The sequence below is a fragment of the Alistipes sp. Marseille-P2263 genome (assembly GCF_018101075.1).
Classification (GTDB): domain Bacteria; phylum Bacteroidota; class Bacteroidia; order Bacteroidales; family Rikenellaceae; genus Alistipes; species Alistipes dispar.
The window spans coordinates 57,672-115,342 of sequence record NZ_JAGQEJ010000007.1; the positions used below are offsets into that span (position 1 = coordinate 57,672).

49 protein-coding genes (2 of these 49 cut by a window edge) are annotated in these 57,671 nt (G+C 62.4%); 32 read left to right on the top strand and 17 right to left on the bottom strand.

The genetic code is table 11. The features are described from left to right. The 4 genes from KB554_RS09520 to KB554_RS09535 all read left to right on the top strand — a co-directional run. Positions 1-1,092, top strand: the 3' portion of a protein-coding gene (locus tag KB554_RS09520; protein WP_242116269.1) for a DUF4832 domain-containing protein. 552 nt of this gene lie to the left of the window's left edge; the window shows 1,092 of its 1,644 coding nt (coding positions 553-1,644); the start codon falls outside the window, past its left edge; the stop codon is at positions 1,090-1,092. After that, entirely contained in the window at positions 1,089-2,114 is a 1,026-nt protein-coding gene (locus KB554_RS09525; RefSeq protein ID WP_141428258.1) for a nucleoside hydrolase, read from the top strand. The genes KB554_RS09520 and KB554_RS09525 overlap by 4 nt, the downstream gene beginning before the upstream one ends. Next, on the top strand, positions 2,111-4,084 hold the full coding sequence (locus KB554_RS09530) for a glycoside hydrolase family 97 protein (RefSeq protein WP_211035783.1): 1,974 nt from the start codon (positions 2,111-2,113) through the stop codon (positions 4,082-4,084). The genes KB554_RS09525 and KB554_RS09530 overlap by 4 nt, the downstream gene beginning before the upstream one ends. A 328-nt stretch (positions 4,085-4,412) precedes the next feature. Beyond that, entirely contained in the window at positions 4,413-5,420 is a 1,008-nt protein-coding gene (locus KB554_RS09535) for a multidrug DMT transporter permease (protein WP_211035786.1), read from the top strand. A gap of 280 nt (positions 5,421-5,700) precedes the next feature. On the opposite strand, the gene KB554_RS09540 is transcribed toward KB554_RS09535, so the two are convergent. The 6 genes from KB554_RS09540 to tgt are packed head-to-tail and all read right to left on the bottom strand — an operon-like array spanning position 5,701 to position 13,339. Next, on the bottom strand, positions 5,701-7,632 hold the full coding sequence (locus tag KB554_RS09540) for a YgiQ family radical SAM protein (RefSeq protein ID WP_211035788.1): 1,932 nt from the start codon (positions 7,630-7,632) through the stop codon (positions 5,701-5,703). A 20-nt stretch (positions 7,633-7,652) separates the two neighbouring features. Further along, complete coding sequence (locus tag KB554_RS09545; RefSeq protein ID WP_211035789.1) at positions 7,653-8,885, bottom strand: PatB family C-S lyase; 1,233 nt, start codon at positions 8,883-8,885, stop codon at positions 7,653-7,655. Between the two features lie 38 nt (positions 8,886-8,923). Then, a complete protein-coding gene (locus KB554_RS09550; RefSeq protein ID WP_242116270.1) occupies positions 8,924-10,069 on the bottom strand; it encodes an RluA family pseudouridine synthase in 1,146 nt (381 codons plus the stop codon). Next, positions 10,069-11,082: a PASTA domain-containing protein gene (locus KB554_RS09555; protein ID WP_211035792.1), complete on the bottom strand. Its 1,014-nt coding sequence runs from the start codon at positions 11,080-11,082 to the stop codon at positions 10,069-10,071. Before KB554_RS09555 ends, KB554_RS09550 begins: the two co-directional genes overlap by 1 nt. A 21-nt stretch (positions 11,083-11,103) precedes the next feature. Beyond that, positions 11,104-12,204 carry an LptF/LptG family permease gene (locus KB554_RS09560; RefSeq protein WP_211035794.1) on the bottom strand — a complete coding sequence of 367 codons (1,101 nt, stop codon included), beginning with the start codon at positions 12,202-12,204 and terminating at the stop codon, positions 11,104-11,106. 4 nt (positions 12,205-12,208) lie between these two features. Further along, a complete protein-coding gene (tgt, locus tag KB554_RS09565) occupies positions 12,209-13,339 on the bottom strand; it encodes a tRNA guanosine(34) transglycosylase Tgt (protein WP_211035796.1) in 1,131 nt (376 codons plus the stop codon). Between the two features lie 127 nt (positions 13,340-13,466). Between tgt and KB554_RS09570 the strand changes: the two genes are divergently transcribed. Genes KB554_RS09570 through KB554_RS09580 form a run of 3 tightly spaced genes read left to right on the top strand, consistent with a single transcriptional unit; the run spans position 13,467 to position 15,818 of the window. Continuing rightward, entirely contained in the window at positions 13,467-14,621 is a 1,155-nt protein-coding gene (locus tag KB554_RS09570) for a glycosyltransferase (RefSeq protein WP_141428250.1), read from the top strand. Next, positions 14,612-15,175: an RNA polymerase sigma factor gene (locus tag KB554_RS09575; protein ID WP_141428249.1), complete on the top strand. Its 564-nt coding sequence runs from the start codon at positions 14,612-14,614 to the stop codon at positions 15,173-15,175. The genes KB554_RS09570 and KB554_RS09575 overlap by 10 nt, the downstream gene beginning before the upstream one ends. A gap of 19 nt (positions 15,176-15,194) precedes the next feature. Then, positions 15,195-15,818 (top strand): 16S rRNA (guanine(527)-N(7))-methyltransferase RsmG, encoded by a 624-nt coding sequence (locus tag KB554_RS09580; protein WP_211035798.1) that lies wholly within the window; start codon positions 15,195-15,197, stop codon positions 15,816-15,818. Between the two features lie 124 nt (positions 15,819-15,942). On the opposite strand, the gene rlmN is transcribed toward KB554_RS09580, so the two are convergent. Further along, positions 15,943-16,971 (bottom strand): 23S rRNA (adenine(2503)-C(2))-methyltransferase RlmN, encoded by a 1,029-nt coding sequence (gene rlmN, locus KB554_RS09585; protein ID WP_211035800.1) that lies wholly within the window; start codon positions 16,969-16,971, stop codon positions 15,943-15,945. Positions 16,972-17,128: 157 nt separating this feature from the next. Between rlmN and KB554_RS09590 the strand changes: the two genes are divergently transcribed. The 6 genes from KB554_RS09590 to KB554_RS09615 all read left to right on the top strand — a co-directional run bounded on the left by KB554_RS09590 (position 17,129) and on the right by KB554_RS09615 (position 23,658). Beyond that, the gene (locus tag KB554_RS09590; protein ID WP_141428246.1) at positions 17,129-17,812 is read left to right on the top strand and encodes an energy transducer TonB; all 684 of its coding nucleotides are present in this window, start codon (positions 17,129-17,131) and stop codon (positions 17,810-17,812) included. A gap of 129 nt (positions 17,813-17,941) precedes the next feature. Then, positions 17,942-19,171 (top strand): GTPase HflX, encoded by a 1,230-nt coding sequence (gene hflX / locus KB554_RS09595; protein WP_242116271.1) that lies wholly within the window; start codon positions 17,942-17,944, stop codon positions 19,169-19,171. A gap of 25 nt (positions 19,172-19,196) precedes the next feature. Next, positions 19,197-19,853, top strand: a complete 657-nt coding sequence (upp, locus tag KB554_RS09600; RefSeq protein WP_141428245.1) for a uracil phosphoribosyltransferase — start codon at positions 19,197-19,199, stop codon at positions 19,851-19,853. A 52-nt stretch (positions 19,854-19,905) separates the two neighbouring features. Beyond that, the gene (locus tag KB554_RS09605; RefSeq protein ID WP_211035802.1) at positions 19,906-21,741 is read left to right on the top strand and encodes an LTA synthase family protein; all 1,836 of its coding nucleotides are present in this window, start codon (positions 19,906-19,908) and stop codon (positions 21,739-21,741) included. 74 nt (positions 21,742-21,815) lie between these two features. After that, positions 21,816-22,745, top strand: coding sequence for a helix-turn-helix transcriptional regulator (locus tag KB554_RS09610; RefSeq protein ID WP_141428243.1), 930 nt, complete (start codon positions 21,816-21,818; stop codon positions 22,743-22,745). A gap of 1 nt (position 22,746) precedes the next feature. Then, the gene (locus KB554_RS09615; protein ID WP_141428242.1) at positions 22,747-23,658 is read left to right on the top strand and encodes a cation diffusion facilitator family transporter; all 912 of its coding nucleotides are present in this window, start codon (positions 22,747-22,749) and stop codon (positions 23,656-23,658) included. A 180-nt stretch (positions 23,659-23,838) separates the two neighbouring features. Here KB554_RS09615 and yidD read toward each other — a convergent pair whose 3' ends face one another. The 10 genes from yidD to KB554_RS09665 form a co-directional block, all read right to left on the bottom strand. Continuing rightward, positions 23,839-24,099, bottom strand: a complete 261-nt coding sequence (gene yidD, locus KB554_RS09620) for a membrane protein insertion efficiency factor YidD (RefSeq protein ID WP_141428241.1) — start codon at positions 24,097-24,099, stop codon at positions 23,839-23,841. Beyond that, entirely contained in the window at positions 24,056-24,364 is a 309-nt protein-coding gene (locus KB554_RS09625) for a ribonuclease P protein component (RefSeq protein WP_232522958.1), read from the bottom strand. The genes yidD and KB554_RS09625 overlap by 44 nt, the downstream gene beginning before the upstream one ends. 72 nt (positions 24,365-24,436) lie before the next feature. After that, positions 24,437-25,303, bottom strand: coding sequence for a uroporphyrinogen-III synthase (locus tag KB554_RS09630; RefSeq protein WP_141428239.1), 867 nt, complete (start codon positions 25,301-25,303; stop codon positions 24,437-24,439). A 33-nt stretch (positions 25,304-25,336) separates the two neighbouring features. After that, the gene (locus tag KB554_RS09635; RefSeq protein ID WP_211035804.1) at positions 25,337-26,461 is read right to left on the bottom strand and encodes a DUF4271 domain-containing protein; all 1,125 of its coding nucleotides are present in this window, start codon (positions 26,459-26,461) and stop codon (positions 25,337-25,339) included. Further along, a complete protein-coding gene (locus KB554_RS09640) occupies positions 26,461-27,642 on the bottom strand; it encodes a HAMP domain-containing sensor histidine kinase (RefSeq protein WP_141428237.1) in 1,182 nt (393 codons plus the stop codon). The genes KB554_RS09635 and KB554_RS09640 overlap by 1 nt, the downstream gene beginning before the upstream one ends. 19 nt (positions 27,643-27,661) lie before the next feature. Continuing rightward, positions 27,662-29,323, bottom strand: coding sequence for a S41 family peptidase (locus KB554_RS09645; RefSeq protein WP_211035806.1), 1,662 nt, complete (start codon positions 29,321-29,323; stop codon positions 27,662-27,664). Next, positions 29,310-29,789 (bottom strand): hypothetical protein, encoded by a 480-nt coding sequence (locus tag KB554_RS09650; RefSeq protein ID WP_211035808.1) that lies wholly within the window; start codon positions 29,787-29,789, stop codon positions 29,310-29,312. Before KB554_RS09650 ends, KB554_RS09645 begins: the two co-directional genes overlap by 14 nt. 76 nt (positions 29,790-29,865) lie before the next feature. After that, the gene (locus KB554_RS09655) at positions 29,866-30,738 is read right to left on the bottom strand and encodes a 4-hydroxy-3-methylbut-2-enyl diphosphate reductase (RefSeq protein ID WP_211035905.1); all 873 of its coding nucleotides are present in this window, start codon (positions 30,736-30,738) and stop codon (positions 29,866-29,868) included. Positions 30,739-30,756: 18 nt separating this feature from the next. Then, on the bottom strand, positions 30,757-31,461 hold the full coding sequence (cmk, locus tag KB554_RS09660; protein ID WP_141428233.1) for a (d)CMP kinase: 705 nt from the start codon (positions 31,459-31,461) through the stop codon (positions 30,757-30,759). Next, on the bottom strand, positions 31,448-32,125 hold the full coding sequence (locus KB554_RS09665; RefSeq protein ID WP_141428232.1) for a LysE family transporter: 678 nt from the start codon (positions 32,123-32,125) through the stop codon (positions 31,448-31,450). Before KB554_RS09665 ends, cmk begins: the two co-directional genes overlap by 14 nt. Positions 32,126-32,400: 275 nt before the next feature. On the opposite strand from KB554_RS09665, the gene KB554_RS09670 reads away from it, so the two are divergent. The 19 genes from KB554_RS09670 to KB554_RS09760 form a co-directional block, all read left to right on the top strand. Beyond that, complete coding sequence (locus KB554_RS09670; protein WP_141428231.1) at positions 32,401-32,706, top strand: DUF3467 domain-containing protein; 306 nt, start codon at positions 32,401-32,403, stop codon at positions 32,704-32,706. A gap of 745 nt (positions 32,707-33,451) precedes the next feature. After that, the gene (locus tag KB554_RS09675) at positions 33,452-34,600 is read left to right on the top strand and encodes a DNA-binding transcriptional regulator (RefSeq protein WP_211035810.1); all 1,149 of its coding nucleotides are present in this window, start codon (positions 33,452-33,454) and stop codon (positions 34,598-34,600) included. Positions 34,601-34,706: 106 nt separating this feature from the next. Continuing rightward, positions 34,707-35,852: a prolyl oligopeptidase family serine peptidase gene (locus KB554_RS09680; protein WP_232522940.1), complete on the top strand. Its 1,146-nt coding sequence runs from the start codon at positions 34,707-34,709 to the stop codon at positions 35,850-35,852. 273 nt (positions 35,853-36,125) lie between these two features. After that, entirely contained in the window at positions 36,126-39,323 is a 3,198-nt protein-coding gene (locus KB554_RS09685) for a TonB-dependent receptor (RefSeq protein WP_211035812.1), read from the top strand. A gap of 13 nt (positions 39,324-39,336) precedes the next feature. After that, complete coding sequence (locus tag KB554_RS09690; RefSeq protein WP_211035814.1) at positions 39,337-41,022, top strand: RagB/SusD family nutrient uptake outer membrane protein; 1,686 nt, start codon at positions 39,337-39,339, stop codon at positions 41,020-41,022. Positions 41,023-41,051: 29 nt separating this feature from the next. Next, on the top strand, positions 41,052-42,899 hold the full coding sequence (locus KB554_RS09695; protein WP_211035816.1) for a DUF5018 domain-containing protein: 1,848 nt from the start codon (positions 41,052-41,054) through the stop codon (positions 42,897-42,899). A gap of 73 nt (positions 42,900-42,972) precedes the next feature. Next, entirely contained in the window at positions 42,973-43,131 is a 159-nt protein-coding gene (locus KB554_RS13285) for a hypothetical protein (protein WP_242116278.1), read from the top strand. Then, a complete protein-coding gene (locus KB554_RS09705; protein WP_141428225.1) occupies positions 43,082-43,282 on the top strand; it encodes a hypothetical protein in 201 nt (66 codons plus the stop codon). The genes KB554_RS13285 and KB554_RS09705 overlap by 50 nt, the downstream gene beginning before the upstream one ends. A gap of 22 nt (positions 43,283-43,304) precedes the next feature. Beyond that, the gene (locus KB554_RS09710; RefSeq protein ID WP_211035818.1) at positions 43,305-45,533 is read left to right on the top strand and encodes a hypothetical protein; all 2,229 of its coding nucleotides are present in this window, start codon (positions 43,305-43,307) and stop codon (positions 45,531-45,533) included. Between the two features lie 8 nt (positions 45,534-45,541). Continuing rightward, positions 45,542-47,542 carry a DUF6259 domain-containing protein gene (locus KB554_RS09715; RefSeq protein ID WP_211035820.1) on the top strand — a complete coding sequence of 667 codons (2,001 nt, stop codon included), beginning with the start codon at positions 45,542-45,544 and terminating at the stop codon, positions 47,540-47,542. Between the two features lie 21 nt (positions 47,543-47,563). Next, positions 47,564-49,183, top strand: coding sequence for a phosphodiester glycosidase family protein (locus tag KB554_RS09720; RefSeq protein WP_211035823.1), 1,620 nt, complete (start codon positions 47,564-47,566; stop codon positions 49,181-49,183). Positions 49,184-49,238: 55 nt separating this feature from the next. Continuing rightward, positions 49,239-50,318 carry an SGNH/GDSL hydrolase family protein gene (locus KB554_RS09725; RefSeq protein WP_211035825.1) on the top strand — a complete coding sequence of 360 codons (1,080 nt, stop codon included), beginning with the start codon at positions 49,239-49,241 and terminating at the stop codon, positions 50,316-50,318. A 12-nt stretch (positions 50,319-50,330) separates the two neighbouring features. Beyond that, on the top strand, positions 50,331-51,614 hold the full coding sequence (locus tag KB554_RS09730; protein ID WP_211035827.1) for a DUF4855 domain-containing protein: 1,284 nt from the start codon (positions 50,331-50,333) through the stop codon (positions 51,612-51,614). Positions 51,615-51,692: 78 nt separating this feature from the next. Beyond that, positions 51,693-53,027 (top strand): sugar MFS transporter, encoded by a 1,335-nt coding sequence (locus KB554_RS09735; protein WP_211035829.1) that lies wholly within the window; start codon positions 51,693-51,695, stop codon positions 53,025-53,027. Between the two features lies 1 nt (position 53,028). Continuing rightward, on the top strand, positions 53,029-54,216 hold the full coding sequence (gene nagA / locus KB554_RS09740; RefSeq protein WP_211035830.1) for an N-acetylglucosamine-6-phosphate deacetylase: 1,188 nt from the start codon (positions 53,029-53,031) through the stop codon (positions 54,214-54,216). Continuing rightward, positions 54,197-54,985 (top strand): glucosamine-6-phosphate deaminase, encoded by a 789-nt coding sequence (locus KB554_RS09745; RefSeq protein ID WP_141428217.1) that lies wholly within the window; start codon positions 54,197-54,199, stop codon positions 54,983-54,985. Before nagA ends, KB554_RS09745 begins: the two co-directional genes overlap by 20 nt. 32 nt (positions 54,986-55,017) lie before the next feature. Beyond that, positions 55,018-56,025, top strand: coding sequence for a Gfo/Idh/MocA family oxidoreductase (locus KB554_RS09750; RefSeq protein ID WP_211035832.1), 1,008 nt, complete (start codon positions 55,018-55,020; stop codon positions 56,023-56,025). A 10-nt stretch (positions 56,026-56,035) separates the two neighbouring features. Further along, positions 56,036-57,421 carry a putative oxidoreductase C-terminal domain-containing protein gene (locus KB554_RS09755; protein WP_211035834.1) on the top strand — a complete coding sequence of 462 codons (1,386 nt, stop codon included), beginning with the start codon at positions 56,036-56,038 and terminating at the stop codon, positions 57,419-57,421. Between the two features lie 25 nt (positions 57,422-57,446). Continuing rightward, positions 57,447-57,671, top strand: partial view of an FAD:protein FMN transferase gene (locus KB554_RS09760; RefSeq protein ID WP_211035836.1) — the start only. 603 nt of this gene lie beyond the right edge of the window; 225 of the gene's 828 nt are visible here — the first part of the coding sequence; the start codon lies at positions 57,447-57,449; its stop codon lies off the right edge, out of view.

Below are 57,671 nucleotides of genomic sequence, written 5' to 3' on the forward strand. Positions count from 1 at the left end.
TCGTTTCCCGACCGTGTGCGAAACCTGGTTCGCAAGCTGGGAGAAGCATGGGACAACGATCCGCGCGTGGCCTATGTCGAAATGGGTATCGTCGGAGAGTGGGGCGAGCACCACGATCCCGACCTTTCGACCGTCTTCCCGCCCCACGACGAGCCGCGTCATGTCGCCGGCCGTACCTGGATTCCCGGCATGGAAAAAGTACTGGGCGACGCGTTCCGCGAGGCGTTCCGTAATAAGAAGGTGATGGTGCGCTATGCCTATGAGTTCGAGGATTACGATTTCGGAATCTATTGGGATTCGTGGGCCCAGCCCCAGGAGATGGAGCGCGGCTACAACGCGATGATTCGTCGGGGCGATTACTGGCGGACGCAGCCCGTCGGCGGCGAGATCACCTGGAACTGGGGCGACCTGGCCAAATACCGTAGTTTCGAGGCGGTCGTAGCCGACGACACGACCCGGCATACCGTTATCGAACAGATTCGCAATCTGCACTGCAATCATCTGGGCGGCATCACCTGGGCCGACTTCAACGATCCGGTCTTTGCCCGCAACGCCGCGGAATTGCAGAAAGCGATGGGATACCGGTTCGTGCTCTCCGATGCTTCCTACCCTTGCCGGATCGACAGGGGCGAGGCGTTCGGAATGGAGTTTTCGCTGCGGAACACGGGCTCCTCGCCTTTCTATTACGACTGGCCCGTCGAGGTCGCCCTGCTCGATGTCCGAACGCATGCGAAGGTCTGGGGGACGGTACTCGACGACGTGCGTCTCTCGCAGTGGATGCCGGGAGAGGATTGGGACGGAACGTCCTACCGCATCCGGCCCGAAACCGTGACTGTCCGTGTACGGCCTCTTCTCGGCGATGACCTTCCCGAGGGCCGTTACATCCTGGCGCTGGGCATTCTCGATCCGGCCTGCGGCCGTCCCACCGTCCGTTTTGCCAATACGAACTATTTCACGGGCGGTTATCATCCGTTGGGATATGTCGGTGTCGGGGAGTCCGAATCGGCTCCGGCCCTCGATCCGGCGGACTTCGACGACCTCCGAAGCGACACGACTTTGAATTACAAACCGAAAAACGACCTGAAACCATGAAACGACTTCTGATTATCGTCTTGTTGCTGTCCGCCGTTTCGTGCGGACAAAAAGACCCCGCACCTGGCGGGGAACCCGTCCGGATCATCTTCGACACTGATCTGGGCAACGACATCGACGACGTGCTGGCCCTGCAGATGCTTCTCAACTATGAAAAGGAAGGCCGGGCCGAACTGCTGGGCATCACCCTCTGCAAAGCCAATCCCGCCACCATCGCCTTTACCGACGGCTACTGTCGGTTCGACGGACGCGGCGACATTCCGCTGGGTTACGCTTATGACGGTGTCACGCCGGAGGACGGAACCTACCTGTTGCCGACGCTGGAGGCATCATTCGGCGGCGAACCTCTGCTGCGACCGGCCCGCACCATCGACAGCGGGCTGCCCGAAGGGTACAAACTGCTGCGGCGACTGCTTGCGGCCCAGCCCGACGCATCGGTCGTGCTGGTCGCCGTGGGACCGCTGACCAATATCGGCAACCTGCTGGTCAGCGAAGCCGACGAATTTTCATCCCTTTCGGGGCGTGATCTGGTCGCCGCCAAGGTACGCCGCGTGGTGACGATGGCCGGGCTGTTCGGGGACGAATTCGATTTTCCGGAGTACAACGTCGTCTGCGACCTCGAGGCCTCGCACCGCACGTTCGAACTGTGCCCCGTTCCCCTGACCACCACCGGATGGGAAGTCGGCAATCTGCTGCCGTATCCTCATGAAAGCATCCTGACGGATTTCGGCGATCCCGAAGCGCATCCGCTGCCCGTCGCCTACCGTCACTACATGCAGATGCCCTACGACCGGCCGACGTGGGATCTGACGGCTGTGCTCGAGGCCGTGGAACCGGGCAAATGGTTTGACCGTTCGCCGAAAGGTACGATCCGGATCGCCGCCGACGGCCGCAGTTCGTTCGAGGCGTCCGAGACGGGTATGCAGGAATACCTCGTCATTCCGCAGGAAAAGGCCGCCGCTGCGTTGCAGGCTCTCGTGAACTGTACGACCGGCAAGAATCTTAAAGACATGAACCCATGAAAAGTCTGCTGACCTGTCTGCTGCTCCTGGCATCATTGTGTCCGGTCGCCGCGAAGGAACACCGCGTGGCGAGCGTGGCTTCGCCCGATGCCAAAAATATCGTGAACATTCTCTACGACGGGCAGACGCTCCATTACGAAGTCTTCCGTAACGAAGAGCGCATCCTCGCGCCGTCGCCGCTGACCATGACGGTTGACGGTCGTATCTGGGGCTCCGACGCCCGGCCGAACGAAATCTCGTGCGGCGGCGCGGACCGAACCGAACGTTTCGTCGTCGCTCGTAAATACCCATCCGTACGCGACAGTTACCGGGAGGTTTCGCTACACTATTCCGGCTACCGGGTGGAAGTGCGCGCCTATAACGACGGCGTTGCCTATCGGTTTGTCGGGACGACCGGCCGCGAAGGCTGTGTGGAACGGGAGGGAGTCGCCTACGCATTCGATGCGGACTGCCCCTCCTATACCCTGCTGACCGGGAATTTGCAAAACTGGTTTGAGGAGAACTACTCTGAACGGATGCTGAGCGAGCTCCCTTCCGACAGTATTTCGATAGCCCCGGTCCTGGTCCGTGTCGGACGTTACGGCGTGTTGCTGGCCGAGGCCAACCTCTACGACTATCCGGGCCTCTACCTGCGCCCCACGGGGCGGGGGTTCGAGGGTGTGCAGGCCGCCTATCCCCGCAAGGAGGAGTTTTTCGACGGCACCAACAAGATCTATGCTACCGAGCGTGAACCCTATCTGGTGAAATGCGGGCTCGACCGGGCCTTTCCATGGCGTGTCGCGGGTATTTTCGATGACGACGCCTCGATTCTCGGCAGCGAGCTTATCTATCTGCTCTCGGACAAGACCCGGAACGACTATTCGTGGGTGCGTCCCGGCAAAGTGCTCTGGGACTGGTGGAACCACAACAACATCTACGGGGTGGACTTCAAGGCGGGCATCAACACCGCGACTTATCTCTATATGGTGGATTTCGCGGCCGAACACGGTATCGAGTATCTGCTCATCGACGAGGGATGGTCGGAGCGTGACGATCTTCTGACGCTCAATCCCGAGGTGGACATGCCTGCCGTTTGCCGCCATGCTGCCGAAAAAGGTGTGGGCATCATGCTTTGGGCCAAATGGATCAATGTGGACAGGCAGCTCGACGAGGCATTCGAAATGATGCGGTCGTGGGGCGTGAAGGGCGTGAAGATCGACTTCATGGACCGGAACGATGCCAAGATGGTCAATTTCTATGAGCGTGTGGCCCGTAAGGCCGAAGAGTGCCGTATGCTGGTCGATTTCCACGGGTCGTATCCTAACGAGGGCATGCGGGCGAAATATCCGCTGCTGATGACACGCGAAGGAGTCGTGGGTCTCGAATACAACAAATGGAGCGATCGCGCCACCCCGCGTCACGACCTGATCATTCCTTTCCTGCGGATGTGGGTGGGGCCGATGGACTACACTCCCGGCGCCATGCTCAACGCCCAGCGGGAATCGTTCCGCGTCAATGCGGTAGAACCGATGAGCCAGGGTACGCGCGTGCACCAGTTGGCGATGTACGTCGTCTACGAAAGCCCGTTGCAGATGCTTTCGGACAGTCCGACCAAGTACCTTGAGAATCCGGAGTGTTTCGATTTCCTGAAACAGGTCCCCACCGTCTGGGACGAGACGCGTCCGCTGTTCGGGGAGATCGGCCGCAATATCGGCGTGGCGCGCCGTAGCGGTGACAGCTGGTTCGTCGGCATCATGAGCGGCGACACACTCCAGAATGTGACGCTCGATCTTTCGTTTCTCGGTAACGGGAACTATGTCATGACGGCCTTCTGCGACGGTGTGAATGCCGAGGTGAATGGCCGGGATTATAAATGTTTCGGGCAGGAAGTGACGGCCGCCGACCGGATTCCGGTCGCATTGGCGACGGGAGGCGGTTTTGCCGCCGTGATCCGTCCGAAGATGGATTCGGGAGAACATTCGGACCGATAATGCCCTCCGTTGGGGCCGCCGTGCTTTGTACGAAGGTCAGGTCGGTCTCTCGCCCCGACGTCCGGGAGACCGGCCCGATGCTCCGACGGAATTTGGCAATCGGTCCCCGGAAGCGGGTACTCCGGCAGTCGGACTCTCGGCGTGAAACGGCGACCCGTGGCTGTTTCGGCGATTCTCTGCGGATTGTTTCATTTCGCTCCGGCCGACGGACCGGGCAGCTTCGGCATCTGCTTCCGCTCATTTCCCGAACTGCACCGGCAGGCACTGCGCGAAGCGTTGTCCGCTCTTTAACAAGCTATCGATCGGGCACTAACCAAAAAAATGAATTATGTATATTGTCGGTAATTATTTTACGGCCGTCGTTTTCTGCATGATCACGATGCTGTGCTGGGGTTCCTGGGGCAATACCCAGAAACTCGCGTCGAGGAGTTGGCGTTACGAACTCTTTTACTGGGACTATGTGATCGGTATGGTGCTTTTTGCACTGTTGCTGGGGCTTACGATGGGCAGCGCCGGCGATGCGGGCCGTCCGTTCCTTGCGGATCTGGGACAGGCTGCCGGCGTATCCGTCGGATGGGTCGTTCTGGGGGGTGTGATTTTCAATGCTTCGAATATTTTGTTGTCGGCCTCCGTCTCGCTGGCCGGCATGGCCGTGGCATTCCCGTTGGGTGTGGGTATCGCACTGGTGCTGGGCGTCATCATCAATTACGTCGGAGCGCCCTCGGGCAATCCGTTGGTGTTGTTTCTGGGGGTTGCGTTCATCGTGCTGGCTATCGTCTGCAACGGCATCGCTTCGGGGTGCGTGCAGCATGGCGAGGAGAGCCGAAGAAACAACCGCAAAGGACTGTTGCTGGCAGTCGTCGCCGGTGTGCTGATGTCTCTTTTCTACCGATTCGTCGTCATGGGCATGGACGTTGCCGATTTCCATCATCCTGCTGCGGGTATGCTGACTCCCTATTCGGCCGTTTTCGTCTTTTCGCTCGGCGTATTGGTCAGCAACCTGCTTTTCAATACGCTGGTCATGCGATGGCCTTTTGTCGGCGCTCCTGTAGGCTACGGAACCTATTTCAAAGGATCGTTGCCGACTCACCTGGTCGGTATGCTGGGCGGAGCTGTCTGGTGTCTGGGCACGGCGTTCAGCTACATTGCCTCGGGCGAAGCGGGGCCCGCCATTTCCTATGCACTCGGGCAGGGTGCTCCGATGGTCGCCGCTGTTTGGGGCGTTTTCATCTGGAAGGAGTTCAAGGGCGCGACACCCCTTGTCAATCGGCTGCTCGCCCTGATGTTCCTGCTTTTCATCGGAGGATTGGGACTTATCATCGTAGCCGGAAATTGATTGGCCGAAAGGATTGTCGCCGCAGATTGGCGTACCCTCGTCCGGTCGTATCCCGTATGTCGTATCCTGCGGTGCACGATACGGAGGGGCCTTGCTGGAAATACCTGATCCGAAGCTGTCTGAAATGGAGGACAGCTTCGGTATCGGACGTGCATGGACCATGACGGTCCGAACCATGTGGTTTCGTGTCCCGGGCTGCCGGCGGCTTGCGGGCGTCCGGTCGCCGTTGGAATCGAAGGGAGATCCCGGAACCCATTGTTCCGGGATCGGTCGGATTTCCTTATTTCGGTCGGCCTTTTTTTCTTGAACAGTGTTTTGCCCGGTCCGTGCCTCTCGTTGCGGATGCGTCCCTTCGGGGCGCAGAACGCCGGAAATTCCGCCGTGTCACCTCCGTCCCCTGCCCGCTTCCCGCCGGAGAAAAGGACCGCAAACCGTCTGTCCCGGTTTTCCCTTCGTCCGCTTCCGGCTTTCTTTTGTCCGGGACCGGTTTTCTGCGGTCCGGTCCGGGGCGTCTTCCGCCGAAGAAGTAGCTCTTCTGCCGCCGTTTCTCCTCCTGCGAGCGGGCGACGTAGATCCGTTCGTGGGTGTAGGGGTTTTCGCCCGTCCAGAACATTACCGACGAGAGGGTCATCGGCGTCGGGGTGAGGTCCTGCACCTGCTCCAGGTTGAAGTGCAGGCGGCCCAGCACCTTGTCGGCCAGCGATTTCATGTCCTGCTCGGTGCAGCCCGGGTGCGAGGAGATGAAGTAGGGGATGAGCTGGTAGGGCAGATGTTCCTCATCGCAGATGCGGCGGAAATCCGCATTGATCCGCTCGAAGAGTGCGAACGGCGGTTTCCGCATGAGTTTCAGTACGTTGTCCTCCGTGTGCTCGGGCGCCACCTTGAGCCGGCCCGAGGTGTGGTGCTTCAGCACCGTCTCCAGATAGGCGGGTCCGTCGAACAGGTCGTAGCGGATGCCGCTGCCGATGAAGGCCTTTTTGATCCCCTTCACCGCGCGGATCTTTTCGTAGAGCGCCAGCAGCGGCCGGTGGTCGTTGCAGAGGTTGGGACACCTGGCGGGGTGGAGGCACGACGGGCGGCGGCACTTGCGGCACAGCTCCCGGTCGCGGCCGCCCATGCGGTACATGTTGGCCGAGGGGGCCCCGACGTCCGAGAGGTAGCCCTTGAATCCGGGCATGGCGGCGACGCGCCGCACTTCGTCGAGGATCGACCGCTCGCTGCGCGAGTTGATGAACTTGCCCTGATGGGCGGAAATCGTACAGAACGAGCAGCCTCCGAAGCAGCCCCGGTGGATATTGACCGAGAACTTGATCATCTCCCACGCCGGAATGTCGCCCTTGCCGCGGTAACGCGGGTGCGGGGCGCGTTCGTAGGGGAGGTCGAACGAGTGGTCCAGCTCTTCGGTCGTGAGCGTCGCGTTGGGAGGCGTCACGACGACGTACCGGTCGCCCGTGGGTTCCACGAGCGTCGCCTCCGGTTCCATGAGGTTGCTCTGGGTCTCGATCACCGTGAAGTTCTCCCCGAAGGCCCGTTTGTCGCGCACGCACTCCTCGTAGGAGTGCAGGCGGATCGTCGCGGCGGGGTCGAGCCGCGCGACATAGCTTTCGTCGGCGAGGAAGGCTACCTGCCGGATGCGGCGCAGCAGCTTGGCGTTGTAGCCGTTGCGCAGCGCCCGGGCCACCTGCTGCACGACCCGTTCGCCCATGCCGTAGATCAGCAGGTCGGCGCCCGACTCGGCCAGCACCGAGGGCTTGAGCGAGTCGCTCCAGTAGTCGTAGTGGGTCAGGCGGCGCAGCGAGGCCTCGATGCCTCCGACGACCACCGGGACGTGGGGATACAGCCGTTTGAGGATCCGCGTGTAAACCGTCACGGCATGGTCGGGGCGGAATCCCGCCTTGCCGCCCGGCGTGTAGGCGTCGTCGTGGCGCAGCCGGAGGTTGGCCGTGTAGTGGTTCACCATCGAATCCATCGCTCCGGCCGAGACGCCGAAGAAGAGGCGCGGCGGTCCCAGCTTGGTGAAATCGCGCAGGTCGTCGCGCCAGTTGGGCTGCGGGACGATCGCCACGCGGTAGCCCTCGGCTTCGAGCAGCCGCCCCACGACGGCCGGTCCGAAGGCGGGGTGGTCGATGTAGGCGTCGCCCGAGAAGAGGATGACGTCCAGGCTGTCCCATCCGCGTTCGCGGACCTCTTTTATGGTGGTGGGCAGGAACAAGGCGGAATCTTTTCAGGGGGTTATTTTACGGTCCGGGCCACGGCGTCGCGCAGCCGTTCCAGCGCTTCGCGGACGACGGCGCGCGGTGCGCCGACGTTCAGACGCATGAAGCCTTCGCCCTCGCGGCCGAACAGGGCGCCGTCGTTGAGCGCGAGGCGCGCCTCGTCGATGAACAGGCGCTGCAACTCCTCGTGCCGGAGGCCGAGCCCGCGACAGTCGAGCCAGACGAGGAACGATGCCTGCGGCCGCAGGGGCCGGATGGCGGGAAGGTGCTCGGCGCAGAAGCCGATGACCAGTTCGACGTTCCCTTCGACGTAGCGCAGCATCTGCCGCCGCCATGCCTCGCCCTCGCGGAACGCCGCGACGGTGGCGATGGGCGCGAAGAGGTTGGGTGCGTCGAGTTCGTTGGCCGCGAGCCACGAAAAGAAGCGGTTGCGCAGCGTCTCGTCCGGCACGATGGCATAGGAGCTGACGATGCCGGCGATGTTGAACGTCTTGGTCGGGGCGCCGAAGGTGATGCTGCACCGTGCGGCGGCTTCGGAGACCGAGGCGAAGGGCGTATGGCGGTTGTCCCACAGGGCCATGTCGCAGTGGATTTCGTCGGAGACGACCAGTATGCCGCGTTCGTCGCAGAAGGCGGCCAGCCGGCGCAGCGTCTCCGGGTCCCAGACGATGCCGCCCGGGTTGTGCGGGTTGGAGAGCAGCAGCAGGCGGCATCGGTCGTCCGCCACGCGCGCCAACTGGTCGAAGTCCATCGAGTAGCCCCCGCCGGGGTACTCGCGCAGCGGGTTGAGGACGACCTGCCGGCCGTTTCTCTCGGGAACGAGCCGGAAGGGGTGGTAGACGGGCGGCTGGATGATGACCTTCTCGTCCTTCCCGACGAAGCGGTCGATGACCAGTCCGATGCCCTTGACGATTCCCGGGATGTAGGCGATCCATTCGCCGCGCACCTCCCATCCGTGGTGCGTGCGGATCCAGTCGGTGATCGCGGGGCGGTAGTCGGCGGGTTCCGCCGTGTAGCCGTAGAGCGGGTGCTCCAACCGCCGACGGAGCGCGCCGACGATGAAGCCGGGCGTCTCGAAATCCATGTCGGCGACCCACATCGGCAGCAGGTCGCCGCGGCCGAAGTGCTCCGCGAGCGTGTCGTATTTCACCGAATTCGTGCCGCGCCGGTCGATGGGGCGGTCGAAGTCGCAGGTCCCGGTGGCCGGGGTGTCGCCGGGATGTCGGGCGGGAGTTTGTCGTTTTTCCATGTTCGTAATCCGGTATGGGTCGTTGCCGGGGCGGGCCGTCACTCCTCTTCGGGGCGGGCGGCGTAGGCGTCCCACTTGGCCAGCAGGGCCTTGAAGTCGTCCGGCAGCTCGCTGTCGAAGAGCATCGGGCGGTGCGTCGCCGGGTGTTCGAATCCCAGCAGCCGGGCGTGCAGGGCGTGGCGCGGCATCACCGCGAAGCAGTTCTCGACGAACTGGCGGTATTTGGCGAAGGTCGTACCCTTCAGGATACGGTCCCCGCCGTAGCGCTCGTCGTTGAAGAGCGGGTGGCCGATCCAGGCCATGTGCACGCGGATCTGGTGCGTGCGGCCCGTTTCGAGCCGGCACTCCACGAGCGTCACGTAGCCGTAGCGCCGCAGCACCTTCCAGTGCGTCACGGCGTGCTTGCCGTCCGATCCGTCGGCGAAGACGTACATTTTCTGCCGCTCGCGGGGGCTGCGTCCGATGTTGCCCGTGATGGTCCCCTCGTCCTGTTCGAAGTTGCCCCACACGAGGGCCACGTAGCGGCGCTGGATCGTGTGGTCGAAGAACTGTTTGGCCAGCCGGGCGTGCGCCTGCTCGTTCTTGGCGATGACCAGCAGCCCCGAGGTGTTCTTGTCGATGCGGTGCACCAGCCCGGCGCGGTTCTGCTCCCCGGCGGGGATGCCCTGCGCGTTGAGGTGGTGCATCAGACCGTTCACGAGCGTGCCGGTGTAGTTGCCCACGCCCGGGTGGACGACCAGCCCCGCGGGTTTGTTCACGATCAGCAGGTCGTCGTCCTCGTAGGGGATGTCGAGCGGCATCGGCTCGGGCCGCAGCTCCGTCTCGCGCCGCGGGTAGGGCATCACGATCCGGATGCGGTCCAGCGGTTTCACCTTGTAGCTCGACTTGGCGGGTTTGCCGTTCACGAGGATGTTGCCGCTGTCGGCCGCCGCCTGGATGCGGTTGCGCGAGCAGTGCTCCATGCGGACGGTGAGGAACTTGTCCAGCCGCAGGGGCGTCTGCCCCTTGTCGGCCGTGACGGCGAAGTGCTCGTACAGCCCCGCCTCCTCGCCGTCTTCCTCGTCCTCCTCCCCGGTCACGGCGTCCCCGTCGGACGCGGGGAGATCGCCGGTCGCGTCCGGAAATCCGGGCGCGGGAAGCCGCTCTTCCCCGGAGCGTTCCGTATCGTACCGTTCGGTGCGCATCAGTCGAAGAATTCGTCGGGTTCGGTCCGGGGACGGCGGTGTTCGGCCTGCTCCGGGCTTTGGCGTTCGGAGGCGGGGGCGGCGGTGTCCGGGAGCCTCTCCTCTCCGGTGTCGGGGCGGTCGAACGCGCCGGCTCGGGCGAGCGAGTCGCGCTCCCGTTCGGTCCGGATACGCTCCTCGGCGGTCTCGGCCGCCAGTTTCTCGGCCTCGGCGCGGAACCGGGCCAGCTTTTTCTCGTCGAGCGTCAGGCGCAGGTCCACGCGCGACCCGAGGTTGGCCTCGCGTTCGGCCGAGGGGGTCTGCACGAAGACGCGGGCCTCCTTCTCGTTGAGCAGGTTCACTCCTTCGTCGAAGTCGATGCGTCCGACGTTGAGTCCCAGCTCCCAGAGACGCCCTTTCGCCTGCGCGAGCGGTACGCCCACGACCTGCGGTACGACCGTGAGGCTGTCCCCGTCGCGCACGCCGACGTAGAGCGTCACGCCGGAGCCGATCTCGGCTTCGAGGCGGCTCGTCTGCGTCACGGGCTTCTCCCCGCAGTACTCTTCGAGGACGTAGTTGGTGGCTAGGTCGGGGCGGTAGATCAGCTCGTCGATCTCCAGCCCGGCCACCTCGAGCATGTTCTTGGCCTGCCGGAGCGACCGGCCCGCCACGTAGGGCACGCGGACGGTCTTCTGCCGGAAGGAGTTGATCGTGATATAGACCGTGCGGCCGGGTTTGACCTCGACACCCCCTTCGGGCAACTGGTCGAGGACGATGCCCCCGGCGTAGGCCGGGACGAAAAGCGAGTCGTTCACATGCAGCTCGAGGTCGTTCGCCCGGGCGATGCGGCGGGCTTCGTCGAGCGCCGTGCCCGAGAAGTCGGGCACGATGCGGCGTGCTCCGTGGCGCGTGCCGGCCTGCATGACGAGGTGCGCGGCGACGGCCATCGAGAGGATGATCGCGGCGATGAGCGAAAGGTTCCAGAGCAGGCGGTTCCGTCGGAACCGGGTGAGGAAATTCTGCGGTTTTTCCATGCGAGCGAAGAGTAGTACGGGTTATTTCGGCGCCTTCCGGTAGAGGTAAATGGCGATACAGAGATAGATGATGTTGGGCAGCCAGACGGCCAGTCCGGGAGGCAGGGAGCCGCTCTTGGCGAACTCCTCGAAGAAACGGTTGAAGAGAATGTACGAGAAGCAGAGGCCCGTGCCGATGCCGATGTGCAGTCCCGTGCCGCCGCGCACCTTGCGCGAGGAGAGCGAGACGCCGATGAGCGTCAGGATGAAGGTCGAGAAGGGGTAGGCGTAGCGCGAGTGGCGCTCGACCTCGATGATGTTGATCGAGTCGGAGCCCTTGGCGCGCTGCTGGTCGAGGAATTCGTTGAGCTGGGAGATGTTCATGGTCTGGATCAGGTCGTTGATCTCGCCCAGTTCGGTCACCTCGAGGTTGATGAGCGTGTCGAGGTTGCGGAACTGTTCGAAGGTCTCCATGCCCAGCGAGTCGAACTCGCGCTTGGTGTAGCGCGGGGCCGTCCAGCGTTTGGTCTCGGGGTTGAACCGTATGTCGGCGGCTTCGAGCGAATGGGTCATCGAACCGCCGTCGTAGTGCTCCAGCGCGAAGAACGACGCCTGCTGCGTCGTGCCGTTGTAGCCGCGGATGTAGGCGAACGTGCCGGGTTCGATCTGGCGGTAGATGTGGCGTTCGTAGGACCCTTTCTCCTTGTCGATGTACTCCTGGCTGAAAGCCACGACCTTGCGCTGCGAGATCGGGATGAGCCAGAGGTTCAGCGCGAGCGAGAGCGAACCGATGATCAGCGCGCCGAGGAAGTAGGGCCACATGAGCCGCCGGAACGACATGCCGCCCGAGAGCATCGCCACGATTTCGGTCTGGTAGGCCATCTTCGAGGTGAAAAAGATGCAGGCGATGAAGGTGAACAGGCCGCTGAACTGGTTGATGAAGTAGGGGATGAAGTTGAGGTAGTAGGTGAATACGATCCCCTTGAACGGCGCGTGCGATTCGGTGAAGTTGTCCACCTTCTCCACATAGTCGAAGATGACCACGATGACGATGATCATCGCGATGGCGAAGAAAAAGGTCGAGAGGAACTTTCCGAGTATGTAGCGGTCCAGTATCCTGAACCCGGGCCAGCGCGCTTTCATCTTTTCAGAGTCGTCTTTGCAGTTTTCCGACCATCGTCTCTTTCCATGCGGCGAAGTCGCCCGCCGCGATGTGTTCGCGGGCCGCGGTCACGAGGCGCAGGTAGAAGGCGATGTTGTGCAGCGAGGCGATCTGCGCCGCGAGCATTTCGCCGCAGACCGCGAGGTGGTGCAGGTAGGCTTTCGTGTAGAGCGTATCGACGAAGGCCGTGCCTTCGGGGTCGATGGGCGAGAAGTCGTCCTCCCACTTCCGGTTGCGGATGTTGATGATGCCTTCCGACGTGAAGAGCTGCCCGTTGCGGCCGTTGCGCGTCGGCATCACGCAGTCGAACATGTCCACGCCCCGCGCGATTCCCTCGAGGATGTTCACCGGCGTGCCGACGCCCATCAGGTAGCGGGGGCGGTTTTCCGGGAGGATGGCATTGACCACCTCGATCATTTCGTACATGACCTCCGTGGGTTCGCCCACGGCCAGTCCGCCGATGGCGTATCCGTCGGCGTCGTACCGCTTGACGTTTTCGGCGGCCTTCGCCCGCAGGTCGGGGTAGGCGCATCCCTGCACGATGGGGAAGAGGGCCTGGTAGTGGCCGTATTTGGGCTGCGTCCGGTGGTAGCGGTCGAAGCAGCGGTCCAGCCACCGTTCGGTCAGCGCGAGCGATTTGGCCGCATAGTCGCGCGGCGCGTCTCCGGGGGGGCACTCGTCGAAGGCCATCATGATGTCGGCGCCGATCGTGCGCTCGGTGTCGATCACGCTCTCGGGCGTGAAGAGGTGTTTCGAGCCGTCGATGTGCGAACGGAAATGGCAGCCCTCCTCCCGGAGCTTGCGGCACGCCGCGAGCGAGAAGACCTGGAAGCCGCCGCTGTCGGTCAGCATCGGGCCCTCCCACGTCGAGAAGCGGTGTACGCCGCCGGCCCGTTCGATGATCTCCATGCCGGGCCGCAGGTAGAGGTGGTAGGTGTTGGCGAGGATGATCTGCGCCTTCGCCTCGTCGCGCACGTCGCGGTGGAAGAGACCCTTGACGGTCGCGGCCGTGCCCACGGGCATGAAGATCGGGGTGCGGATCGTGCCGTGGTCGGTCCGCAGCTCCCCGGCGCGGGCCTGCGACGCGGGGTCTTTGTATTGCAGGGTGAATTCCATACTCGATATATTCGGCAAAAATACGCAAAAAAATCCGGATTCCGGAATTCCCGAATCCAAAATAGATGCGCAAATAAATTTGGCATTGCGCCCGGCTTGCACTATCTTTGCCTGACAATTCGCCTATATGCAGTTCTTCGATCATTTTCTGGCGTGCTACGGTTGGGAGGGCGCGGCTCTCGCGGGGGCGATGCTCGTGATGCTGGGCGTGCAGCTCTATTACTATCTGGCCGTCTATGGACGCATCCCGGGCTACAGGAACAACCGCCGTGCGGCGAAGCTCGGCGCCGAGCCGCCCGTGTCGGTCGTCATTCCGCTCTTTGCGGAGGACTACTCGTTCGTCGAGGAGCGGCTGCCGCTCGTGCTGGCCCAGAACTATCCCGATTTCGAGGTCGTCATCGTCTATGTGGGCCACGATTCGGACTTCTACGAAGACCTCGTGCAGTTGCGGCACTCCTTTCCGCAGATCTCCACCACGAAGATCCAGCTCGATCCCCGCTTTCCCATCTCGCGCAAGATGGCGCTCAACGTGGGCATCAAGTCGGCGCACTACGAGCATATGGTCTTCACCTCGACCGACGCCGTGCCCCAGACCGACCGCTGGCTGTCGCTCATGGCCAAGGGGTTCATGCGGGGCGACATCGTGCTGGGATACTGCGGCGTGGAGCGCGCGAAGGGGCTGGCGAACTACCTGATGCGCACCTGGCGGATGATGCACGCCGCGGACTGGATCGCCCGGGCCGTGCGGCGCCGCGCCTACCGGGGCACGCTTCACAACTTCGGATTCACCAAGAGCCTCTATTTCGGGGCGAACGGCTTCAGCCACCTCAATATGAACATCGGCGAGGACGACCTCTTCCTGCAAAAGGTCATCACGGCGGACAACGTGAGCGTCATCCTCTCGCCGCGGGCCACGCTGCGCGAAAAGGCGTGGGGCGGCATGGGCTGGTGGATGGGCCGGCTGCGCTACTACGGCTCGGCGTTCCGCTTCTACCCGCTGTCGGTCCGGACCTTCGTGCGGTGGGAGCTGGGATCGCGGGCGCTCTTCTTCCTCACGGCGCTCTGCGCCCTCGCGGTGATGCCGGTCGAGTACAAGCTCGCGACGGCTGCGCTGGTCGTCGCGCGCTATGCCGTCGTGGCCGTTCAGGTGCGGCGCATCGCCCGCCGGCTGGGCGAGAGCGGCATCGCGGGGCTCTATTTCCTCTACGACCTGTTGAGCCCGTTGTGGGCTGCGGCGCTGGGACTGCTGCTGCTGCGCCGCGACGAACGCGTATGGAGATAGACGACTATATCGTAGCCTCGGACCGCGAGCTGGTCGGACGGGTGCTGGAGGGCGACGACAACGCCTTCGAGTACCTCTTCAACCGTTACCGCGACGCGATCCACCGCCTGTTCGTCCAGCGGCTCGGCGGAGCGAACGACGCCGACGACCTGCTGCAGGAGACCTTCATCAAGGTCTATATCAACCTGCACCGCTACAATGCGGAGTACACCTTCGGGCAGTGGGCCTACACCATCGCCCGCAACACCTTCATCGACTTCGTGCGGCGGCGGCAGGACGGACTGTCGATCGACGACCGCTTTGCGGCGCCTGCCTCGAGCGCCCCGACGCCCGAGGAGAGTTTCATCAACCTCCAGCAGCGGACGCAGATCGAACACTACCTCGAACGCCTCACGCCCCGCTACCGGCAGTTGGTGCGGATGCGCTTCTTCGAGGAGTACTCCTACGAGGAGATCGCCGCCAAGCTCGCGCTGCCGCTCGGAACCGTGAAGACGCAGATACACCGCGCCCGCGAGCAGATGTGCCGGATGATCTCGGAGGGCGAAAAACACTGATGCCGGAAAACACGGACACATGGAACTCATCGACAAATACTTTCCCGACCTCACGGAGGAGCAGCGGCGGCGGATCGCCGCGCTGTACGGTCTCTACGCCGACTGGAACGCCAAGATCAACGTCGTCTCGCGCAAGGACTTCGACCAGCTCTACCTGCGTCACGTGCTGCACTCGCTCGCCATCGCGAAGGTGTGCGCGTTCGCCGACGGGGCGCGCATCCTCGACGCGGGGTGCGGCGGCGGATTCCCTTCCGTGCCGCTGGCGATCCTCTTTCCCGGGGCGCGCTTCACCGCCGCGGATTCGATCCGCAAGAAGATCGCGGTGGTCGAAGGGGTCGCCGGAGCGCTCGGGCTGCGGAACCTGACGCCCCGCTGCGTGCGGGTCGAGACCCTCGAAGAGCGTTTCGACTACGTCGTTTCGCGCGCCGTGACGGCCATGCCGGAGTTCCTGAAACTGACCTGGAACCGGATCGAGCGCGGACAGGCCGGTTCGCTGCCCAACGGCGTGCTCTATCTCAAGGGGGGCGATCTGGCCGAGGAACTGGCCCTCACGGGAAAGCGGTGGTATGTTTACGACATTCCCCGCTTCTTCGACGAACCGTTCTTCGAAACCAAGAAGGTCGTTTACACGCCTAAGAAATAGGTGTCTCGCCGTCTTTTCTGCCGGGCGTTCCCCGTCCGCAGAACGGCGCCGTGCGGTATGGAGCCCGGTTTGAGCCCGTTTCGGGTATGGGGTTGCAAGAAAGATTGCGATCCGTGCCGGGCGGCTACCGGCTGCCGAGCGCCTCGGTGCTCAGCAGTCCGCAGGCGGCCTGGATGTCCTCGCCGCGCGAGGCGCGGATCGTGGTCTGGATGCCGCGCGCGGTCAGCGCGTCGCGGAAGCGGCGCATCGCTTCGTCGTCGGGCGAGAAGTAGGGCGAGCCGGGGATGCGGTGGAAACGGATCAGATTGATGCGGCACTTGATGCCGTCGAGCAGCCGCGAAAGCCCCCGGATGTGGCGCGGCGAGTCGTTGAGTCCCTCCAGGACGATGTATTCGAACGAGACCCGCCGCTGGTGGGTGAAGTCGTACCCGCGCAGGATGGCGGCCACCTCGGCGATGGGCCACGCCCGTTCGACGGGCATGATCTCCATGCGCTCCTCGCGGAAGGGGTTGTGCAGGCTCACGGCCAGATGGACCTTCGTGGCGTCCAGAAACCGCCGCAACTGCGGCACGACGCCCGCCGTGGAGACGGTGACGCGCGTGGGCGACCAGCCGAAACCCCACTCCGAAGTGATGACGGAGAGCGTCCGCAGCAGTTGGTCCGGGTTGTCGAGCGGTTCGCCCATCCCCATGAACACGAGGTTCGTGAGACGGTCGCGCTCGGGCAGGGAGACGATCTGGTTGAGGATTTCGGCCGCCGGCAGCGACTCCTGCAGCCCCTGGCGGCCCGTGGCGCAGAAACGGCAGCCCATGCGGCAGCCCGCCTGCGAGGAGACGCAGAGCGTGGCCCGCTCGCCGTCGGGGATGTAGGCCGACTCGACGTAGTGGCCGCGCCGCGTGCGGAAAAGGTACTTTTTCGTGCCGTCGGCGGAGACCGAGACCCGCTCGGGGGCGCTCAGCGCCGGGGCGAACCGTGCGGCGAGGCGTTCGCGGGCCGTCGCCGCGAGGTCGGTCATCCGCATCGGGTCTTCGGTTCCGCGCACGTAGAGCCAGCGGGCGATCTGCCGCGCGGCGAAGCGCGGCAGCCCCAGCTCGGCGCAGAGAGCCGCGAGCTCCTCCGGATTTTTCCCGTACAATGTCTCCTTTTCCGTCATATCCGCCCTCTCCGGGCCTTTTCTCGGGAACAAAAATAGGCAAAATCCGAAGATTTTTGCGCGGGAACGTTCATTTTTGAATTTTTATCCATATATTTGTGGTGGATAGCGCGCGTATGCGCCGGTCCCGTTCAGCGAACAATTAAAATTTAGATAGATGGAAATCAAGAAATCACGCAAAGCGGACCTTCAGAACAAGCGGGGTCTTTTGCTCGAAATCGGCCTCGTCGTATCGCTCGGCCTGGTGATTCTGGCCTTCTGGTACACGCCGAAGGAGCGTAAAATCGAAAAGCTCGATCTGCAGACCGCGATCGTCGAGGAGCAGATCACCGAGATCACCCGTCAGGACCAGAAGCCGCCCGAGCCTCCCAAGAAGGTGGAGGTGAAGGTGATCGCCGACCTGTTGCAGGTGGTGACCAACGACACGAAGATCACGACCGAAGTGGACTTCGCCGAGTTCGACGAGAACACGGAGGTGATCCAGCAGGTCGAGGTGCAGGAGGAGGAGATCGAGGACGACCAGCCCTTCCTGATCGCCGAGACGATGCCCTCGTTCCAGGGCGGCGACCTCAATACGTTCCGTACGTGGGTGCAGCAGAACGTGCGCTTCCCGCAGATCGCTCTCGAGAACGGCATTCAGGGCCGCGTGGTCCTCACGTTCGTGATCGAGAAGGACGGCCGTCTGACCAATATCGAGGTGTTGCAGACGCCCGACCGTTCGCTGTCGGAGGAGGCGATCCGCGTGCTGAGCAAGTCTCCGAAGTGGAGCCCCGGCAAGCAGCGTAACCAGGCCGTGCGTGTGAAGTACACCCTGCCGGTAGATTTCCGCGTGCAGCAATAGGGTTGCGGACCGCAGATTTTGAGGGTATCCTGCTTTCGGGCGGATACCCTTATTTGTAGTTTGGAGCGACGTTTCCCGTCCGGTCCGGAAGGCGGGCGGAAACGGCGACGGATCAAAAAAACGAAACGATTGAAAGAGAATAACGAAAACAACAAGCCGGCCGCGGCTTCCGCAGCCGGGACCGGAGCGCCGTGCGAACGTGCGGTGCTGGTGGCCGTCGTCCGCGACAACCAGGACCCGCGGCAGGCCGAAGAGTTCCTCGACGAGCTGGAGTTCCTGGCCGAGACGGCCGACATCCGGGCCGTCAGGCGCTTCACGCAGCGGCTGCCGCAGCCGTCGGCCCGGATCTATGTCGGGCCCGGCAAGTTGCAGGAGATAGCCGACTTCTGCCGCGAGGAGGAGATCGACGTGGTGATCTTCGATGACGAGCTGACACCGTCGCAGACGCGCAACATCGAAAAGGAGATGCCCTGCCGTCTGCTGGACCGCACGCGCCTGATCCTCGATATCTTCATGTCGCGGGCGCAGACGGCCTACGCCAAGACGCAGGTGCAGCTGGCCAATTACGAGTACATGCTGCCCCGCCTGTCGGGGTTGTGGACCCACCTCGAACGGCAGCGCGGCGGCACGGGAACCCGCGGCGGCGCGGGCGAGCGCGAGATCGAGACCGACCGCCGGATCATCCGCAACCGGATCGCCAAACTCAAGGAGGACCTCCGGCGGATCGACCGGCAGATGGCCGTGCAGCGGTCGAACCGCGGCGCACTGGTCCGCGTGGCGCTGGTGGGTTATACGAACGTGGGCAAATCGACGCTGATGAACCTCATCGCGAAGAGCGAGGTCTTCGCAGAGAACAAGCTCTTCGCCACGCTCGACACGACGGTGCGCAAGGTGGTCTTCGACAACCTGCCGTTCCTCCTGTCGGATACGGTGGGATTCATCCGCAAGCTCCCCACGGAGCTGATCGAGTCGTTCAAATCGACGCTCGACGAGGTGCGCGAAGCCGACCTGCTGGTGCATGTGGTGGACATTTCGCATCCGCAGTTCGAGGAGCAGATCGCCGTGGTGAAGCAGACCCTGCAAGAGATCGGAGCGGGGGACAAACCCGTTTATCTGGTCTTCAACAAGGTCGATGCCTACACCTATATAAAAAAAGAGGAGGACGACCTCACGCCTCCGACGCGCGAGAACCTGTCGCTCGACGACCTGAAGCGAAGCTGGATCGCCCGGGCCAATACGCCCTGCATCTTCCTGTCGGCGCTGACGAAGGCCAATCTGGAGAAGTTCCGCACGGACCTCTACGGAATGGTCCGCGAGATTCACGCCGGACGCTACCCGTTCAACAATTTCCTCTACTGAAAACCAACCAACCGCACATAACCGTATGACATTGCACATTCTTTCCCGGCAGAACACCGTTCTCAACAAGTTCATCGCCCAGATCCGCGACAAGGCGGTTCAGCGGGATTCGATGCGCTTCCGCCGCAACATGGAGCGGATCGGCGAGATCATGGCCTACGAGATTTCGAAGGAGTTCACCTACCGGCCGCAGATCGTCACGACGCCGCTGGGGGAGGCTTCGGTCGAGACGATCGGGAACGAGATCGTGCTGGCCACGATCCTCCGCGCCGGGCTTCCCTACCATCAGGGATTCCTCAACTATTTCGACGACGCGCAGAACGCCTTCGTGTCGGCCTACCGCAAGAGCACGAAGGACGGCAAGTTCACCGTGAAGGTCGAGTACATTTCGTGCGGCAGCCTGGAAGGCAAGACGCTGCTGCTGGTCGATCCGATGCTGGCCACCGGGACGTCGCTCGCACTGACCTACAATGCGTTGTGCGAGAAGGGCGGGACGCCGGCCCATACGCACGTCGCTTCGGTCATCGCCAGCGAGCAGGGTGTGGACTACGCGATGAAGCACATGCCGCGCGAGACGACCTCCATCTGGGTCGCCGCCGTGGACGAGGAGCTTACGTCGCGTTCCTACATCGTGCCCGGAATCGGGGACGCGGGCGACCTGGCCTACGGCGAAAAGCTCTGATTCCGGCGTCCGGGCGGCGGATGAGAAACGATAACCGCGGGAAAAACTGGAGATGAAAAGAAAAATTACGTTCGTTCTTGCCGTTTTCGGCGCGACCCTTCTTGCGATGGCGGTGCAGAAGCCCGTCTTTCTGGCGTGGTACGCCGCGGAGGCGGCCGGCGCGGGTTTCGGCGGCTGGTGCGCCGTGATCTGGCACGGACTGTCGCTCGATGCGACGGTGGCGGGGTATGTGACGGCGCTGCCGCTGCTTCTGACCCTGCTGTCGTGCTGGGTGCGCTTCCCCGAACGCCTCTGGAGGCGGGTGATGACGGGCTATTTCGTCCTCGTCGCGCTTCTGACGGCCGTCGTTTTCGCCGTGGATGTCGCCCTGTACGAGCATTGGGGGTTCCGGCTCGATTCCACGATTCTGATCTATCTGGCCGATCCGAAGGAGGCGATGGCGAGTGTCGATTGGGCGCTGGGCGTGCGGCAGACCCTGCTGGGAGGCGTATATACGGCGGCGATGGTGTGGCTCTACGGCCGGGTGCTGCGGCTCTTCGACGGGGAGCCGTGCGGCGCGCGGCGCGCTTTGCCCGCGACGCTGCTCTTCCTGCTGCTGGCCGGGGGCGACTTCCTGGCGATCCGCGGCGGTACGGGGGCTTCGGTGGCCAACGTGTCGAAGGTCTATTTCAGCTCCGAGATGTTCCTCAACCATGCGGCGACGAACCCCGTCTTTTCGTTTCTGTCGAGTCTGGGCGACAATGCGGATTACGCTGCGGCCTATCCCTTCTTCGACGAGCGGACGCGGGCCGTGCGGTTCGACGCCCTGCGCGGAAACGGCCGGAACGCGGAACCCGCAGTGCGGGTGCTCGACACGCTCAGGCCGAATGTCGTGGTGGTGATTCTCGAGAGTTTCGCCCGCACGGTGATGGACGAGGAGGTGGACGGCGAACCGGTCATGCCCAACATGCAGCGGCTGAAGCGCGAAGGGGTGTGGTTCGAGAACTTCTTCGCCAACTCGTTCCGCACGGACCGCGGCGAGGTGGCGATCCTGAGCGGTTTCCCGGCCCAGACGAAGACGTCGGTCATGAAGCTGCCGGCCAAGAGCCGCACGCTGCCCTCCGTGGCCCGGTCGCTCGGCCGGGAGGGGTATGCCACGAGTTTCGCCTACGGCGGCGATCTCAACTTCACGAACCAGGCGCAGTACATGTACGCTACGGGATGGCAGGAACTTGTCTGGCAGAAGGACCTGCGTTTCGACACGCCGCCCGCGGACTGGGGCTACGACGATGCGGTCATGTGCGACTGGTTCGCCGACCGGGTCATCGCGCTCGACGCCGCGGGCCGGCCCTTTCTGGCGGGGCTGCTGACGCTGAGCAGCCACAAGCCCTTCGACGTTCCCTATGCGAAATTCGAAAACGAGGTGCTCAACGCCATGGCCTTCTCCGATGCGTGCGTCGGGGCGATGATCGACCGGCTGAAAGCCTCTCCGGCGTGGCGGAACCTCCTCGTCGTGCTGGTCGCCGACCACGGCTATCCCTATCCGAAGACGCTGCCCTACAACGTGCCGCTGCGTCACCGGATTCCGATGATCTGGACGGGCGGGGCCGTCGCCGCGCCGCGTGTCGTGGAGGAGTACGCCTCGCAGATCGACCTGGCCGCGACGCTGCTCGGCCAGTTGGGGATCGGGCACGACGATTTCGAGTACAGCAAGGACATTTTCGCCCCGGCCCCCCCCCGCAAGTTCGCCTACTACACGTTCAACGACGGCTTCGGCGTCGTGGACGCCACGGGCGAAGCGATCTGGGACGCCACGGGCGACCGCGTGGTGTCGGCGACGAACCCCGAGCTGCTGGACGTGGGGCGCACGATGTTGCAGACGACCTACACGGATCTCGCGGGGCGCTGAGAATACCCTGTTTTAGGTATTGTTCCGCAACGGGGCCCGGCTTATTTTTGCAAACGATAAAAATACCTATATGTATGTATGGAAATAGCGGATACACGGGCGAGGACCGGATGTGCGATCTGGTCTGCGACCGATACCCTGTTTTGCAGGTGATGAGCCGCTTCGGAATCGCTCTGGGATTCGGCGACAAGACCATCGCCGAGGTGTGCGCCGAGAACAAGGTCGATACGGCGACCTTCCTCGCCGTGGTCAATATGCAGATGAATGCGGGCTGCAACGCCTCGGAGGCGGCTGCCGGGGTGTCGGTGCGGGCGCTTACGGACTACCTCCACAATTCGCACGGCTACTTCCTCGACTTCCGCCTGCCGGCCATCCGCCGCAAGCTGATCGAGGCGGTGGACTGCGCGCAGAACGACGTGTCGTTCGCCATCATGCGCTTTTTCGACGAATACGCCGCCGAGGTGCAGCGGCACATGTCCTACGAGGAGCAGACCGTCTTCCCGTACGTCGAGTCGCTGCTGGCCGGTGAAAAGAATACGGCCTATTCGATCGACGTCTTCCGCCGCCAGCACGACCAGGTCGATGCGAAGCTGCGCGAGCTGAAGAACATCATCATCAAGTATTACCCTTCGGGCAGCACGAACGAGCTCAACGGCGTGCTGTTCGACATCTTCACCTGCGAGCAGGAGCTGGCGTCGCACAACGCCGTGGAGGACGACATCTTCATTCCGGCCGTCGAGCGGCTGGCGGCCGACGGCGTCCGCGACGAGAAGCCCGAGCCGCTGAGCGCCCGCGAGCGGGAGATCATCGTCTGCGTGGTGAAGGGCATGACCAACAAGCAGATCGCCGAGGCGCTCTGCATATCGGCCCACACCGTCATCACGCACCGGCGCAATATCGCCGCGAAGCTGCAAATACACTCCGCGGCGGGTCTGACGATCTACGCCATCGTCAATAAGCTGGTCGAATTGTCCGAGATCAAGGACACCATAACGGATCTGTGACATGGCACACGAACACGCACACGCCGGGCTCCATCACCACCACGAGCACCGGATCACGTCGCTCAACCGGGCGTTTCTCGTGGGGATCGTCCTCAACGTGGGATTCGTCGTCGTGGAGTTCGCCGTCGGACTTTTCTACGGTTCGATGGGGCTGCTCTCCGACGCCGGGCACAACCTCTCCGACGTGGCCGGCCTGTTGCTGGCCATGCTGGCGTTCCGGTTGGCGCAGGCGCACGCCACGCCCAGGTACACCTACGGATACAAGAAGAGCACGGTGCTCATTTCGCTGCTCAACTCCGTGATCCTGCTGATCGCCGTGGGCGTCATCGTCGCCGAGAGCATCGGGCGGATGCTGCATCCCGAGCCGATCGCGGGCGGGGCGATCGCGTGGACGGCGGGCGTCGGGGTCGTCGTGAACGGCTTTACGGCGTGGCTCTTCATGAAGGACAAGGAGAGAGACCTCAACGTGAAGGGCGCCTACCTGCACATGGCCGCCGATGCGCTGGTGTCGATCGGCGTGCTGGTCTCGGGCGTCGTGATCTCGTGGACGGGCTGGACGGTCGTGGACCCCGTTGTGGGGCTGGCCGTGGCCGGAGTGATCGTGGCTTCGGTGTGGTCGCTGACCCGCGACAGCCTGCGGCTCTCGCTCGACGGCGTGCCGGAGGGAATCGACGTCGGGCGCGTGGAGGCGGAGATGACCTCCGTGGAGGGGGTCCGGGCGGTGCATCATATCCATATCTGGGCGATGAGCACCACCGAGAACGCCCTCACGGCGCATGTCGTGCTGGAGGACCTCGCCCGGCTGGAGGAGGTGAAACGGCGGCTCAAGGAGCGGCTCGCCGGGGAGGGCATTCCCCATGCGACGCTCGAATTCGAGTCGGCGGCGGCCCGCTGCTGCGATCTGTGCGACTGAAATGATTGGTTGAAATAACGAATGCTGGAGAGCCTCCGGTTCGGGTCGTTCCCGGACCGGAGTTTCTGTTCCGGGGGCTTTCCTCTCCGTTGCGGGGAAAGCCCGGCAGCCGGCCGGGGTGGCGCGGCTTTCATGCGGGAGCCCGGACGGCCCCGTGTGCCGGCGGTCTTTTTTGCGACGTCACGGCACGGGGTCGTAACCGCTGCCGCCCCAGGGATGGCAGCGGGCGAGCCGCCGCAGGGCGAGCCAGCCGCCCTTCAGGGGGCCGTATTTTCGTAGCGCCTCGAGCGCGTATTGCGAGCAGGTGGGGGTGAAGCGGCACGACGGCGGCGTGAAGGGGGAGATGCAGAGCTGGTAGAAGCGCACGAGCACGATGAACGGCAGGGCGCAGAGCCGCCTAAAGACGCTCCGCGATCGTTTCCAGAATCCGGCGGACCGCATGTGCGATGGTTTTGTAGGGCAGCGCCTCCTTCGAGGAGTAGATGAGGGCCAGGTCGAGATTGACCGGTGCGCCGCAGCGGACGATCCCTTTTTGCAGCCGGTAGGCCTCCTTGGTGCGGCGGCGCAGCAGATTCCGCCGGTTCGCCCGTTTGTGGAACTTCTTGGGGACCGAGAAGAGCACCTCCACCGACGGCACGCTGTCCGCCTCGGCGAACCAGACGTACCGGAACGGGAAGACGAAGCCGCTCTCGCCGCTCTCGAACAGGCGCCGGACGGCTCCGAGCGAACGGAGCCGTTCCGTGCGGGGAAGCGAGCGGTCGTCGGACATGGCGGGTCTCTATTTGCGGGGTTCCGCCGTTCCGGGACGGCGCACGCGGCTCTTCTTGGTCAGCTTGTGCTGCTGGCTGCGGATGAACTCCTCCTTGCGCGTGTCGGTCGTGACGGCGACGGGTTCGATCTCCTCGCCCGCCTCGACCCGTGCGAGGTAGATGTCGAGAGCCTTGGCCATCGAAGGGGCTTCGGGCGTCGGGGCGTTGGCCAGCACGGTGATTCCCGCCTCCACGGCGGCGCGCAGCGTGCCTTCGCCGAAGACCGCCACGGCGGGCAGGTTGTCGGTCCCGAACTTCTCTACGAGGGTTTTGATGTCCGTCGGCGAGTAGAGCGCCAGCACGTCGTAATCGGAGAGCTTCACGTCGTCGAGGTCCGATGCCACGGTGCGGGCGAGAATCACGGGGTCCACCGGCAGTTTGAGTTTGGCCAGCGTCTCGGGCAGCTCGGGCTTGTGGGGTTCGCTCAGCGCCAAGAGGAACTTCTCCTCCTTGTGCTTGATAATCAGCTCTACGAGCGAAGTGAACGATCCGTCGGCGAACGAAATCTTGCGCTTGCGATAGACGATGTATTTCTGCAGATAGAGCGCCACGGCCTCCGTCTGGCAGATGTATTTCATGGTTTCGGGCACGGTGATGCGCGCCTCTTCGCAAATGTGGAAGAAACTGTCCACCGTCGTGCGCGACGTGAAGATGACGGCGGTGTGGTCGAGTATTTCGACCCGTTGAGCGCGGAACTCCTTGAGCGATACGCCCACTACGCGGATAAAAGGCTTGTAGGCGATCTCTGCCTGGTATTTCCGGGATAATTCGTAGAACGGAGACTTCTCGATGTTAGCGGGTCTCGGCTGCGAAATGAGCACACTCTTTACTTTCAATTGCGGAGATGTTTAGTTTGTAGCTTTCGGGGGTCACCTCACCAGCGACAGCCACAGAAGGCTCACCGGGAAGATTTCCACGGTGCAAAGGTACAAAAACCAATGCAAAATTGAAATTTTTTTGGAAATAAACAGATTCAGCGACTCTTTGAGGTACAAGAAAGCCGTCATGGCTAATTCGATGGTAATGACGGAGAACCACACGTTGCCCGTACCGCGGGGACAGAGCGCGAAGAGCAGCAGCGCGGGTGAGGTGACGATGACCGCCAGTGCGAAATAGGTGCGGCGGAGCAGCATCAGTTGCGAGACGAACGGCTGCGAAACGGTCACGGCCCCGGCGATGCGGACGAGCGCGGCCTGACAGGCGACGATGGCCGTGCAGGCCAGCGTGGCCAGCAGGCTCATGGCCAGCACGGCGCCGTGCGAGAGCGTGTCGGTGAGCAGGCGGGGCATCAGGGCGTCGCCGTATTTCACGGCGAAGACGCCCAGGAAGAGCATTCCGATCGCCGTGACGATGTGCAGAAACCGCGAGAATCCGCTACTGCCCGGATCCTCGGAGAGACGTTGCCGTGAGGCGGCGTCGCGCGAGATGTGGCCCACGAGGGTGCGGATGTCGCCGATGTTGCGGTAGAGCAGGGTGGCGTAGGAGGCGGCGAGCAGCAGGACGAAGCTCTGGAACACGGCATTGTCCGTGAGCGACGGCGCGCCGGAGGGCGGCAGCGTACGGGGGGCCGCTTCGACCGAGGCCGGACCGAAGACCGCGGCGGCGGTCGTGTCGCGCCAGCGGACGGCGGGCGTCTCTCCGGGGAGGTCGGCCGGGCCGGACTGCACCGGAAAGGGAAACGCCGGCAGCGAGTCGGCGTGCAGCGAATCCGTGCGGAGCGAATCCGCGGGTGCGGGCAGGGTGCCGGCCGGCATTTCCGTCCGTGCCTCCGCCCGGAACGGGGCGGTTCCGGACGAATCGGAGCGTCCCGCGTCCGAAGCCTCTGCGGCGTTTATGGCACGGGGTGCGGCCTTCGGAACCTCGGCTCCGTATGGTGCTGCGGCGCGGGTCTCTGCGGTGCGGATTCCGGCGGTTGTCCCGGCCGGGGCGTGTGCGCCGGAGAGGGAATCGACGGGAAACGCGGCGTCTTCCGGATATGCCGTCCGCGCATCCATCAGGCGAAGATGCGTTTGAGGGTGATGCGGATGGTCGTGCCCTTTCCGATTTCGGATTCGGTCACGGCGATCTTACCCTGGTGGTACTCCTCGACGATCCGGCGCGAGAGCGACAGCCCGAGGCCCCAGCCGCGGGTCTTGGTCGTGAAACCCGGTTCGAAGATGCGCTTCCAGTTGCTCTTGGGGATTCCCTTGCCGGTGTCTTTGACGTCGATCATCACGTGCTGTTCGTCCGAGGAGATGCGCACGGCGATCGCTCCGTGGCCTTGCAGGGCGTCGAGCGAGTTCTTCATCAGGTTCTCCACGACCCACTCGAACAGCGCGGCGTTGATGTTGGCCTGCACGGGGGCGATGGCCAGCCCGTTGTAGTCCAGCGTGACGTTGCGGGGGATGCGCTTGCGGAAATACATGACCGATTCGCCCACGACTTCGTTGATGTTGGCCGGGGTGAGCGGGGTTTCGGACCCGATCTTCGAGAAGCGGTCCACGATCTTCATCAGGTGCGTGAGGTCCTTCTGCATTTCGTCCACGGCCGACTGGTCCACGGGCTGCGCGCGCAGGTATTCGATCCACCCGAGCAGCGACGAGGTGGGCGTGCCCAACTGGTGGGCGGTCTCCTTGGCCAGGCCGATCCAGACGCGGTTCTGCTCGTCGTGCTTCGACGAACGGAAGGCGATGAACCCCAGCGCGATGAAGGCCGTGATGACGAGTATCTGGACGTAGGGGAAGTAGTAGAGCGACTTGAGCAGCGCCGACTTGCCGTAGAAGATGATGTGGTAGTGCTGCGCCGACCAGAGCACCTTGACCGGGATGGGGGTGTTCTCCTCGGTGAAGCGGTCGATCTGTTCGCGCAGCCGGTCCGGGTGTTCGATGATCCGGTCGGGGATGAGGTGCGAATGCACCACCCGGAGGTTCTCGTCGGTGATGATGAACGGGATGTTGTTGCCGTTGGACATGATGTCGCGCAGCAGCGGGTCCTGGAAGGTGCTGCCGCCCAGCACGTCGCGGTTGATGCGTTCCATGGCGTGAGCCCATAGCGCCACGTCGTGCTGCTCCTTCTCCCTGAGCCGCCGCGCCATGTCGTTGGTGTAGAGCAGCGACATGGCCCCCAGCGAGATGCCGACGACGATCACCACCACGCGGTTGCGGAACGAGAGCAGATTGGTGCACCACTTTTTCATCGCGACGTCTTTTTCGGGGTCATTTGCGCCGGGTGTCCTGCTCGCGGGTGATGCGCGCGTATTCCGCGGAGTCGCGCAGCACGGCGACGGCCTCGGTCACCTCCCGGTCGCCGGGCAGCGCGTGCTCGATCACTCCGGCCGTGTAGCCGTGACGCAGCACGATGTCGTTGTTGATGGCATCGACGACCTGTTCGCGGTAGGTTTCGAGGTTGGTCCGCGTGTCGTCCTTCAGCTCGGCCTCCACCCGCTCGAAACGCTCCTTCAGCTCGGCGAAGCGGTCGTCCTCGGCGGCCTTTTTCAGCGCCTTGAGCGCCCGCCGCGTGTCCGACTCGTAGGGAACCTCCTTGTCCTGCATGAACTCGACGAAGTCGGCGTAGTCGGCGTCCGTGATCGAGAAGGTGCGCAGGTCGATCCGCTGCCCCGGGTGGCGGCGCGTGTAGTCGTCGCCGAAATCCTCAATGAAGCCCAGCGCGTAGAGCGTCGCGGCGAAGCGCGAGATGTACTCCGGTTCGGTGGCGATGTCGGGCATGATGCCGCCGCCGTCGTAAACCTTGCGGCCCGCACGGGTCGTGAACTCCGAAACGAGCGAGTCGGGAACGACGCGCACCGAGCCCTCCTGCGAGTGCGAGTAGTCGATGGCCTGGATGCAGCGGCCCGAGGGAATGTAGTATTTGGCCGTGGTGAGCTTGAGCATCGTGTTGTAACCCAGCGGGCGGGTGGTCTGCACGAGCCCCTTGCCGAAGCTCCGCTGGCCGATGAGCACCGCGCGGTCGAGGTCCTGCAACGCGCCGGCCACGATTTCCGAGGCCGACGCCGTGTTGCCGTTCACCAGCACCGCCAGCGGCAGGTCCGGGAGGATCGGCTCCGACTCGGTGCGGTAGTCCTGCCGTTCGTTGCGGCCTTTGGTCGTGACGACCGCCGTGCCTTTGGGGACGAACATCGAGAGAATCTTCACGGCCTCCTGCATGATGCCGCCGCCGTTGGAGCGGTAGTCGAGGATGAGGCCTTTTAGCCCGCCCTCGGCGCGGAGCCGCTCGACGGCCGCGCGCATCTCCTCGTAGCATCCTTCGGTGAAGTCGCTGTGGCGGATGTAGCCGATGCCGTCGGCCGCCCAGCCGGCGTAGGGTACGCCGGGAATGGCGATCCGCTCGCGGCGCAGCGTCACCGTCTGCCGCGTGCTGTCGAGGTGCAGGACCGTCACCTTCACCCGGCTGCCCGGCTCGCCCTTCAGGCGCGAGGAGACCTCCTCGGTCGTGAAGCCCCGGGCGTCCCTGCCGTCGATTTCGAGAATCCGGTCGCCGATCCTGAGCCCCGCGCGGTCCGACGGAGTGCCCTGGTAGGGCTGGGCGATGACCACCCAGTCGCCCTTCTTGCGGATGAGCGCCCCCACGCCGCCGTATTTGCCCGTGGTGAGCAGCTCGAAATCGGACATGCCCTCCTCGGAAATATACTCCGTGTAGGGGTCCAGGTCGCTGACCATGCCCGCCGCGGCCCCCTCCATCAGACGGTCGGGGTCGATCGGATCCACGTACCCGAGCGACAGCTCGCGCATCATATTGACCGTGATCTCCATGTTGCGGCCCAGCCCGAAGTCGTTGTGCGACGCATGGATCGTCGCGCCCGCCACGGCGGCCAGCCCGGCCGCGAGGGCCAGGATGCGGTATTTTCTACTCTTTGTCATATCGTGCCATGCGTATGTGCGAATCGAGGCGGTAGATGACCCGGGCCACGCCCCGGCGGATACCCTCCAGCTCGATCCACTGTCCGTATTGCGAAACCTTTATTTCGTCCTCGCCCAGCAGCAGGAGCCTGTGCAGCGGTCCCTTGGCCCGGAAGAACAGTGCGTCGTCCTCTTCGCGGCGCAGCTCGAAGCCGGCCGAGCGGAAGGCGTTCACGATCTGTTCGCGGTGCTCCTCCACGTCGCCCTCGACTCGCCGGACGATGAATCCGAACCGCGGATAGAAGGCCGCGAGCAGGACGATGACGGCGGGCAGCAGAAGTCCCCGCGGGGTGTGGAACATGACGTAGAGCGTCTCTTCGAGAGAGAGCGAGGCCATGCCCGTCGTGAGGTTCAGCGCCATGATCGCCATACAGAGAACGCAGAGGGCGGCGAAATATTTCAGCGAGCGGATCAAATAACGTTTCATAAGTTCGAAATTTTGCGTGTCGTGTATTCTGTCGGATGCCCTGCCGGGAGCGGCGGCCGTTTCCGGAGCGGGCGGTTCATTCGCTTTCGGGTCCCATCGCACGGATCGCCTCCGCGACCCGCTGCATGAGCCATTTGGGGGTCGAGGTGGCGCCGCAGATGCCCACCGACCGCACTCCCTCGAACCATGCCGGGTCCAGCTCCGCGGGCTCCTCGATGTTGCGGCAGCGGGGGTTGGCCCGGCGGCACACCTCGTAGAGGACCTTGCCGTTCGAGGATTTGCGGCCGCAGACGAACACGACGGCGTCGAAACGCGCCGCGAACTGCGCCAGGTGCGCCTCGCGGCCCGAGACCTGCCGGCAGATCGTGTCGTCGAGGCGCACCTGCGCCGGATCGGCCGCCCGGCGGCGCATTTCGGCGCCGAGCTCTTCGAACAGGGCGATGCTCTGCGTGGTCTGCGAAAGGAAGTGTATCGGCCGTGCGAAGTCGATCTGCGCGAGGTCTTCGGCGCGCTCGATGACGACGGTCGGCTCGGCGACCTGTCCGGTCAGCCCCACGACCTCGGCGTGGCCCCGCTTGCCGAGGATCACCACCTGTCCGCCGACGGCGCGCATCGCCTCGTGCGCCTGCTTGACCCGCCGTTGCAGCCGTGCGACCACGGGACAGGTGGCGTCGATGATCCCGATACCCAGCCTGCGGGCCGCGTCGTAGGTCGTCGGCGGCTCGCCGTGGGCGCGGATGAAGAGACGGCAGCCGGCCAGCCGCGGCATGTCGGCGTGGGTCACGGTCCGCAGCCCCAGCGCTTCGAGCCGCTGCACCTCGATCCGGTTGTGGACGATGTCGCCCAGCGAATAGACCGTGCCGCCTTCGCCGAGGGCCCGTTCGGCCTCGGTGATCGCCCGGACCACGCCGAAGCAGAATCCCGATTTGTCGTCGATCTCTATGTGCACCGGCTCCATGCGGCGTCGTTATTCCGCGATTCTCCTTTCGAACAGCTCCATGAACCACGCCATCTGTTCCTCGACGCTCATGCGGCTGTTGTCCAGCACGACCGCGTCCGGCGCCTGCCGCAGGGGCGACACGGCGCGGCTCATGTCGGCCCTGTCCCGTTCGCGGACATTGCGTTCGATCTCCTCGAGCGACACGTCGTCGCCCTTGGCGCGCAGTTCGTCGTAGCGGCGCCGCGCCCGCACGGCGGGGTCGGCCGTCATGAAGATCTTCAGTTCGGCGTCGGGGAAGACCACCGTGCCGATGTCGCGGCCGTCCATCACCACGCCGCGGCGGCGTCCCATCTCCTGCTGCATGGCCACGAGCTTGCGGCGCACCTCGGGGATGGCGCTCACGCGGCTCACGCAGTTCGAGACCTCGATGGTGCGGATCTTCCCTTCGGCCAGGTCGCCGTTCACATAGATGTCGCTGGCTCCCCGTTCGGGGTTGAAGCGGAAGGTGATGGCGGTTTCGCCGAGCAGCTTCACCACGGCCTCCTCGTCCACGATGCCCGAGCGGATCGCGCCGTGTTCGAGCGCATGGAGCGTCACGGCGCGGTACATGGCGCCCGTGTCGATGAAGATATAGCCCAGCCGTGCGGCGATGGCCTTGGCGAAGGTGCTCTTGCCGCACGACGAGAAGCCGTCGATGGCGATTATGATTCTGTGCTGTTTAGTGTCCGACATTGGGGAAGATGGCGTAGAAGGTGGATAATATGGTGTAAATGCCTAAGATGCCGATGATGAGGCCCGCGACGTGGTTGATCGTGAGCATGTGCCGCGGACGGAACCGGCGGCGGAACAGGCTGATGACGCACGCCAGCAGGGTCCACCATGCCGTGGCGCCGCCGAGGAATCCGGCGATGACGAACACCGAGCGCACGAAGCCGCTGAATCCCGAGCCGGTCACGTCGCCGCTCGAGATCTTGAAGACGGCGAAGAAGGCCAGGATGTAGGGGATGACCATGATGAAGTTGGCGATCGTCAGTCCGAAGATCGAGGCGAAATCCTGCCAGAGCGAGGTTTTGCCAGCCCGGTTGCGGCGAATCTGCGGCACGGGGTTCTGGGCGAAGATGAAGACGCCGACGATGACGACGAAGATGCCGCCGATGACGCGCAGCAGCGTGTTGTACTGTTCGATCTGCGTCTGGAGCATCGAATAGAAGAACAGTGCGGCCATGGCCATGAAGGTGTCGGCGCACGCCACGCCGATACCCGAGACGATGCCCGACCGGCGGCTTTTCGAGAGTGTGCGCTGAATGCAGAGCACGGCCACGGGGCCGACCGTGATCGACGCCGCCACCCCCACGCAGATACCGCGGAAGAGATCGTTCAGGATTCCGAATGTCATTTTCTCGGCTTACCGGGTTTTTAGGGAACAAAGATAATACAACCCGTGCGCAGAAACAAATTTATTTGCCCCGTCCCGGGCTGCCGTCGGATGCGGAAATGCGGGTCGGAGGGCGTCGGCGCGGCTTTTCGGGGAACGGTTCCCGGATTCGTCCGCGATATTGCGGATTTCGTCCGATGCGGGCGTTCTGTTGATAAAATGTCGAAATTTTGGCCGCGGGGCCGCATACCGGAGCCCGAAAGCCCCTATTTTTGTATGACAAAGACGAAACGCTTATGGCAGAGACGACACAATTCGGAATCGACCTCCAGTTGGACGAAGCCGTGGCCCAGGGCCACTATTCGAATCTGGCGATCATATCGCACTCCACATCGGAGTTCATCATCGACTTCGCGGCGGTCCTGCCCGGCGTGCAGAAGGCGCGCGTCAAGAGCCGCATCATCCTCACGCCCGAACACGCCAAACGGCTGCTGCGCTCGTTGCAGGAGAACATCGTGCGTTACGAGAGCAGCGTGGGCAAGATCGAGATTCCGACGCCGGCCGGGACGCCCGACGCGGGGCCCAAGATGGGGCAGGCCTGACGGGCCGTCCGGGGCGGCAAGCTCCGCGTCCTCTTTCCGGCGGAAGAGCGCCCTCCCGACTTCTTCTGCCGTAGCGTCCTCGGGAACCGCCCGTTTCCGGCTGTCGGGCAGGTGACGCCGGTATGGCCTTGGAGTCGTAGAGCGCATCCTGCGTCGGCCGTCCTTCCGGCACGGCGGCGCGCTGTCATGGCCGAGCGCTCCGGCTGGGATAGAGGCGGTCGCGTCCGGATCCGAAAGGGGGAGCCCGCGGCATCGGGGGCGTTGTCGTTATTGTTCGCACGATTTTCTGCGAAATGATTGCGGATGTCACGGTTTTTTCTGAACTTTACGATGGCGTTGTGCATGCGCTGATTCGTAATTTAATGGTCCGATTGCTGTTATTTGGTGAATGTCAGGGATATGTGTGGATTTTTCATCGGCAGGCATTGGTGTTTTGATTCGACCGGCGGGTTTTCGGACGGGTTCCGAGCGGATGAAAGGTCTTTGAGTTTAAAATTTCCGAATATCTGAATTGAAAAAACGAATCTTTTCGATTGGGGCGCGGCTCCTGTTGCCGTGCGGAACGGGCGCTTGTCCCCAAGTTGGCGAATACGGCGGAGTGATCGTGGGCGGCGCGAACGCGGGGCGGTCGGACCGGACGCGGTTCGACGTCCTGACGGACCCGTTTCTCCGTCTCGAGGCGGCGATCGGCGGCCGTTTTCTGCCGGACGGAGAACCCGCGGCCGATTCTCAATGAACAAACGCTATGATCCGGATTCTGCTGCTCGTCGATTGCGCGAACGATTTCGACCGCAACCTGCTTCGGGGGATCGTGCGCTATTCGCGCGAGAACGGTCCGTGGCTCTTTTACCGGTTGCCCTCCTATTACAGGAGCATCGAAAACGGCGAGCGGAGCATCCTCGAGTGGGCCAAGGCGTGGAAGGCCGACGCCATCATCGGCCAGTGGAACGACGACGCGATGGATCTGCTCAAGGAGCTGAACATTCCGGTCGTCCTGCAGAACTACCGCCACCGCAGTACGACCTATTCGAATCTGACCGGCGACTACGAAGGCACGGGCCTGATGGCGGCCCGTTTCTTTGCCGAGCGCCTGTTCCGTAACTTCGCCTTTTTCGGCGTCAAGGGGGTCGTCTGGTCGGACGAACGTTGCAAGGGGTACCGCAGCGAGGTGGAGCGCATCGGCGGGACGTTCCATGCCTTCGAGACCGGAAAGGACAGCGAGAAAAACCGCGAGGTGTTGGGCCGCTGGCTGCGCGAACTGCCCAAACCCGTGGCGTTGTTCTGCTGCGACGATGCCCATGCACTCATTATCTCGGAGATATGCAAAATGGAGAACATCTCCATTCCGGAGGATGTCTCGCTGCTGGGCGTGGACAACGACGAGCTGATCTGCAACATCTCCGATCCGCCGATCTCGTCGATCGAGCTGGAGGTCGAGAAGGGCGGTTATGCTGTCGGGAAGCTGCTCCATAGGCAGATCCGCAAGGAGTTCGTGGGGCCCTTCAACGTGGTGATCAACCCGATCCGCATCGAACTGCGCCAATCGACCGAGAAACACAATATCGAAGATCCCTACGTGCTGCGGATCGTCAAATACATCGAGCGGCATATCGCGGCCGATCTGACGATCGATGCGATCATCGGGCAGATTCCGCTTTCGCGGCGCAACATCGAACTCAAGTTCAAGCGCGTCATGAACACCTCCATATACCAGTATGTGCTGAAGTGCCGCGTGAAGCGTTTTGCCAACCTGCTGCTGACGACCGATCTCCCGCTGGCCGAGATTGCCGGCGAGGCGGGTTTCCGCGACTGCAACAACATTTCGCGGATTTTCAAGAAGTTTATGGGTTGCTCGCCGATCGAATACCGTCAGCGGCGTTCGGCCGGCAAATAGTGCGTTTTTCGAAACACGCTTTTCGTTTTTCGACGACCGATCCGTGGCGGTGCCCCGTATCTTTGTACTACGGGGTGCGAAGCTCCGGCGGATCATTATGCGCGACATGAAATTTTTATCGGGTATCCTGCTGCTGGGGGCTTTGCTGACGGGCTGTCGGGATGCCCGGGACCGAACAGCGGAGCTCGGGCGGGAATTGCGGCCCTTTACCGAACCTCCCGAAATCTATCGGGAGGAGTATGGAACCTATCGTTCTCCGCTGCTTTTCTACAACGGCGACAGCGTAAGGACGGCTGCCGATTGGGTTCGCCGCCGTGCGGAGATCCGCACCCGCTGGGATTCGCTTTTGGGCGCCTGGCCGCCGGTGATTGCGGGACAGCGCTTCGAATATGCCGATACGCTTCCGGGTGAGGATTTCGACCGTTATCGCGTCCGGTTCCGCTGGCTGCCTTCGGAAACGACCGAAGGATACCTGCTCGTCCCGCACCGCAAAGGTCGCAAACCCGCCGTCATCACCCTTTTCTACGAACCGGAGACAGCCGTCGGCCTGGGCGGCAAACCGAATCGGGATTTTGCGCTCCGCCTTGCCGAACGGGGCTTTGTCGCCCTTTCGCTCGGGACGACGCAAACCACCCGTACGAAGACCTATTCGCTTTACTATCCCTCGGTCGATAGCGCGACGTTGCAGCCCTTGTCGGCGTTGGCATACGCCGCTGCGAATGCCTGGGAGGCGCTGGCCGGGTTTCCCGAGGTCGATTCCACGCGCATCGGCGTCATGGGCCACTCCTACGGTGGCAAGTGGGCGATGTTCGCCTCGTGTCTGTGGGAGAAGTTCGCCTGTGCGGTCTGGGGCGATCCGGGCGTGGTCTTCGACGAGACGAAAGGGGGGTATGTCAATTATTGGGAGCCCTGGTATCTGGGCTACTATCCGCCGCCCTGGGAGCATACCTGGGACGAGCAGGGTGCCGTGAAGGCCCGCGGCGCATATCCCTCGCTGCGCCGCGACGGGCACGATCTGCATGAGCTGCACGCCCTGATGGCGCCCCGGCCTTTCCTCGTGTCGGGAGGCTGTTCGGACGGTTCCGAACGCTGGACGGCACTCAATCATGCGGTGGCCGTAAACCGCCTGCTCGGATACGAAGGGCGTGTCGCCATGACGAATCGGCCGCTGCACGATCCCGATTCGCTGTCGAACGCCTTGGCCTATGCCTTTTTCGAGTTCTGGTTGCATCCTGAGACGGTGAACAGGTGAAAAAGGGCTGGTTTTTCGTTTTTTGAATATCGGTTTGCGTTTTTTCTGCGTAAAATGCCGTTTTTGCTGCCTAATTTTGTTTGGATAAAATCCGTAGGGTGCATCTTTTTCGGGTGCGGCCCCTGCGGAGAATCCGATGAGCGAACCTTAAAAAAATAGCCTTATGAACTCGTGCTGACGGTTCTCATGTCCGGTTTCCCGCCGGTGTCCGGAGACCGGAACATCCGCAATGAAGCGCTTTCAATCAACCTATCAACCTAATTCTATGAATCTATGAAGGACAATTATTCGAAACGAGAACGCGTTTCCCGGATGCGGCATTTCGTCGCATGCGTATTGATGTTGTTCGGAGCCGGTCTGTCAACCGCTTTCGCACAGTCGTACATTTCGGGAACCGTTACCGACGCTCAGGGGAATCCGCTCGTGGGTGTCAATGTGATCGTCAAGGGGACCACCGTGGGCACGATGACCACGAGCGACGGATCGTATCGTCTGGATACCCCCCCCCGGGCTGATGTGCTGATTTTCTCGTACTTGGGTATGAAAGGCCAGGAGCTGGCGATAAACGGCCGTACGGAAATCAATGTCGTGATGCAGGAGGATGCGGCCCGTATGGACGAGGTCGTGGTGGTCGGTTACGGTACGCAGAAGAAGGTGCATCTGACCGGATCCATTGCGGCGGTTTCCGACGATGAAATCAAGAAATCGACCGTCAGCACCATTTCGCAGGCCCTGGTCGGAAAGCTCCCGGGACTGATTACGCAGCAGGCGACCGGCGCTCCCGGATCCGACGGCGTAACGATGCTCGTGCGCGGCTATACCTCCTACAACGGCTCGAGCCCGCTGGTGCTGGTGGACGGAGTCGAGCGTCAGATGGGTACGGTCGATCCGAACGACGTGGAGACCGTAACGATTCTCAAGGATGCTTCGGCAAGCGCCGTCTATGGAATGAAGGCTGCCGCCGGCGTCATCCTTATCACGACCAAGCGCGGTCATCAGGGCGCCATGTCGATCAACTACCGCGGCAACGTAACGCTCTCGCAGATGACGACCATGCCCGATTTCATGAACGGCACGCAGTATATGGAGTACTATAATGCCGGTCTTGCCCTCGACAAGCTGGGCGGCGACGACGTGCCCGACTACCAGTTCACCCCCGAGGAGATCGCCATGACCTACAACGGCGATCCGTCGGACGGTTATGAGAATACGGACTGGATGTCGCCGATGCGCCGTCTGACGCTCATGCACCAGCACAACCTTTCGGTGAGCGGCGGTAGCGAGAAGGCCCGTTATTTCGTCAGCGGCGGTTTCCGCAACCAGGAAGGCATCATCAAGGGACATGAGGATTCGCGCGGCAACCTCCGCTCGAACGTGGACCTGACGCCGCACGACAATCTGCGCGTACAGCTCAACGTGGCGGCATCCTTGCAGGATTACTACCAGCCCGGAGCCTATTCGTATGCCAACCAGGAAGGTTACAACATCTTCCATCAGATGATGTACTCTATACCGTTCGTTCCGAAATGGCTGGAGAAGGACGGAACCGTTTATCCTGTCTCGGGATATCGTGCTTCGTGGTCCGCCGCCAGCCCCGAATACGGTTCGGCCCACTCCGGCTTCAGCAAGTCGCGCAACCTCCGTCTGGAGACCTCGGCCAACGTCGAGTATTCGGTTCCTTTCGTGAAGGGTCTGAAACTGGGCATGTTCACCAGTTGGGACTACCATTACTATACGGGTCGTACCTTCTCGCACTCCTACGAAGTGCTGGCCTATACGTTCCAGCGCGGTTCGGGCATCGGAGCCGATCCTCTGAGCAAGTATTCGCTCGTAAATGCGGCCAATCTGACTCCGGACGGCAATCTCTACGTGGCCCATTCGAACGACCAGCGCGTGGTGCTGCGTCCGCAGATCTCCTATGCGAACAAGTTCGGCAAGCACGATGTGGGAGCCCTGTTCCTCTACGAGCAGACGACTTATACCTCGGAATCGATGAACGCCGGACGCCGCGATTTCCCCGTGTTCGATCTTCCGGAGCTCAATTTCGGTGATCCGACGACCGCCACGAATGCCTCTTCGTCCGGAAAGTCGGCCTTTGCCGGTTTCGTGGGACGTCTGAATTATGCATACGATGACAAATACCTCATCGAAGCCTCGTTCCGTTACGACGGTTCGTACCTCTTCCACAAGGATCATCGCTGGGGTTTCTTCCCCTCGGTATCCGTGGGTTGGGTGATGTCGCAGGAGGATTTCTTCCAGTCTGCACTCCCGAAAATCGAATACTTCAAGCTGCGCGGTTCGATCGGTACGCTGGGTAACGACAACGTAACGGCATTCCTTTACCGCAAACAGTTTGCCTACAATGCCAGCAGCGTGGCCTTCGGAAGCACGCCTGCCTCGCAGGGTACGCTCTCCAACTCGGTGGCCTTCCCCTTTGAGGATCTGACCTGGGAGCGGACGCGTACCTACGATATCGGCTTCGAGATGAGCGCTTGGAACGGCCTGTTGGGCGTGGAGTTCGACTACTTCTATAAGTACACCTTCAACATCCTGCAGTCGATCGGCGGCATCTATCCTCCTTCGCTGGGCGGCCACTATCCGGCCTATATCAACGACGGTACTTTCGACAACCGCGGTTTTGAGTTGGTGCTCCGCCACCGCAACCGTATCGGCAAGTTCAGCTACGGCGTCACGGGCAACCTCACCTTCGCCCGCAACCGCATTCTGAGCAAGCAGCAGGCCGACAATACGCTGCCGTGGAAGAACGTGCTCGGGTCGTCGCTCGGAGCTCTTTGGGGCCTGAAGTCCGACGGCCTCTATCAGACCGAGGAGGAGCTGGCCAATGCGCCGAAACCGATCGGCGTGCAGCCCCGTCTGGGTGATATCAAATATGTCGATATCAACGGCGACGGAGCCATTACGGCCGACGACTATGTACGGATTGCCCGCAGCCGTATGCCGGAGATGATGTTCTCGCTGTCGCTCGATGCCGACTACAAGGGATTCGACCTCTCCGTGCAGTTGCAGGGAGCCGCTCTTTGCGACCGTATGCTCCAGGCTACCTGGAACAACGGCGTGGCGGACCAGACCCCGCTGACCGTTCCCTGGTACGGCAATTACGACAATGCACCGCTCTATCTGGTCGAGGGAGCCTGGCGTCCGGACAACACGAATGCGGAGTATCCGCGTCTGTCGGTAACCAAATCGTCGGCGGGCAACAACGCCCAGGTCTCCGACTTCTGGAAACGCAATGGAGCCTACCTGCGTCTGAAGAATGTCGTGTTGGGTTATACCTTTCCCAAGCGTTGGATGAACCGCATCGGTATCGACAACCTTCGTATCTATTTCAGCGGCAACAACCTGCTTACGGCAACCGAGTTCCGATGGATCGACCCCGAAAGCGCGAACGTTCCGACGGGTTATTACCCGCAGCAGCGTACCTTCACCTTCGGTGTGGATCTCTCATTCTAAATCTACGAACGATATGAACAAGATCAGAAAATATACGGCGGGACTTCTTTCGGTCCTCTGTCTTTCGGCGGCGTCGTGCGATGTGCTCGACGTGGAGCCGACGGGAAGCTACAGCGAAACTACGGCTTATTCGTCCCTGAGTAACCTGGACCTGTATGTCAAATACTTCTACGGCGTGCTTTATGCCAATGCCGATATAGCCTGCGGCAGTTCGTGCCTGATGGACGACGGCGCGACCGATCTGGTGAAATACTCTTGGTACGGCGTATCGGCCGGCGCGATGAACAGGTTTTTCTATCAGCCCAATTACGTCACCGAGCAGAGCAACTTCCGCTCCAACTGGTCTGCTATGTACACCTGGATCAGCAAGCTCAACGAATATCTGGAGGACCTGAACAAAGGGCTTATCAGGCTCGATCCCGACCAGGTGAAGATCCGTACGGCCGAGGTCCGTTTTCTGCGTGCGTTCGCTTATCAGGAACTGGTGATCCGTCACGGCGGGGTGATCCTGCGCAACAGCGACACGGCCGTTGACGGGCCCGATGAGCGCGCTAAGGCCCGCTCGACCGAGGAGGAGTGCTGGGATTTCATCATCGGTGAATACCGGAAGGCCGAGGCCGATCTTCCGGCAAGTTGGGAGGCTGCGGAAGCCGGGCGTCTGACCAAAGGCGCCGCCTGGGGTATGATCGCCCGCGCGTCGCTCTATGCGGAGCGTTGGGGCGATGCCGTCACGGCCTGCGACGAGGTACTGAAATTGGGCTACGACCTGCTTCCCGGCAAGACTGCGGCCGATTACTACAAGATCTTCTCGACGCCTAATAACCAGGAACTGATTATCCCGGTCTATTTCCAGTCGGGCATCAGCATGAAGCAGCACAATTTCAACACCTATTTCTGCCCTCCGTACGACGGTCAGCCCTATGGCGCCGCCGACAAGGTGGGTGCATCGGCCACGCCGACCGACGAGTACGCCTCGTCGTTCGACATCAGGGTAGGCGGCAGCTACGAGGCCTTCGATTGGGATAACCTTTCGAAATACGGCAATAAGCCCTTCGACAACCGCGAGCCGCGCTTCTATGCGTCGATTCTCTATAACGATGCCACCTGGATCGGCCGCAAGCTCGAACTCTATGCCGGAGGCAAGGACAATTACATGGACTTCTCCATCACCGGACAGGACAACGTGCACAAATCGACGACCGGTTACATTTTCCGCAAATTCATGGACGACAGCGGCAAGGTGAACTTCACGAACATTCTTTCCGGAACCTACTGGACCGAGATGCGCCTGGCCGAGATCTATCTGATCCGTTCGGAAGCCTATGCGCGCCAGAACCAGTTCGGACCGGCGTACGAAGACCTCAGAACGATTCGTGACCGCGTGGGGCTTCCCGTACTGGCGCAGAAGGGCAACTGGCAGGATTACCTGCATGATCTGGCCAAGGAGCGTATCTGCGAGCTGGGGCTCGAAGGCCACCGCTTCTTCGACCTGGTGCGCTGGGGCATTGCCGTCGAGACGCTCAACAACAAGCGTCTGCATGGTGTGAAGATTACCAGGACGGGCGACGGCTTCAGCTACGAGCGCGTGGAGTGCGACACGCAGGATCGTCTCTTCCCCGAGAAATATACGATCTTCCCGATTCCCTACACCGAGCTGCAGAACAATACGTTGTGCGAGCAGAACGAGATCTGGAAATAATTTGACAAATCATTCAATACGCGATAATTATGAAAATGCGACATTTGATTACCGGACTGTTCGTATCGGCGCTGGTCCTCGGGGCCTGCGAGGATCCGGATGAATTGGTGATGTCCGGCAGTGAAAATATGCAGACCCTTACCGTCAAGGGCCGTCTCGTCTCGGACGAAAACGTCGAATACGATGCCGTCGTGGACGAAGCGGCAGGAATCATTACCGTGCAGGTTCCCTATTACATTTCCGACACGGAGGCCGTCCAGGGCGATCTGACGGCCATGAAGGTCCGTGGGTCGCTTCCCTACGGCACCCGTTTCGAGCCGGGCCTTTCGGGGATTCACGATCTGGCTGCGGGTATCGAGCGCACGCTGGTGTCCGATGTGGACGGATCGAGCAGGCACTACACGATCAATGCGGCTTATGTGAAGTCGGATCAGGCCTTCGCTACGCGGGTTTCGTTAGCCGATATGCCCAATGCCGTCGTCTCGATCAAGGAACCTGAGACGGAAGACGGGACCGGATCTATTACCGTGTACAAGACCTCCTCTTCGATCGACGGAGCGCTGAAGGCGGCAACGGTCACCGTATCGCCCTGGGCGACGATCGAATGCCGGGCCATGAACGGGGACGGCACGATCGACCTGTCTGAATTCCCTGACATCGTGGTGGTTTCGCAGGACGGGTCCGTTCGCAAGACCTACAAGACCGCAGTCGATCTTCCGTCGTTCGTGCCTTCGGGCAAGGCGGGATATATTGCCAGCCTGTTCGGTTTCCAGATTCTGGAGAACAACGAATACGGATTCGAAGCGGAGAACAACCGTACGCTGGCCGTTGTCGGCGACTACCTGATCGTCGGCAACAGCGGCGATGCGTCGAAGATGGTTGTCATGAACCGCTTTACGGGCAAGCCGACGGGACTGAGCGTCAATGCGACGGGCATATCGAGGTCGATCCACGCCATCACGAGCGATTCTGCCGGTCATCTGGTGGCTGTCGCCTATACGAACTCATCGACTTTGCCCGACTTCGAGGTGTGGGTATGGAAAAACGGCATCGGGGACGCTCCGACCCTGATTTTCTCGAAGAGCCTGCCGTCCGATCCCTATTTTGCTCCGCTGCGCAGTGCCAATCCGGGTACGACGACCTACGATATCGGCCGTATGGTCGATGTGATCGGCGACGTGACCTCGGGCGAAGCCATAATCGGTACCTCTTGCATCCAGAAGATCCGTTCGGTCTTCATTCCGCTCGCCGATGGCGTCGCTTCGACCGCGACGGCCGTCGTGGAGTTCCGCTCCAACAGCCTCGCCTCGATGTGGTACACGACCAAGCCGGTGCTCTTCTCGATGGGCGACGACAACCTGTCGCCGGGGTATGTTTACGGATCGGGCAACGAGCGGCGTACGGTAACCTATGTTCCCGCGAACGGAATATCCGCTACGCAGTTCACGGTGCCGACGACGCACTTCTGGCTGACGGACAAGATCACGGGTGTCGATTGCATCGACTTCAACGGCATGCGGCTTATCGGCATTCAGAACTGCCATAAGGATAATGCCAGCGGTATCAAGTCTGCCCGACTCTATGTCGCCGATATTGCGGATCCTGCCGCCGGAGCCCTTATTTCGGGATTTCTCTTCGATTCGCGCGAGGGCAATCTTACGACCGGAACGGCCGATATTCCCGGGACGGGCTACTCTCCCACGGGCATGACCTCCTCCTATCCGTTCGTTTCGGGCGATGTCGTGCTGGGCGCGAACGGAAACGGCACGGGCGACGTGGCCTTCGGAGCCAGCGAGGACGGTAATGCCGTGCAGGCCTACATGCTGACGACCGATAACGGTATTCTGGCTTACGAAATCACGCGATATGACATTTGACGTCTGAACCGGCTGCCGGAAGGCTCTCCGCAAGGGGGCCTTCCGGTCGGTTCTTCCGATCCCCGGCATCGAGATCGAGGGTTATCCGCGTCTTGCATCGGTCGGCGGAGTCGGGAGCCGCCGCGATCCCGGTACGCCGGCACGGTTCTATGCGCGGGAGGAGATTCGCGATATCGTCGCCTATGCCGCGGCACGCCTCGGTCCGGACGCAGCCCGAAGTGAAGGACTATGAGGATTGCATGCGGCGTATGGATTCCGTGTCCGCGCTTTCCGAGCGGCAGGGCATCCGCTGTTTCGATCCGCGCGATCCGGCCCGCCGTCCCGAACCCGCGGGCCCCGGGATCGTCGGGCGCCGTCCGCAAAAGATGGATTTCCGCGATTGATTTCCCTGTAACGACGAATCACATGAAACATGTACTTTCCACTCTGTGTGTGCTCCTCTTTCCGCTCTTGGCGCAGGCCGGCGGTGCGGATGTCGTCATCGAGAATGCCGCTGTGCGGCTCGTGATCGGTGCCGACGGTGCGGCCCGCAGCCTGATCCACAAATCCACGGGCGAGGAGTGCCTCGCCGCGGAGGTGCGGACCCCGATCTGCGCGATTACGCAGTACCGGCCCTATGATAACGAGAATTTCCTGATCTATCCGGCCAAACCGCGCGTTTTTCCGGCCTGTCGGGTCGAACGGCGCGGCGACCGGCTCTATGTCGGGTTCGAGGATACCTATGACATCGCCGTCATCCGGCTCGACATCGAGGACGACTACATCGGCTTTTCGCTCGAGCGCGTCGATTACCGCATCGAGGCCTACGGCGTCAAGCGCCAGACCGAGATCGACGAATTCGCGCTCCTGCGACTGCCCCTGCGTCCGCGGGCGCACTTCGGCGAGTGGCTCAACGTAGTCTGGGACGACCGGGTGGCCATCAATCTGCTGGGGACCCATCCCGGGACGCGTATCGACGCCTTCCCGACGGCGGAGGCGACGACCCTCTATGCGGGTCTCGACGCGCAGGTGGGATTGTTCGGTCCGGGGGCGGCGCTCGTCGTCTCCTCGCGCGAGGGGCTGCTCCCGGCCATCGGACAGATAGAGCGGGATTACGACCTGCCGCGGGGTGTCGAGAGCCGCCGTGACGGGTCCTACCGCTGCTCGTACTATTCGTTGCGCGGCGTGACGCCCGAAAACATCGACGCCCATATCGAATACGCCCGTCGGGGCGGATTCCGCACGATGATGGTCTATTACGTCGATTTCGCCCGTTCGTGCGGCCACTACGGCTGGCGCGAGGAGTACCCGGGCGGTATGGAAGACCTGCGTTACGTCACCGACCGCATCCGTGCCGCAGGCATGATTCCGGGTCTGCATTTCCATTATTCGAAGGTGGGGGTGAACGACCCCTACATCAACGGCGGACATCCCGATACGCGGATGAACTCCGTCTGTGAACTGGTTCTCGCCGAGCCGGCAGGTGCCGCCGACACGGTGCTCGTCGTCGAGGGCAACACGCAGGGGCTGCGCCGGGAGGAGGGCCGCCGGCTGCTGCATCTGGGCGACGAACTGATCTCCTACGCGGACTGCACGACCCGTCCGCCCTATATGCTGACGGGATGCCGGCGGGGGCTGCACAACTCGCAGCCCGCCGCACATGCCGCCGGAAGCCGTGCCCGGCTGCTCGATGTGGACGACTGGCCGTTGTTCGTGCGGATCGACCAGAATACGGGCATCCAGCGCGAGATCGCCGGACGCCTGGGGCGCATCTATGCCGAGGCGGGTTTCCGCTTCGTCTATTTCGACGGGGCCGAGGATGTCCCGATGCCTTATTGGTACAATGTTTCGCGGTCGCAGTCGGTCGTCTATGATGCGCTGCGGCCTGCGCCGCTTTTCGCCGAAGGAGCGCTCAAGTCGCATTTTGGATGGCATATTCTTTCGCGCGGCAATGCCTTCGATATCTTCCCTCCGGAGTATATCCGTCCGGCGATGAAGAAATATACGCTGCGCTGCGCTGCCCGCAACGCCGAGGACTTCACGGCGGTCGATTTCGGATGGGTGAATTACCTGGCTCCGGGCGGCGCGACGATCGGCATGCAGCCCGACATGTACGAATATATCTACTGCAAGGCGTTGGCCTGGGATGCTCCCGTGTCGCTCGTGGGCAATCTGGAGGAGCTGCGCCGGCATCCCCGTACGGAGGACAACCTGCGGGTCATGGAGCGCTGGGAGCGAGCCAAGCTTGCGAATGCCTTCACGCCCGAACAGAAGGAGCGGCTTAAGGATCCCGACCGGGAGTTTTTCCTTTTCGAGGATTCGCAGGGACGCTTCGAGCTCTATCCCTGCCGGCAGCTTACGCCCGACGACGAGTCGGGCGTGCGGGCCTTCCTCTTTCGGCGCGGTACGAAGAGCTGCATCCTCTATTGGCATACCTCGGGTGAGGATCAGTTGCGGCTGACGCTTCCCGCATCGCGACCGACGCTGACCGATGACCGGGGGCGGCGCATCGCCTTCCGCCGCGAAGGACGACTCTGCCTGTTGCCTGCCGCCGGACGGGCCGTTCTCGAACTGGATCTTCCCGAGGAGGAGGCTGAACGGCTCTTCCTCGGGGCCGTACGGAAAATAAACCGTCCGATCGAACCCCAAAAATGACGATACGCATGAAACACTGTCTGTTGCTTGCCTCACTGTTCCTGACCGCCGTTTCCGGAGCGGCGGAACCCCCGACCGAAAAACTCGTGTTGAAGAACGACCGCGCGGAGCTCGTCTTCTCCGGCGGCAAGACCTTCCTGTTCGAATCCTATCGCTCCGAAGGTGCGGAGATGCTGCCTGCCGGGGGGAGTGCGACCCATCCCTGGCGTCTGGTCTATCGGGGCGTGAACGGCGAAAATCCGAACCTGCTGCCGCGGAACGGATACTACGACGGCGGAGAGCGTCTCGATACGCTGGGAATGGCGGCGCTGCGCTTCACCTGGCGTGTGCATCTCGACAGCGGTCCGGCCCGTGCTGTGCGCGTGACCGTTGCGCTCGGGGCCGATTCCGAACTTCCCGAGTGGCGTCTCGATGCCGATCTGCCCGAAGGGTGGGTGCTCACCGAAGCGGAGTTTCCCCGCATCGCCGTGGCGCGTCCCCGCGATGCGAAGGGCATCCTGCCCGTGGGTTACGGTACGGAGTATGCGATCGGAAACTCCGGTCGGCTGCAGGCGCGTTATCCCTCCTGCACGGGAACCATGCAGCTCGTCATGATGCACCATGCGGGAGGCACGGCCTATTTCGCCGCCGAGGATGGCCGGGGGTGCGGCAAGTGCCTCTGCATGGTGAGCGAGGGCGATGCCGTCGTCTTCGTACAGCAGATGACGACCTCCTATGCCTGGTCGGACGGAGGCCGCTTCGTGCTGCCCTGGCCGACGGTGCTGGGATTCAGCCGCGGGGGATGGCAGGCTGCGGCGCTCCGCTGGTACCGTCCCTTCACGTTCGAAACCCGCTGGGGCGCCCGTACGCTTGCCGACCGTCCTGTCGTGGAGTGGATCCGCAAGGCCGACATGTGGCTGCGCCCGAACGGTGCGGAACCCGGCGCCCGGGAGGCTCTGCGCAAGGCGTTGCGATTCTACGGCCGCGGTGTCGGCCTGCATTGGTACCATTGGCACGCCCGTCCTTTCGATACGAACTATCCGGAGTATTTCCCCGCGCAGGAGGGATTTGCCGAGGCCGTCGCCGAAGCGCAGCGCCTCGGGGCGCGCGTTACGCCCTACATCAACGGGCGGCTGTGGGATCCTGCGACCGACAGTTACCGGACGTTGCACGGTTCGGAGGCTTCGTGCCGCAAGGCCGACGGTACGCTCTATACGGAGGTGTACAGTTCCAAAGTGCCCAATACGGTGACCTGTCCCTCGTCGCCCGTCTGGCAGGAGGTGCTGCGCGACCTGAACCGGAGGATCCTCGCCGAACTGAAGACCGACGGCGTCTATATGGATCAGATCGGATGCGCCGGCAGCGAGGCTTGCTATGCCCCGGATCATCCCCATGCTCCGGGCGGCGGCGGATGGTGGCCGGCCGCCTACCGTGATCTGCTCGAAGGGATGCGCCGCGGTCTCTTCGGTTCCGACCGGGCGATGACCACCGAGGAGTGCGCCGAATGCTATATCGACCTCTTCGACATGATGCTCGTGGTCAATTCGCCTCACAATGCCTCCGTGCGCATGGTGCCGCTCTTCCCGCTGATCTACTCCGACCGCTGCATCTACAGCGGATATACCTATATCCCGTGGCGTTTCGACGACGGCTCGCTCCGTTTCATTACGATGAAGAGCCTGCTGTGGGGATCGCAGCTCGGATGGGTCGATCCCGAGATGCTGATGCGTGAGGAGAACCGTCTCGATGCGGAGTTCCTGAAGCGGCTGTCCGCATTCCGCCGCCGGCAGCACGACCTGTTCGTCGGCGGACGTTTCCTCGGCGAGATCGTTCCCCGGGGCGACAATCCGCGCCGGGAGATTCCGAACTACGAGACGACTCCCGAGGTGCTGGCCGCCGAGTGGGAGAGCCGCTCGGGGCGCCGGGCCTGCGTCGTGGTGAACATGGGCGACACGGCGCGCGGCGTGGAACTTCCCGACGGGCGGCGGATCACGGTTCCGGCGCTCGATGCCATACGTATTGACCGGTGAAACCAGAAACACGATAATAGTATGAAAACGACATTCTGGGCTCTCGTGGCCCTTTGCGCCTGTGCGGCGTGCGCGGACGACGACGACGGAAATCGCGCCTCGGGACGCGTTGCGGTTCCTTCGGATATCCGGATCGAACGGGTGGGAGCCGCCTCGGTGCGGGTCTCCTGGCAGGACAACAGTACCGATGAAAAAGGTTTCGACATCTGGGTGCGCGATGCCGCCGATGCCACGAACCGGTGGATCGCCGGATCCGTGGAGGCCGATCAGACGCGATATACGATATCGCAGGGCCTCGAGGACGGTGCCGGCTACTTCTTCGGCGTGCAGGGTAAGGGCACGTCCGAGGCTGGCGATTCACGCGTCGTTTATGAGTTCTTCACGCTGACCCCGTCGTCGGAGCTTCCCGTGGTGGAGATCGACGGGCAGCCGACCGCCACGGCGACCTGTATCGCTGTGACGTACCGGATCGACAATGCGCCTTCGGATGCCCGCTACGGACTTTGCTGGAGCGCCGACGGCCTGCCCACGACGGAGGATGCGATGCAGTACGGTCCGGCGCTTCCCGAGGACGGCGGCGCCGTGCTGCAGGTCATTCCCAACGCCCTGCTCGAATACGGCAGGGAGTACACGGTCCGTGCTTTCCTGACCTCCGGCGGTGCGACCTGTTACAGCTCCGAAACGAAAGCCTCTCTCGGCGAGGAACCTCCGGCCGTCACCTTCGACTGGACGAAACTCTCGCACGAGTCGCTTCCGGCCGAGATCGGGCTCTACGAGACGACCGGCAAGCTCAACGGCCGCAATTTCCACGCCTGGTATGCCGTGGCCGACCTTTCGAAGGGTACGGTGGAGTTCCGCGTTTCGGTGCCCGAAGGCGCCGCGACGATCGAGGAGCAGTCGGCGGCCTTCGGCGGCGACTGCTACGTGATGATCAACGGCGGTTACTTCTACAACGGCCGCCATACGGGGATTTCCGTGGTCGATGGCGAGACCGCGGGAACGATCCCGGCCGTCCGCGGATCGCTCCGCACGTCCGATACCGAGGAGTACGATACGATGTATAACGTGACGCGCGGCCTGTTCGGTGTCGATGCTTCGGGAACCCCCGGCGTCTGTTGGGCCGGAACCGACGCCCGGGGGGCGGCCCGTTATTTCGATCGCCCGCTGCCTTCGGTCAAGGGGGAGGCTCGCTACGACGTCGTGAGTGCTGAAAACCCCGCTCCGGATATCGCCTGGACGCCGAAGTATGCCCTCAGTGCGGGGCCCGTGTTGCTCAAGGACGGCAAATGCCCGTTCGATTTCACCGAGACCCCGAAAGGCGCGGACTACTATCTGAGCAACTACGAGATCATGCCTTACGATATTTTCGGTGTCGGCGTATCGCCCGACCGCACGGCCGTAGGTAGCACTGCCGACGGCCGTATCGTGCTCTTCGTCTGCGACGGACGCATCGAATCGAGCCGAGGGGCCACACTCACCGAATTGGCGGCCATCATGAAGGGGCTCGGGTGTACGGATGCCGTGAATTTCGACGGCGGCGGTTCGACCGGTATGGTCATTGACGGCAAACATCTTAACGATACGACGGCCGAAGCGAGTCGGGCGGTGGTTTCTACGGCAGGATTCTTTAAAAAGAGATAAAATTTTTCTATTTTTGAAGCGCTTTGTGCTATTTTGTTTATAAAGTTGTCTTTCCATGAAAAAAAATCTCATCTGTTTCTTCCTTTTGGCAGGTTTGCTTTTCCCGTTTTCAGTGTTATCCCAGTTGGTTTACCACGAGGGGTCGTCTTTTCCGGTTTACGGGAAATCCAGGGAATCCACTTTCGGGCGTTACACACGTCTGCCCGGATCGGTTGTAGATTTCGCACGGCGTCCCGTCTGGGACCTGGGGCTGCACTCGGCGGGACTGGCCGTTCGGTTCCGCTCCAACTCCACGACGATCTCCGTGCGGTGGACCAACACCTTCTGCAATTCGATGAACCACATGGCCCCTACGGGAGTTCGGGGCCTCGACCTCTACGCCTGGGTGGACGGCGGTTGGAGGTTCGTGAACTGCGCTCGTCCCGGAAGTGGAAAGACCACGGAGTCGAGGATCGTTTCGGATATGGTTCCGGAGGAGCGCGAGTACATGCTCTACCTGCCGCTTTACGACGGCATCGACAGTCTCTCGATCGGCGTTGATTCCTGCGCGATGATCGGCGCGCCCCGTCTTTCGTACCCCGTTCGCGAGCATCCCATTGTATTTTACGGAACGAGCATTTTGCAGGGTGGCTGTTCATCCCGTCCGGGGATGGCTCATACGAATATCCTCTCCCGGCGTCTGAACCGCGAGGCGATCAATCTGGGTTTCAGCGGCAACGGGCAGTTGGACTACGAGATCGCGCACCTGATGGCCGAAGTGGATGCGGGAGTCTTCGTTCTCGATTTCGTTCCCAACGTGACGGTCGAACAGATCGAGACGAAGCTGCTTCCGTTCTATCGCATTCTCCGAGACCGCCATCCGGACACGCCGATCGTCTTCGTCGAGGACCCAGTCTTTCCCCATACGTTCTTCGACGTGCAGGCCGCCGCGTCCGTCCGCCGGCTCAACGCGGCCCTTGCCGAACACTACCGGCGGCTCAGGGAAAGCGGCGAGCGCAATATCTACTACGTCAGCTCGGAGGATATGCTGGGCGACGACGGCGAGGCGACCGTGGACGGCATCCACTTCACCGACCTGGGAATGATGCGCTATGCCGACCTGCTGTATCCGGTTCTCCGGCGCGTACTGAAATAAAACGAGCCGGTTATGCGCTTTCTGTTTTCCGCGATGCTGTTGTGCACGCTATCCCTGCAATGTACGTTCTGCGGCGAAGAGACGTCGGCCTCTCCGCCTCCGTACCTGAAGCCTGTCCCTCCCGATGCCCTCATGGCCGAACCCTACGATTGGGAACTTTCCCGCCGGGCTGTACCCTCCGTTACGGATCTGGTGCTGATCTATGGCGGCGGGCACCATCGGACTCCGTATGAATGGGACAGAGAGCGTCTGTCCGACTACGTCACCTATACGGATCCGGACGGGAGGACGCAATGGCTCTTCGACGGCTTCCTGCTGCTGGAGATCATGGATCCCGACGGTAACGGAGGCTCCGGGGTGAAATTCGCCGACGGCTACACCTACGACGGTCGGCCGCTCCGCTCGGCCGACCGGGCCGCATGGCAGCGTCTGATCGACTACTGTTTCGGCGACGATACGGGCATCGGCGCCCTGGAGGACGCGGTGGCTGAGGCCGCCGCGCATCTCGGCGCCCCGGCCGTCAAACGCCGGGTGGTGGTCGCGATTCCGGAACCGATTCGCTATCGGGACGTCGATTCGAAGGTCACCCGATACTGGGGGAGTGTCGATGGCGAGGCGCTCGATTTTTCGGATGCGAACGATCGGTTGAAGGCATGCAAATGGTTCATCGACACGGTGCGGGCCGAGTTCGACCGCCGGAAATACGCGCATGTCGAGCTTGGCGGGTTCTACTGGCTTGCCGAGAAGGACTCGGATACGAGCGGAATTCTGGGAGCGATAGCCTGTTACCTCGACGGGCTGAACGAAAGTTTCAACTGGATTCCCTATTTCGGCGCCTCGGGTGCACGTCAGTGGAAGTCCTACGGATTCCATTGTGCCTACTTGCAGCCGAACTATTTCTTCAGCGAATCGGTCCCCGAGTCGCGCCTGGACGAGGCGTGCCGGATGGCCGAGGAGGCGGACATGCATCTCGAACTGGAGTTTGACGACAATGCGCTCGAGAGCCGGGGCAAGGCCAGCCGGCTGCGGGATTACATGTCGGCTTTCCGGCGTAACGGAGTGTGGTCTGACAAACGGCTGGCCTACTATCAGGGCGGCCAGTCGTTGCGGACGCTGAAATATTCGGCCGCAGCGGCCGACAGGGAGCTTTACCACGCGTTCTGCTCCTTCGTCGTGAGCCGTCCGATCCGGACGTCCCGGTGCGGTCCGGACGACATGCGAGGCGATCCGGGCCGTGTGCGGGACGTCGCCCCGGCCGTCGATTTGCACCGAAAGGGCCCGGAGGACGTTTTCTGAACGTTTCTCACGCTCCCCCCCCCGACCTGAAAACATCGTTTTTTATTCATTCACGGAAAACCACCAAAACAACGACCTATGACAAAATCCGTTTCCACCCCGCGCAGAAACTACCTCCTCTCCTTGGGTATTCTGGCCGGTATGTTCTTCATCTTCGGAGCCGTTTCGTGGGTGAACTCCATCCTGATTCCCTATTTCAGGATATGCTGCGAGCTCACCCATTTCGAGTCCTATTTCGTCTCCTTCGCCTTCTACATCGCCTATTTCATCATGGCCGTACCCTCCGGCATCCTGCTGAAAAAGGTGGGCTTCAAGCGTGGAATCATGTACGGATTCATGCTTACGGCCCTGGGGGCCTTCGTTTTCGTCCCGGCGGCCCTTTTCCGTCAGTTCGAGATTTTTCTGCTCGGACTGTTCTGCATCGGTACGGGGCTGGCGGTCCTCCAGACCGCGGCCAATCCCTACGTGACGATCCTCGGTCCGATCGAGAGCGCGGCTCAGCGCATGAGCGTCATGGGCGTCTTCAACAAGACGGCGGGCATCATCGCCCCGCTCATCCTGGCGGCGCTGATTCTCCGGCCCGAGGACAGCGAGCTGTTCGCACTGATCGACTCCGGGACGCTCGACGCCGCGGCGAAAGCCCCGTTGCTCGACGGCCTGATCCGGCGCGTCATCGTTCCCTATGCGGTGCTGGGCGTGCTGCTGCTGCTCGTGGGCGTGGGCATCCGCTACTCCGTTCTGCCCGAGATCGACACCGACTCGCAGAACTCCGCGTCGGGGGCCGACGACACGCCCGGGCGGCGGAGCCTCTTCGATTTTCCGTATCTCTGGCTGGGAGCTCTGGCGATCTTCTGTCAGGTGGGCGCTCAGGTCGTCGCCATCGACACGATCATCAACTACGCGGGGTCTATGGGCATGGACCTTGTCGAATCCAAGGTTTTTCCCTCGTTCACGCTGACCTGCACGATGATCGGCTTTCTGTCGGGCATCGTTCTGATTCCGAGGTACGTCACGCAGAAGCAGGCGCTCGTCGTCTGCTCCACTCTGGGACTTCTGCTCTCGCTGGGGGTCGTGCTGTGCGATTTCGGGGTGACGCTGTTCGGACACCGGGCCAACGCCTCGATCTTCCTGCTCAATGCGCTGGGGCTTCCCAACGCGCTGATCTACGCCGGCGTGTGGCCTTTGGCGATCCGGGGGCTGGGGCGGTTCACCAAGATGGGGTCCTCGCTGCTCATCATGGGCCTGTGCGGCAATGCGATTCTGCCGCTGGTCTATGGCTTCGTCGCCGAGCGCTGCGGCATGCGCATGGGCTACTGGGTTCTCGTGCCCTGCTTCCTCTACCTGGTCTTCTTCGCCGTGAAGGGGTACAAGATCGTGCGCTGGCCCTGGCAACGAATCGAAAACAACGGATGATATGGAACGTCTGATACTGACGAACGGAAACGTGATCCGCCCGACGCGGATCGAGTCCGGCATGGCCGTCGTCTGCCGCAACGGCCGTATCGAGCGGATTCTTCCCGGAAATGGGGTGACGCCCGAACCCGGCGACCGGGTTATCGACGCCCGGGGCGGATATATTGCTCCGGGATTCATCGACATGCACGTGCACGGCGGTGGCGGGCACGACTTCATGGACGGGACGGTCGAGGCTTTCCTCGGCGTGGCCGAGACCCATGCGCGCTATGGTACCACGGCGCTCGTTCCCACGACGCTGACCTGTACCGACGAGGAACTTTACCGGGTGTTCGAGGTCTTCCGCGAAGCCGACCGGTGCAACAAGCGCGGGGCGCGGCTGCTCGGCCTGCATCTCGAAGGACCCTATTTTTCGCACCGGCAGAGCGGCGCCCAGGATCCGCACTATCTGAAGACCCCCCGCCGCGAGGAGTACGGGACGATTCTCGAAGCCGCCCCGGAAATCATCCGCTGGAGTGTCGCTCCGGAGCTGGACGGCGCTCTCGAAATGGGACACGAACTGCGCCGTCGCGGGATTTTGGCCTCTGTGGCGCATACCGACGCCGTGTATGACGAGGTGGTCCGCGCCCATGAGGCGGGATATACCCACATGACGCATCTCTATTCGGCCATGTCTTCCGTGACGCGGCGCAACGCCCGCCGTTATGCCGGAGCCGTCGAAGCGGCTTATCTGATCGACGCGATGACCGTGGAGATCATCGCCGACGGCGTGCATCTGCCTGAGGCGCTGCTGCGTTTCGTTTACAAGTTCAAGGGTGCGGACCGTACGGCGCTCTGTACCGATGCGATGCGCGGTGCGGGAATGCCCGACGGAGAGTCGGTTCTCGGCAGTCTCCGCAACGGCCGGCGCGTGCTGATCGAGGAAGGCGTGGCGAAACTTCCCGACCGTTCGGCATTTGCCGGAAGCGTCGCGACGACCGACCGTCTGGTACGCACGATGGTCGGTGCGGCGGGAGTGCCGCTCGTCGAGGCCGTGCGGATGATGTCGCTCACGCCGGCCCGCATTCTCGGGCTGGATGCCCGCAAGGGCTCGCTCGACGAGGGCAAGGATGCCGATATCGTCGTTTTCGATTCCCGAATTCATGTCGTAACCACAATTTCTGAAGGTCATGTTCTCTATACCGAATAATTTCCGTACGTTCAGCCGGGAAATGCTGAACGTCAAAGTCTTTTCCACGACCGGGGAGATGGGGCGCGCCGCGGCCGCGGAGGTCGCCGCCAAGATTGTCGAACTGCTCGGAAAAAAGGAGGAGGTCAATATGATCTTCGCCGCCGCCCCCTCGCAGGAGGCATTCCTGAACAGCCTGATTGCCGATAGCCGTATTGACTGGACACGCATCAATGCCTTCCATATGGATGAATACATCGGTGTCGGCCCTTCGGCGCCGCAGAGCTTCGCGCACTTCCTGCGCGAGCGGATCTTCGACCGGGTGCCTTTCCGTTCGGTCTATTGCCTCGACGGACTGGCCTCCGACCGGGATGCCGAGTGTGCGCGCTATGCCGGTCTGCTGCAACGCTATCCGGTCGATATCGTTTGCATGGGAATCGGCGAGAACGGCCATATTGCCTTCAACGACCCCGATGTGGCGGATTTCAACGATCCGAAACTGGTGAAGGTTGTGGCGCTCGATCCCGTCTGCCGCCAGCAGCAGGTCAATGAGAAATGTTTCGAGCGGCTCGATCTGGTGCCCTCCGAGGCGCTGACGCTGACGGTTCCCGCATTGCTGCGGGGTCGGTGGCTCTTCTGCATCGTCCCCTTCGCCAGCAAGGCCGAAGCCGTGCGGTGCACGCTTTACGGAGAGATCTCGGAACACTGTCCCGCGAGTGTGCTGCGCAACGAGGCGGATGCGTGCCTCTATCTGACTGCGGAGAGCGCCCGGTTGCTTCCCGCCGAATGACGAACCCGTTCCGAAACGAAAAACTACCGACCATGAAAAAACAGATTCTCATCATCGCATGCCTCCTCGCCGCGGTCTTCACCGTACGGGCCCAGGGGGTGATCCGTATCGGCATCATCGGCCTCGATACGTCGCATTCCACCGCCTTTACCGAACTGCTCAACGGTACGTCGGACGATCCGCTCGTCCGTGAGTTCGAGGTCGTTGCGGCCTATCCCTACGGATCGACGGCAATCCGGTCGAGCCGCGACCGCATTCCCGGATATATCGAGACCGTGAAGAAGTTCGGCGTGGAGATCACCGCGTCGGTCGCCGAACTGCTCGACAAGGTCGATTGCGTGTTGCTCGAGACGAACGACGGCCGCCTGCATCTCGGGCAGGCCGTCGAGGTCTTCCGCTCGGGAAAAATCTGCTACATCGACAAACCGCTTGGCGCGACGCTCGGCGAGGCCATCGCCATCTACGAGATGGCCGAACGTTACGGTGCGAGCGTCTTCACCTCTTCGGCTCTGCGCTATTCGCCGCAGAATGCGGCGCTGCGTCGCGGCGACTTCGGCAAGATCCTGGGTGCCGACTGCTATTCGCCCCATACGGTCGAGCCGACGCATCCCGATTTCGGATTCTACGGCATCCACGGCGTGGAGACGCTCTACACGCTGCTGGGTACGGGTTGTGAGGCCGTGAGCCGTATCCACTCGCCGATGGGCGACATCGTGTCGGGACGTTGGAACGACGGACGTCTCGGTACGTTCCGCGCCGTCGTCAAGGGCCCGGCCGTCTATGGCGGTACGGCCTTTACGGAGAAGGGGACCGTTGCCGCGGGCGGATACGCCGGCTACAAGGTGCTGCTCGACGAGATTCTCCGCTATTTCAAAAGCGGTGCGAGCCCCGTATCGAAGGAGGAGACCCTCGAGATCTTCACTTTCATGAAGGCTTCGAACATGAGCCTCGAACGCGGCGGACGTACCGTTATGATGGATGAAGCCTATGCCGAAGGCATGAAGGAGGCACGCAGGCTTCTCGAGGCTTACGACGAATAGACGCAAGACGATGAAACGCTTCGAATCGCTCCTGCGCCTGCTGCCCGCCGTGCCGCTCCTCTTCGCTTCGTGCTCGGGAAGTGCGGGACAGCGGCCCCTGCGTCTGGTCGTGCTCGATCCGGGCCATTTCCATGCGAGCCTGTTGCAGAAGAACGCCCTTGCGGAGCTTTCGGACACGGTCCGTGTCTATGCCCCGGAAGGAGAGGAGGTCGAACAGTACTTGGCGGCCGTAGCCTCCTACAACGGACGTGCGGAAGAGCCTACCTCCTGGCAGGAGGTGGTCTATACCGGTCCCGACTACCTCGAGCGGATGGTCGGCGAGCGTGCCGGCGACCTGGTCGTCCTGGCCGGAAACAACCGGAAGAAAACCGGTTATATCCTCGCGTCGGTGAAAGCCGGATATCATGTGTTGTCGGACAAGCCGCTGGCTGTCTGCCGCGAAGACTTCGATACGCTGCGTGCGGCCTATGCCGAAGCGCACCGCCGCGGCGTATGGATCTGCGACCTGATGACCGAGCGGTATGATGCGCTCAACGTTCTGACCCGCAATCTGATGCACGATGCGGAGCTGTTCGGGGACCTGCTTCCCGGATCGGCTGACGATCCGTCGATTTCGATGCGCAGCATCCACCACTTCTTCAAGTCGGTGTCGGGGCGGCCGCTGATTCGCCCGGCGTGGTATTACGACGTGGAGCAGCAGGGCGAGGGGATCGCCGACGTTACGACGCATCTGATCGACCTGGTATTCTGGCAGTGCTTTCCCGAGAATCCCGTACGCTATGAGACGGATGTCGAGGTGCTGGCGGCCAGTCATTGGCCGACCGCTGTCCGTGCGGAGGATTTCCGTCTATCGACGGGTGTCGAACCGTTCCCGCCCTATCTGGAGAAGTACCTCCGCGACGGGGTGCTCGAGGTGATGGCCAACGGCCGGATACTCTTCCGCGTAAAAGGGGTGCACGTCGGCATGGAGGTGGTCTGGAATTGGAGCTCGCCGAACGGCGAGGATGCCTTTTCGGCCGTGGTGCGCGGCAGCCGGGCCTCGATCGAGGTCGTGCAGGACGAGACGACGGGAAATGTCAAGTCGCTCTATGTGCTGGCGGCCGGAGGGGTCGATCCCGCGCAGACGCTGACGGCTTTGCGGCGGCGCGTTGCCGCCTTGCAGCCGGATTATCCCGGGCTGCGGGTCGTGGAGACGGATATTCCGGGTCGTTTCCTGGTGGATTTGCCCGTTGCGGCGCGTCCCGGGCATGAGGTGCATTTCGGACAGGTGGCCGAGCGGTTCCTTCGGAGTATCCGCACGGGCGAGATGCCCGCATGGGAGGAGGCCAATACGCTGGCGAAATACTACATTACGACGATGGCCGTGGAACAGGCCCGCACGGCGTCGCCGGAATAGAAACGAAAGGGCCGCCGGAAGGCGTATGCTGACGACCGAACGGGAGTATTATGCGGAAGAGTCGTTCTTCCATGGTTTCGTGCCGCGTGTCATGGGCACGCGGTTCGATCTGTTGATTGCAGGTATCGACTTGCCGCGGGCGGATGCGCTCTGGGAGCGGACAACGGCCCTTCTGGAGCATCTGAACCGGGTCTTCGACCGCTTCGATCCCGCGAGCGAGGTCGCACGGGTGAATGCCGCGGCCGCACGC

Bases quoted from the DNA above. Each gene is read 5' to 3' on its own strand.
- KB554_RS09525 (WP_141428258.1), top strand. From the start codon at position 1,089: ATGAAACGACTTCTGATTATCGTCTTGTTGCTGTCCGCCGTTTCGTGC.
- KB554_RS09530 (WP_211035783.1), top strand. From the start codon at position 2,111: ATGAAAAGTCTGCTGACCTGTCTGCTGCTCCTGGCATCATTGTGTCCG.
- KB554_RS09535 (WP_211035786.1), top strand. From the start codon at position 4,413: ATGTATATTGTCGGTAATTATTTTACGGCCGTCGTTTTCTGCATGATC.
- KB554_RS09545 (WP_211035789.1), bottom strand. From the start codon at position 8,885: ATGGAAAAACGACAAACTCCCGCCCGACATCCCGGCGACACCCCGGCC.
- KB554_RS09550 (WP_242116270.1), bottom strand. From the start codon at position 10,069: ATGCGCACCGAACGGTACGATACGGAACGCTCCGGGGAAGAGCGGCTT.
- KB554_RS09555 (WP_211035792.1), bottom strand. From the start codon at position 11,082: ATGGAAAAACCGCAGAATTTCCTCACCCGGTTCCGACGGAACCGCCTG.
- KB554_RS09560 (WP_211035794.1), bottom strand. From the start codon at position 12,204: ATGAAAGCGCGCTGGCCCGGGTTCAGGATACTGGACCGCTACATACTC.
- tgt (WP_211035796.1), bottom strand. From the start codon at position 13,339: ATGGAATTCACCCTGCAATACAAAGACCCCGCGTCGCAGGCCCGCGCC.
- KB554_RS09570 (WP_141428250.1), top strand. From the start codon at position 13,467: ATGCAGTTCTTCGATCATTTTCTGGCGTGCTACGGTTGGGAGGGCGCG.
- KB554_RS09575 (WP_141428249.1), top strand. From the start codon at position 14,612: ATGGAGATAGACGACTATATCGTAGCCTCGGACCGCGAGCTGGTCGGA.
- KB554_RS09580 (WP_211035798.1), top strand. From the start codon at position 15,195: ATGGAACTCATCGACAAATACTTTCCCGACCTCACGGAGGAGCAGCGG.
- rlmN (WP_211035800.1), bottom strand. From the start codon at position 16,971: ATGACGGAAAAGGAGACATTGTACGGGAAAAATCCGGAGGAGCTCGCG.
- KB554_RS09590 (WP_141428246.1), top strand. From the start codon at position 17,129: ATGGAAATCAAGAAATCACGCAAAGCGGACCTTCAGAACAAGCGGGGT.
- upp (WP_141428245.1), top strand. From the start codon at position 19,197: ATGACATTGCACATTCTTTCCCGGCAGAACACCGTTCTCAACAAGTTC.
- KB554_RS09605 (WP_211035802.1), top strand. From the start codon at position 19,906: ATGAAAAGAAAAATTACGTTCGTTCTTGCCGTTTTCGGCGCGACCCTT.
- KB554_RS09610 (WP_141428243.1), top strand. From the start codon at position 21,816: ATGTATGGAAATAGCGGATACACGGGCGAGGACCGGATGTGCGATCTG.
- KB554_RS09615 (WP_141428242.1), top strand. From the start codon at position 22,747: ATGGCACACGAACACGCACACGCCGGGCTCCATCACCACCACGAGCAC.
- yidD (WP_141428241.1), bottom strand. From the start codon at position 24,099: ATGCGGTCCGCCGGATTCTGGAAACGATCGCGGAGCGTCTTTAGGCGG.
- KB554_RS09635 (WP_211035804.1), bottom strand. From the start codon at position 26,461: ATGGATGCGCGGACGGCATATCCGGAAGACGCCGCGTTTCCCGTCGAT.
- KB554_RS09640 (WP_141428237.1), bottom strand. From the start codon at position 27,642: ATGAAAAAGTGGTGCACCAATCTGCTCTCGTTCCGCAACCGCGTGGTG.
- KB554_RS09645 (WP_211035806.1), bottom strand. From the start codon at position 29,323: ATGACAAAGAGTAGAAAATACCGCATCCTGGCCCTCGCGGCCGGGCTG.
- KB554_RS09650 (WP_211035808.1), bottom strand. From the start codon at position 29,789: ATGAAACGTTATTTGATCCGCTCGCTGAAATATTTCGCCGCCCTCTGC.
- cmk (WP_141428233.1), bottom strand. From the start codon at position 31,461: ATGTCGGACACTAAACAGCACAGAATCATAATCGCCATCGACGGCTTC.
- KB554_RS09665 (WP_141428232.1), bottom strand. From the start codon at position 32,125: ATGACATTCGGAATCCTGAACGATCTCTTCCGCGGTATCTGCGTGGGG.
- KB554_RS09670 (WP_141428231.1), top strand. From the start codon at position 32,401: ATGGCAGAGACGACACAATTCGGAATCGACCTCCAGTTGGACGAAGCC.
- KB554_RS09675 (WP_211035810.1), top strand. From the start codon at position 33,452: ATGATCCGGATTCTGCTGCTCGTCGATTGCGCGAACGATTTCGACCGC.
- KB554_RS09680 (WP_232522940.1), top strand. From the start codon at position 34,707: ATGAAATTTTTATCGGGTATCCTGCTGCTGGGGGCTTTGCTGACGGGC.
- KB554_RS09685 (WP_211035812.1), top strand. From the start codon at position 36,126: ATGAAGGACAATTATTCGAAACGAGAACGCGTTTCCCGGATGCGGCAT.
- KB554_RS09690 (WP_211035814.1), top strand. From the start codon at position 39,337: ATGAACAAGATCAGAAAATATACGGCGGGACTTCTTTCGGTCCTCTGT.
- KB554_RS09695 (WP_211035816.1), top strand. From the start codon at position 41,052: ATGAAAATGCGACATTTGATTACCGGACTGTTCGTATCGGCGCTGGTC.
- KB554_RS09705 (WP_141428225.1), top strand. From the start codon at position 43,082: ATGCCGCGGCACGCCTCGGTCCGGACGCAGCCCGAAGTGAAGGACTAT.
- KB554_RS09710 (WP_211035818.1), top strand. From the start codon at position 43,305: ATGAAACATGTACTTTCCACTCTGTGTGTGCTCCTCTTTCCGCTCTTG.
- KB554_RS09715 (WP_211035820.1), top strand. From the start codon at position 45,542: ATGAAACACTGTCTGTTGCTTGCCTCACTGTTCCTGACCGCCGTTTCC.
- KB554_RS09720 (WP_211035823.1), top strand. From the start codon at position 47,564: ATGAAAACGACATTCTGGGCTCTCGTGGCCCTTTGCGCCTGTGCGGCG.
- KB554_RS09725 (WP_211035825.1), top strand. From the start codon at position 49,239: ATGAAAAAAAATCTCATCTGTTTCTTCCTTTTGGCAGGTTTGCTTTTC.
- KB554_RS09730 (WP_211035827.1), top strand. From the start codon at position 50,331: ATGCGCTTTCTGTTTTCCGCGATGCTGTTGTGCACGCTATCCCTGCAA.
- KB554_RS09735 (WP_211035829.1), top strand. From the start codon at position 51,693: ATGACAAAATCCGTTTCCACCCCGCGCAGAAACTACCTCCTCTCCTTG.
- nagA (WP_211035830.1), top strand. From the start codon at position 53,029: ATGGAACGTCTGATACTGACGAACGGAAACGTGATCCGCCCGACGCGG.
- KB554_RS09745 (WP_141428217.1), top strand. From the start codon at position 54,197: ATGTTCTCTATACCGAATAATTTCCGTACGTTCAGCCGGGAAATGCTG.
- KB554_RS09750 (WP_211035832.1), top strand. From the start codon at position 55,018: ATGAAAAAACAGATTCTCATCATCGCATGCCTCCTCGCCGCGGTCTTC.
- KB554_RS09755 (WP_211035834.1), top strand. From the start codon at position 56,036: ATGAAACGCTTCGAATCGCTCCTGCGCCTGCTGCCCGCCGTGCCGCTC.